The organism is Methylomonas sp. LW13 (genome assembly GCF_016865255.1).
In the GTDB taxonomy this organism is placed as follows: domain Bacteria; phylum Pseudomonadota; class Gammaproteobacteria; order Methylococcales; family Methylomonadaceae; genus Methylomonas.
On record NZ_CP033381.1, the window covers coordinates 3,978,580 to 4,036,250 of the forward strand.

The 57,671-nt window shown below is 50.3% G+C and carries 54 protein-coding genes (1 of these 54 running past the window's edge); 24 read left to right on the top strand and 30 right to left on the bottom strand.

Annotated elements, in window-relative coordinates:
* The 3 genes from glmM to rlmE all read right to left on the bottom strand — a co-directional run.
* On the bottom strand, positions 1 to 894 hold the 5' portion of the coding sequence (gene glmM, locus JL719_RS17910) for a phosphoglucosamine mutase (protein ID WP_033155614.1). 447 nt of this gene lie to the left of the window's left edge; only the first 894 of its 1,341 coding nucleotides appear in the window; the start codon lies at positions 892 to 894; its stop codon lies off the left edge, out of view.
* Positions 895 to 965: 71 nt separating this feature from the next.
* Positions 966 to 2,885 (bottom strand): ATP-dependent zinc metalloprotease FtsH, encoded by a 1,920-nt coding sequence (ftsH, locus tag JL719_RS17915; protein WP_192393468.1) that lies wholly within the window; start codon positions 2,883 to 2,885, stop codon positions 966 to 968.
* A gap of 120 nt (positions 2,886 to 3,005) precedes the next feature.
* Positions 3,006 to 3,623: a 23S rRNA (uridine(2552)-2'-O)-methyltransferase RlmE gene (rlmE, locus tag JL719_RS17920; RefSeq protein WP_033155616.1), complete on the bottom strand. Its 618-nt coding sequence runs from the start codon at positions 3,621 to 3,623 to the stop codon at positions 3,006 to 3,008.
* Between the two features lie 50 nt (positions 3,624 to 3,673).
* Between rlmE and yhbY the strand changes: the two genes are divergently transcribed.
* On the top strand, positions 3,674 to 3,940 hold the full coding sequence (yhbY, locus tag JL719_RS17925; protein WP_033155617.1) for a ribosome assembly RNA-binding protein YhbY: 267 nt from the start codon (positions 3,674 to 3,676) through the stop codon (positions 3,938 to 3,940).
* Positions 3,941 to 3,980: 40 nt separating this feature from the next.
* Here yhbY and greA read toward each other — a convergent pair whose 3' ends face one another.
* The 4 genes from greA to JL719_RS17945 form a co-directional block, all read right to left on the bottom strand.
* On the bottom strand, positions 3,981 to 4,457 hold the full coding sequence (gene greA / locus JL719_RS17930) for a transcription elongation factor GreA (RefSeq protein ID WP_033155618.1): 477 nt from the start codon (positions 4,455 to 4,457) through the stop codon (positions 3,981 to 3,983).
* A gap of 33 nt (positions 4,458 to 4,490) precedes the next feature.
* Positions 4,491 to 7,706 carry a carbamoyl-phosphate synthase large subunit gene (gene carB / locus JL719_RS17935; RefSeq protein ID WP_033155619.1) on the bottom strand — a complete coding sequence of 1,072 codons (3,216 nt, stop codon included), beginning with the start codon at positions 7,704 to 7,706 and terminating at the stop codon, positions 4,491 to 4,493.
* Positions 7,707 to 7,723: 17 nt separating this feature from the next.
* A complete protein-coding gene (gene carA, locus JL719_RS17940) occupies positions 7,724 to 8,857 on the bottom strand; it encodes a glutamine-hydrolyzing carbamoyl-phosphate synthase small subunit (RefSeq protein WP_033155620.1) in 1,134 nt (377 codons plus the stop codon).
* A 244-nt stretch (positions 8,858 to 9,101) separates the two neighbouring features.
* Positions 9,102 to 9,542 carry a Spy/CpxP family protein refolding chaperone gene (locus JL719_RS17945; RefSeq protein WP_033155621.1) on the bottom strand — a complete coding sequence of 147 codons (441 nt, stop codon included), beginning with the start codon at positions 9,540 to 9,542 and terminating at the stop codon, positions 9,102 to 9,104.
* Positions 9,543 to 9,720: 178 nt separating this feature from the next.
* On the opposite strand from JL719_RS17945, the gene JL719_RS17950 reads away from it, so the two are divergent.
* From JL719_RS17950 to JL719_RS17965, 4 genes are read left to right on the top strand one after another with little or no spacing between them, the layout of a single operon-like run.
* Complete coding sequence (locus JL719_RS17950) at positions 9,721 to 10,404, top strand: response regulator transcription factor (protein ID WP_033155622.1); 684 nt, start codon at positions 9,721 to 9,723, stop codon at positions 10,402 to 10,404.
* A gap of 1 nt (position 10,405) precedes the next feature.
* Positions 10,406 to 11,884 (top strand): ATP-binding protein, encoded by a 1,479-nt coding sequence (locus JL719_RS17955; RefSeq protein ID WP_033155623.1) that lies wholly within the window; start codon positions 10,406 to 10,408, stop codon positions 11,882 to 11,884.
* Between the two features lie 2 nt (positions 11,885 to 11,886).
* Positions 11,887 to 12,282 carry a hypothetical protein gene (locus JL719_RS17960; protein WP_033155624.1) on the top strand — a complete coding sequence of 132 codons (396 nt, stop codon included), beginning with the start codon at positions 11,887 to 11,889 and terminating at the stop codon, positions 12,280 to 12,282.
* Positions 12,283 to 12,297: 15 nt separating this feature from the next.
* The gene (locus JL719_RS17965) at positions 12,298 to 12,813 is read left to right on the top strand and encodes a glycine zipper family protein (RefSeq protein WP_033155625.1); all 516 of its coding nucleotides are present in this window, start codon (positions 12,298 to 12,300) and stop codon (positions 12,811 to 12,813) included.
* A 22-nt stretch (positions 12,814 to 12,835) separates the two neighbouring features.
* Here JL719_RS17965 and JL719_RS17970 read toward each other — a convergent pair whose 3' ends face one another.
* Both JL719_RS17970 and JL719_RS17975 read right to left on the bottom strand, forming a co-directional pair.
* A complete protein-coding gene (locus JL719_RS17970; protein WP_033155626.1) occupies positions 12,836 to 15,601 on the bottom strand; it encodes an autotransporter outer membrane beta-barrel domain-containing protein in 2,766 nt (921 codons plus the stop codon).
* A 127-nt stretch (positions 15,602 to 15,728) separates the two neighbouring features.
* A complete protein-coding gene (locus JL719_RS17975; RefSeq protein WP_033155627.1) occupies positions 15,729 to 16,295 on the bottom strand; it encodes a c-type cytochrome in 567 nt (188 codons plus the stop codon).
* A 134-nt stretch (positions 16,296 to 16,429) separates the two neighbouring features.
* On the opposite strand from JL719_RS17975, the gene JL719_RS17980 reads away from it, so the two are divergent.
* On the top strand, positions 16,430 to 18,091 hold the full coding sequence (locus JL719_RS17980; RefSeq protein WP_051669687.1) for a putative transporter: 1,662 nt from the start codon (positions 16,430 to 16,432) through the stop codon (positions 18,089 to 18,091).
* A 70-nt stretch (positions 18,092 to 18,161) separates the two neighbouring features.
* Positions 18,162 to 18,797: an alpha-ketoglutarate-dependent dioxygenase AlkB family protein gene (locus tag JL719_RS17985; protein WP_033155628.1), complete on the top strand. Its 636-nt coding sequence runs from the start codon at positions 18,162 to 18,164 to the stop codon at positions 18,795 to 18,797.
* On the opposite strand, the gene JL719_RS17990 is transcribed toward JL719_RS17985, so the two are convergent.
* The 4 genes from JL719_RS17990 to JL719_RS18005 all read right to left on the bottom strand — a co-directional run bounded on the left by JL719_RS17990 (position 18,733) and on the right by JL719_RS18005 (position 22,038).
* Positions 18,733 to 20,490, bottom strand: a complete 1,758-nt coding sequence (locus tag JL719_RS17990; protein ID WP_033155629.1) for an LTA synthase family protein — start codon at positions 20,488 to 20,490, stop codon at positions 18,733 to 18,735. The two genes, JL719_RS17985 and JL719_RS17990, sit on opposite strands and share 65 nt — an antisense overlap.
* A gap of 25 nt (positions 20,491 to 20,515) precedes the next feature.
* Entirely contained in the window at positions 20,516 to 21,082 is a 567-nt protein-coding gene (locus JL719_RS17995) for a hypothetical protein (RefSeq protein ID WP_225892888.1), read from the bottom strand.
* A 69-nt stretch (positions 21,083 to 21,151) separates the two neighbouring features.
* Entirely contained in the window at positions 21,152 to 21,547 is a 396-nt protein-coding gene (locus tag JL719_RS18000; protein WP_033155631.1) for a hypothetical protein, read from the bottom strand.
* 32 nt (positions 21,548 to 21,579) lie between these two features.
* Positions 21,580 to 22,038 carry a DUF302 domain-containing protein gene (locus JL719_RS18005; protein WP_033155632.1) on the bottom strand — a complete coding sequence of 153 codons (459 nt, stop codon included), beginning with the start codon at positions 22,036 to 22,038 and terminating at the stop codon, positions 21,580 to 21,582.
* 17 nt (positions 22,039 to 22,055) lie between these two features.
* Here JL719_RS18005 and mobA point away from each other — a divergent pair, with 17 nt between their 5' ends.
* Positions 22,056 to 22,661 (top strand): molybdenum cofactor guanylyltransferase MobA, encoded by a 606-nt coding sequence (gene mobA, locus JL719_RS18010; RefSeq protein WP_033155633.1) that lies wholly within the window; start codon positions 22,056 to 22,058, stop codon positions 22,659 to 22,661.
* A gap of 25 nt (positions 22,662 to 22,686) precedes the next feature.
* Here mobA and JL719_RS18015 read toward each other — a convergent pair whose 3' ends face one another.
* Positions 22,687 to 25,950 carry a chemotaxis protein CheB gene (locus JL719_RS18015; protein ID WP_033155634.1) on the bottom strand — a complete coding sequence of 1,088 codons (3,264 nt, stop codon included), beginning with the start codon at positions 25,948 to 25,950 and terminating at the stop codon, positions 22,687 to 22,689.
* Between the two features lie 81 nt (positions 25,951 to 26,031).
* Entirely contained in the window at positions 26,032 to 26,616 is a 585-nt protein-coding gene (locus JL719_RS18020) for a PAS domain-containing protein (protein WP_033155635.1), read from the bottom strand.
* A 473-nt stretch (positions 26,617 to 27,089) separates the two neighbouring features.
* Here JL719_RS18020 and JL719_RS18025 point away from each other — a divergent pair, with 473 nt between their 5' ends.
* Positions 27,090 to 28,028, top strand: coding sequence for a hypothetical protein (locus JL719_RS18025; protein ID WP_033155636.1), 939 nt, complete (start codon positions 27,090 to 27,092; stop codon positions 28,026 to 28,028).
* Between the two features lie 57 nt (positions 28,029 to 28,085).
* Here the strand turns inward: JL719_RS18025 and JL719_RS18030 are convergent, their stop codons facing one another.
* Both JL719_RS18030 and JL719_RS18035 read right to left on the bottom strand, forming a co-directional pair.
* Positions 28,086 to 28,640, bottom strand: a complete 555-nt coding sequence (locus JL719_RS18030; RefSeq protein ID WP_225892889.1) for a copper resistance protein NlpE — start codon at positions 28,638 to 28,640, stop codon at positions 28,086 to 28,088.
* Between the two features lie 214 nt (positions 28,641 to 28,854).
* Positions 28,855 to 29,187: a hypothetical protein gene (locus JL719_RS18035; RefSeq protein WP_033155638.1), complete on the bottom strand. Its 333-nt coding sequence runs from the start codon at positions 29,185 to 29,187 to the stop codon at positions 28,855 to 28,857.
* Positions 29,188 to 29,628: 441 nt separating this feature from the next.
* On the opposite strand from JL719_RS18035, the gene JL719_RS18040 reads away from it, so the two are divergent.
* The 5 genes from JL719_RS18040 to JL719_RS18060 all read left to right on the top strand — a co-directional run bounded on the left by JL719_RS18040 (position 29,629) and on the right by JL719_RS18060 (position 33,459).
* Positions 29,629 to 29,781, top strand: a complete 153-nt coding sequence (locus JL719_RS18040; RefSeq protein ID WP_051669688.1) for a hypothetical protein — start codon at positions 29,629 to 29,631, stop codon at positions 29,779 to 29,781.
* A 9-nt stretch (positions 29,782 to 29,790) separates the two neighbouring features.
* On the top strand, positions 29,791 to 30,315 hold the full coding sequence (locus JL719_RS18045; RefSeq protein ID WP_033155639.1) for a cupredoxin domain-containing protein: 525 nt from the start codon (positions 29,791 to 29,793) through the stop codon (positions 30,313 to 30,315).
* A complete protein-coding gene (locus JL719_RS18050; protein ID WP_033155640.1) occupies positions 30,308 to 31,927 on the top strand; it encodes a b(o/a)3-type cytochrome-c oxidase subunit 1 in 1,620 nt (539 codons plus the stop codon). Before JL719_RS18045 ends, JL719_RS18050 begins: the two co-directional genes overlap by 8 nt.
* A 2-nt stretch (positions 31,928 to 31,929) precedes the next feature.
* Positions 31,930 to 32,577 carry a c-type cytochrome gene (locus JL719_RS18055; protein ID WP_033155641.1) on the top strand — a complete coding sequence of 216 codons (648 nt, stop codon included), beginning with the start codon at positions 31,930 to 31,932 and terminating at the stop codon, positions 32,575 to 32,577.
* A gap of 90 nt (positions 32,578 to 32,667) precedes the next feature.
* Positions 32,668 to 33,459, top strand: coding sequence for an Aq_1264-related membrane protein (locus JL719_RS18060; RefSeq protein WP_051669692.1), 792 nt, complete (start codon positions 32,668 to 32,670; stop codon positions 33,457 to 33,459).
* A gap of 69 nt (positions 33,460 to 33,528) precedes the next feature.
* Here JL719_RS18060 and JL719_RS18065 read toward each other — a convergent pair whose 3' ends face one another.
* The 11 genes from JL719_RS18065 to rsxA all read right to left on the bottom strand — a co-directional run bounded on the left by JL719_RS18065 (position 33,529) and on the right by rsxA (position 42,681).
* Positions 33,529 to 34,458 (bottom strand): HDOD domain-containing protein, encoded by a 930-nt coding sequence (locus JL719_RS18065; RefSeq protein ID WP_084153217.1) that lies wholly within the window; start codon positions 34,456 to 34,458, stop codon positions 33,529 to 33,531.
* 11 nt (positions 34,459 to 34,469) lie between these two features.
* Entirely contained in the window at positions 34,470 to 35,774 is a 1,305-nt protein-coding gene (locus JL719_RS18070; RefSeq protein ID WP_033155642.1) for a sigma-54 interaction domain-containing protein, read from the bottom strand.
* 467 nt (positions 35,775 to 36,241) lie between these two features.
* Complete coding sequence (gene bfr, locus JL719_RS18075) at positions 36,242 to 36,706, bottom strand: bacterioferritin (protein ID WP_033155643.1); 465 nt, start codon at positions 36,704 to 36,706, stop codon at positions 36,242 to 36,244.
* A gap of 1 nt (position 36,707) precedes the next feature.
* Positions 36,708 to 36,929, bottom strand: coding sequence for a (2Fe-2S)-binding protein (locus JL719_RS18080; RefSeq protein ID WP_033155644.1), 222 nt, complete (start codon positions 36,927 to 36,929; stop codon positions 36,708 to 36,710).
* Positions 36,930 to 36,932: 3 nt separating this feature from the next.
* A complete protein-coding gene (locus tag JL719_RS18085; RefSeq protein WP_033155645.1) occupies positions 36,933 to 37,196 on the bottom strand; it encodes an RnfH family protein in 264 nt (87 codons plus the stop codon).
* 3 nt (positions 37,197 to 37,199) lie between these two features.
* Positions 37,200 to 37,910, bottom strand: a complete 711-nt coding sequence (rsxE, locus tag JL719_RS18090; RefSeq protein ID WP_033155646.1) for an electron transport complex subunit E — start codon at positions 37,908 to 37,910, stop codon at positions 37,200 to 37,202.
* A 325-nt stretch (positions 37,911 to 38,235) separates the two neighbouring features.
* Entirely contained in the window at positions 38,236 to 38,973 is a 738-nt protein-coding gene (rsxG, locus tag JL719_RS18095) for an electron transport complex subunit RsxG (protein ID WP_033155648.1), read from the bottom strand.
* Positions 38,974 to 38,981: 8 nt separating this feature from the next.
* Positions 38,982 to 40,043, bottom strand: coding sequence for an RnfABCDGE type electron transport complex subunit D (locus JL719_RS18100; protein ID WP_033155649.1), 1,062 nt, complete (start codon positions 40,041 to 40,043; stop codon positions 38,982 to 38,984).
* Entirely contained in the window at positions 40,040 to 41,542 is a 1,503-nt protein-coding gene (gene rsxC, locus JL719_RS18105; protein WP_033155650.1) for an electron transport complex subunit RsxC, read from the bottom strand. Before rsxC ends, JL719_RS18100 begins: the two co-directional genes overlap by 4 nt.
* 13 nt (positions 41,543 to 41,555) lie before the next feature.
* Complete coding sequence (rsxB, locus tag JL719_RS18110) at positions 41,556 to 42,089, bottom strand: electron transport complex subunit RsxB (protein ID WP_033155651.1); 534 nt, start codon at positions 42,087 to 42,089, stop codon at positions 41,556 to 41,558.
* Between the two features lie 10 nt (positions 42,090 to 42,099).
* Positions 42,100 to 42,681, bottom strand: coding sequence for an electron transport complex subunit RsxA (gene rsxA / locus JL719_RS18115; protein ID WP_026147191.1), 582 nt, complete (start codon positions 42,679 to 42,681; stop codon positions 42,100 to 42,102).
* Positions 42,682 to 42,957: 276 nt separating this feature from the next.
* On the opposite strand from rsxA, the gene nifL reads away from it, so the two are divergent.
* Complete coding sequence (nifL, locus tag JL719_RS18120; protein WP_033155812.1) at positions 42,958 to 44,595, top strand: nitrogen fixation negative regulator NifL; 1,638 nt, start codon at positions 42,958 to 42,960, stop codon at positions 44,593 to 44,595.
* On the top strand, positions 44,588 to 46,114 hold the full coding sequence (nifA, locus tag JL719_RS18125; protein WP_020485085.1) for a nif-specific transcriptional activator NifA: 1,527 nt from the start codon (positions 44,588 to 44,590) through the stop codon (positions 46,112 to 46,114). The genes nifL and nifA overlap by 8 nt, the downstream gene beginning before the upstream one ends.
* Before the next feature lie 64 nt (positions 46,115 to 46,178).
* Here the strand turns inward: nifA and fchA are convergent, their stop codons facing one another.
* Positions 46,179 to 46,808, bottom strand: coding sequence for a methenyltetrahydrofolate cyclohydrolase (fchA, locus tag JL719_RS18130; RefSeq protein ID WP_033155652.1), 630 nt, complete (start codon positions 46,806 to 46,808; stop codon positions 46,179 to 46,181).
* Between the two features lie 9 nt (positions 46,809 to 46,817).
* A complete protein-coding gene (gene cysS, locus JL719_RS18135; protein ID WP_033155653.1) occupies positions 46,818 to 48,191 on the bottom strand; it encodes a cysteine--tRNA ligase in 1,374 nt (457 codons plus the stop codon).
* A 114-nt stretch (positions 48,192 to 48,305) separates the two neighbouring features.
* Between cysS and JL719_RS18140 the strand changes: the two genes are divergently transcribed.
* The 8 genes from JL719_RS18140 (at position 48,306) to JL719_RS18175 (ending at position 57,431) form a co-directional block, all read left to right on the top strand.
* Positions 48,306 to 48,887 carry a peptidylprolyl isomerase gene (locus JL719_RS18140; RefSeq protein ID WP_033155654.1) on the top strand — a complete coding sequence of 194 codons (582 nt, stop codon included), beginning with the start codon at positions 48,306 to 48,308 and terminating at the stop codon, positions 48,885 to 48,887.
* Between the two features lie 49 nt (positions 48,888 to 48,936).
* Positions 48,937 to 49,662, top strand: coding sequence for a UDP-2,3-diacylglucosamine diphosphatase (locus JL719_RS18145; RefSeq protein ID WP_033155813.1), 726 nt, complete (start codon positions 48,937 to 48,939; stop codon positions 49,660 to 49,662).
* Positions 49,663 to 50,004: 342 nt separating this feature from the next.
* Entirely contained in the window at positions 50,005 to 50,781 is a 777-nt protein-coding gene (locus JL719_RS18150; protein ID WP_033155655.1) for a S1 family peptidase, read from the top strand.
* Between the two features lie 31 nt (positions 50,782 to 50,812).
* Positions 50,813 to 52,201, top strand: a complete 1,389-nt coding sequence (locus JL719_RS18155; RefSeq protein ID WP_033155656.1) for a TIGR03013 family XrtA/PEP-CTERM system glycosyltransferase — start codon at positions 50,813 to 50,815, stop codon at positions 52,199 to 52,201.
* A 162-nt stretch (positions 52,202 to 52,363) separates the two neighbouring features.
* Positions 52,364 to 53,431 (top strand): adenine nucleotide alpha hydrolase family protein, encoded by a 1,068-nt coding sequence (locus JL719_RS18160; RefSeq protein WP_033155657.1) that lies wholly within the window; start codon positions 52,364 to 52,366, stop codon positions 53,429 to 53,431.
* A gap of 16 nt (positions 53,432 to 53,447) precedes the next feature.
* Positions 53,448 to 55,220 (top strand): AMP-dependent synthetase/ligase, encoded by a 1,773-nt coding sequence (locus JL719_RS18165; RefSeq protein WP_051669694.1) that lies wholly within the window; start codon positions 53,448 to 53,450, stop codon positions 55,218 to 55,220.
* Between the two features lie 106 nt (positions 55,221 to 55,326).
* Positions 55,327 to 56,472 carry an SDR family oxidoreductase gene (locus JL719_RS18170; RefSeq protein ID WP_033155658.1) on the top strand — a complete coding sequence of 382 codons (1,146 nt, stop codon included), beginning with the start codon at positions 55,327 to 55,329 and terminating at the stop codon, positions 56,470 to 56,472.
* A 188-nt stretch (positions 56,473 to 56,660) separates the two neighbouring features.
* Positions 56,661 to 57,431 carry a PEP-CTERM sorting domain-containing protein gene (locus JL719_RS18175; RefSeq protein WP_033155659.1) on the top strand — a complete coding sequence of 257 codons (771 nt, stop codon included), beginning with the start codon at positions 56,661 to 56,663 and terminating at the stop codon, positions 57,429 to 57,431.
* The last annotated feature ends 240 nt before the right edge of the window (positions 57,432 to 57,671 follow it).

Here is a 57,671-nt window from a genome sequence, read left to right on the forward strand (position 1 = left end):
CACGCCGACGGCTTTCAGCGCATGCTCCATGCCAAGGTTTGACATCAGTGTACCAATCACGGGCCCGAACAATTTGCCTTCTTCCAAGCGCGATTTAGCAATGATGTAAATCAACTCGTCGCCATCGACAATTTCACCTTTGTGATCGACCATGATAATCCGGTCGCCGTCGCCATCCAGCGCTATTCCCAGATCGGCGCGGAATTCCAGCACTTTGGCAGCCAGATTTTCCGGCTTGGTAGCACCGCATTCGTCGTTAATGTTCAAACCATCCGGGTCGGCGCCGATGGTGACAACTTCGGCTCCCACTTCGCTAAAAACATGCGGTGCGATGTGATAGGTCGCACCGTTGGCACAATCGATAACAATCCGCATGCCTTTAAAATCCAAATGCGGCGGTACCGTTGCCTTGCAAAACTCAATATAACGCCCGGCCGCATCGCTGACCCGTTTGGCTTTACCCAGTTTTGCCGATTCCACCGTAGTCATCGGCGCATCCAGATACTGTTCGATCTGGTGCTCCACGTCATCCGGCAATTTGGCGCCATCCACCGAGAAAAACTTGATACCGTTGTCATAGTACGGATTGTGAGAAGCACTGATGACAATGCCGGCTTTTGCTCTCAAAGTACGAGTCAAGTAGGCAATACCAGGCGTGGGCATAGGCCCCAATAAACGGGTATCCACACCCGCCGCCGACAACCCAGCTTCCAACGCTGATTCGAACATATAGCCGGAAATGCGCGTGTCCTTGCCCACCAACACGAAACCACTGCCTTCCTTGGCAAAGACTCTGCCTGTCGCCCAGCCCAGTTTCAGCATGAAGTCGGCAGTAATGGGGTACTCACCGACTTTGCCGCGGATACCGTCAGTGCCAAAATATTTTTTTGCCATACTCAAATTCTCTTAACTAAATCCCAAAAAAAAGAGAGGCCGGAGCCTCTCTCGCTTTTGCCGTTACAGCATCAGCCTTGCTCGGCTGCGCCTCCGATTGATGGGTCGGTATCTTTTTGATCCCAATGATCATTTTTGATGCCACCACTGGAAGACGGCGTATCGTCCTCCCAACCTTTCGGCTCTCTCACCGGTTTTCTTTCCATTAAATCATCGATCTGATATTTATCGATGGTTTCGTACTTCATCAAGGCATCTGCCATTGCATGCAGAATATCTTCGTTTTCTTTCAGAATCGTTTCCGCTCTTTCGTAATTTCTATCAATGATAGACCGGATTTCTTCATCAATGGTGTGTGAAGTCTCTTCCGCAACCGATTTATGCTGGGTGACTGAGCGGCCCAAGAAAATTTCGCCTTCTTCTTCGCTGTACGCCAAAGGACCAAGACGTTGCGACAAACCCCATTTGGTCACCATGTTTCTGGCCAGCTCGGTGGCACGTTCGATGTCGTTGGAAGCACCGGTGGACACTTGTTCCCAGCCAAAAATCAATTCCTCGGCAATCCGGCCACCGTACAAGCTGGAAATCATGCTATCGAGTTTACGTTTGCTAGCGCTATATTGATCGCGCTCAGGCAAGAACATGGTTACACCCAACGCACGGCCACGCGGCATGATGCTGACTTTGTAAACAGGATCGTGCTCAGGCACCAAGCGGCCGACGATAGCGTGACCGGCTTCGTGATACGCAGTCATTTTCTTTTCTTTCTCGTCCATCACCATGGAACGTCTTTCCGCCCCCATGATCAGTTTATCCTTGGCTTTTTCCAAGTCCACCATGCTGACTAAACGCTTGTTGTAGCGCGCGGCGAACAAGGCCGCTTCGTTAACCAAGTTGGCTAAGTCAGCACCGGAAAATCCTGGCGTACCTTGGGCGATATATTTGATTTTGACATCGTCCGCCGCAGGCACTTTTTTCAGGTGCACGTTAAGAATTTGTTCGCGGCCTCTGACGTCAGGCAATCCGACCACCACTTGACGGTCGAAACGGCCTGGACGCAACAAGGCTTTATCCAGCACATCGGAACGGTTGGTTGCGGCGATAACGATAATACCTTCGTGACCTTCGAAACCGTCCATTTCGACCAGCAATTGGTTCAAGGTTTGTTCGCGCTCGTCATTACCGCCGCCTAAGCCGGCACCACGTGAACGACCAACCGCATCGATCTCATCAATGAAGATAATGCAAGGTGCGTGCTTTTTGGCTTGTTCAAACATGTCACGCACCCTGGAGGCACCGACACCGACGAACATTTCCACGAAGTCCGAACCGGAAATAGTGAAGAACGGCACTTTAGCTTCGCCGGCAATCGCTCTGGCCAACAAAGTTTTACCGGTACCCGGAGGGCCAACCATCAAAGCACCTCGCGGCACTTTACCACCTAATTTTTGGTATTTTGCCGGGTCTTTAAGGAAGTCGACCATTTCCTCGACCTCTTCCTTGGCTTCATCGCAACCGGCTACATCAGCGAATGTGACCTTGTTTTGATCCTGATCCAGCATCCGTGCCTTGCTTTTACCAAAGCCCATCGCACCGCCGCGACCACCGACCCCGCCACCTTGCATTTGGCGCATGAAGAATACCCAGACGGCAATCAGCAATAAAATCGGCCCGAACGACACGAATATTTGCATCAGCATCGAAGGTTCTTCGGGAGGCTGAACGGATATTTCCACACCGTTAGCCAACAGATCGTCGATCAAATGCGGATCGTTAGGCATATAAGTCTTGAACTTATCGCCGGAGACCATTTTGCCTTTCACAGTATTATCGGAGATCGCAACCTGCTGAACTTGTCCAGCTTTCACAGCGTCGATCAATTGCGAGTATGAAAACGTCGCGTCGCTACGAATCGCCCGCGACCCGAAACTGTTGAATACAGCCATCAACACTACGGCGATGACCACCCACAAAATTAAATTTTTAATCATATCGCTCAAGTTACGCGCTCCGGCCTGGAATGGCCTCAAAATTTAAAAACCGAGTAATTGTATCAGGACTACTCGCATCCCACCGCCATCATAGCCCTATGAAAGGCGACTTTCGCAGTTTTATTTAAAACCTTTCGCCAAAATATACACTTCATTACTTCTGGCCCGTGAAGCTTTCGGCTTTCTAATCACCACACTGCTGAACTGCTGACGCACTTGATTATAGTATTCATCAAATCCGGCGCCCTGAAACATCTTGATCAAAAAGGTGCCACCCTTAGCCAAAATGTGTTGCGCGGCGTCCAGGGCCAATTCGCCCAGGTAAATGGCCCGTGGCTGATCCATTTCCCGGCTACCACTCATATTGGGGGCCATGTCCGACAATAACAAGTGCACCGGTTCGCCATCAAGCACTTTATAGAGTTGTTCAAGCACTTCGTCTTCCCGGAAGTCGCCTTGAATAAAATCCACGCCGTCGATAGGATCGATAGCCAACAAATCCAGCGCAATCACCTTATTTTTTTTACCGACGATTTTGCTGACATATTCCGACCACCCGCCCGGTGCGGAGCCTAGGTCGACTATATTAATACCAGGTTTTATGATTTTGTCTTTTTCTTGGATTTCTATCAGTTTGAATACGGCACGAGAGCGATAACCCATTGCCTGCGCTTTCTTGACATACTCGTCTTGGAAATGTTCCTGCATCCATTGCTGGCTACTTTTGCTGCGTGCCATATTTTCTATTCGTGTAAAATTGCCGGGTTTTTAAAGTTTAAGGAAACAGAGTGAATCCTATCCAAAAGAAAAAGCTGAAGGCCCTAGCTCACCCACTAAATCCCGTGGTGATTATCGGCCAGGCCGGCTTGACCGACGCAGTTATCAAGGAAATTAACGTGGCGCTGAACGCCCACGAACTGATTAAAATCAAAATTCGCGCCGAAAGAGACGAACGCGCAACCATCAGAGAACAAATCTGCGAGCAGACCAAGGCCGAATTAGTGCAATCGATTGGCCAAATTGCAGTTATTTATCGCTTGAACCCAAAAAAATAACGCCAATGGGGAGGCGTTTCCTCCCCATCAACCAATCAGCTTAAATATATTGAACCGAGATTATCTCGTACTCGATATCGCCGCCCGGCGCTTTTACCGTCACGACATCCTCCACTTCCTTGCCAATTAATGCCCTGGCAATCGGCGATCCCACGGAAATACGGCCTTCCTTGATATTAGCTTCATCTTCGCCGACGATTTGATAAGTCACCGTCTTGCCGGAATCAAGATCTTCGATTTCCACCGTGGCACCGAATACCACTTTGCCGTTGGCTTCGGTTTTTGTGACATCAATGATGTTGGCGTTGGATAATTTGCCTTCAATTTCAGCGATGCGGCCTTCGGCAAAACTTTGCTGTTCGCGCGCCGCGTGGTACTCAGCATTTTCCTTTAAATCACCGTGCGCGCGCGCCTCGGAAATAGCCTGAATGATACGCGGCCTGGTCACGGTTTTAAGCTCTTCCAGTTCGGCCCGTAATTTATTGGCCCCGACCACTGTCAGTGGAAATTTTTGCATTTACTGCTCCCCTTTTGAATTCAAATTCATCCGTTAAAATGTTTTATGCAAGTCCTGCAAGCAATTGACATCGCCGGCATCCAGCTCGCCCAAGGCATAGCAAGCAGCGCGCGCGCCAGCCATCGTCGTGTAATAGGTGACCTTGCGCTGCAACGCTTCACGGCGCATCGTAAACGAATCGGCTACCGCTTTGACCCCTTCGGTCGTGTTGACGATCAACTGCACCTCGCCGTTTTTGATCATATCTACAGTATTGGGCCGGCCCTCGTTAACTTTGAAAATTTCCTTGCAAGCAATGCCGGCTTCCTTCAAAACTCTAGCCGTACCACGGGTTGCGACGATTTCATAGTTTTTCGCGATTAACATATTCGCCAATTCGGGCAGCTTGGGTTTATCGGCATCACGAATACTGATTAAGACCTTGCCGCTGTGGCTCAAATCCACACCGCACGCACGTTGCGACTTGGCGAATGCCTCCCCAAAAGTCTTACCGACCCCCATCACTTCACCGGTGGACTTCATTTCCGGTCCCAACAACGGATCGACGCCAGGGAACTTAATGAATGGGAACACAGCTTCTTTCACCGAAAAATACTCGGGAATACGCTCTTCGGTAATGCCCTGCTCTTTCAGGGATTTGCCCACCATCACCCGCGCGGCGATTTTCGCCAGCGGATAACCGGTAGCCTTGGACACAAACGGCGCAGTCCGCGAGGCGCGCGGATTCACCTCTAAAACATAAACCGTCTCCCCCTGAATCGCAAACTGCGTATTCATCAAACCGCGCACACCCAACGCTTCAGCCATTTTTGCGACTTGCGCCCGCAACTGGTCTTGAATAGGTAACGGCAAATCGTAAGGCGGAATAGAACACGCGGAGTCGCCGGAATGCACGCCAGCCTGTTCGATATGCTCCATCAAACCACCGATCAACACGGTTTCGCCGTCGTAAATCGCGTCGACATCCATTTCCACGGCATCGTCCAAAAATCTATCCAGCAATACCGGCGAATCATTGGAAACGCTGACCGCTTCTTTCATATAGCGGCGCAAGCCTTCCTCGTTGAACACGATCTCCATCGCCCGCCCGCCCAATACATACGACGGACGCACTACCAGCGGATAGCCAATTTCCTTCGCGGAATTCACGGCTTGTTCAACCGAACGCGCGGTGGCATTGGGCGGTTGCAGCAAATTCAAACGCTCCAGCAATTTCTGGAACCGTTCGCGGTCTTCCGCCAAGTCTATCGAATCCGGCGAAGTGCCAATGATCGGCGCACCGGCCGCTTCCAAGGCCCGGGCCAGTTTCAACGGTGTTTGGCCGCCGTATTGGACGATAACGCCTTTGGGCTTTTCCAGTTCGATGATTTCCAGTACGTCTTCCAGCGTCAAAGGCTCGAAATACAGACGGTCGGAGGTATCGAAGTCGGTGGAAACGGTTTCCGGGTTACAGTTGACCATAATGGTCTCGTAACCGTCTTCGCGCAGCGCCAACGCGGCATGCACGCAACAGTAATCGAACTCGATACCTTGGCCAATGCGGTTCGGGCCACCGCCAAGAATGATGATTTTTTCCTTATCGGACGGATTGGCCTCGCATTCCTGTTCGTAAGTCGAATACAGATATGCGGTATCGGAAGCAAACTCCGCCGCGCAAGAATCGATGCGCTTGTATACCGGACGCACGCCTTTTTTGTGACGGACGCTGCGCACTTCGGATTCCTTGGTTTCCAGTAATTTGGCCAGACGTCTGTCGGAAAAACCTTTGCGCTTCAGCCGCAATAACTCGCCCGGCTCCAAAGTTGCCAGGGTTTTGGTGGACAAGGTTTTTTCGGTATTAATCAAATCCTCGACTTGCGCCAGAAACCACGGATCAATTTTCGACGCCTGATGAATCTCAGCAAAACTCAAACCACTACGGAATGCATCCGCCAAATACCAAAGGCGTTGCGGGCCAGGATAACGTAGTTCTTTGAGAATGGTGTCTTCGCTATTAGCGTCGTTCAAATCGGCAATTTCATCCAGACCATCGACACCCACTTCCAAGCCACGCAAAGCTTTTTGCAACGATTCCTGGAAGGTGCGGCCAATCGCCATCACCTCGCCGACCGACTTCATTTGCGTGGTCAGCCTGTCATTAGCTTGCGGGAATTTTTCGAAGGCAAAGCGCGGCACCTTGGTAACCACGTAATCGATGGACGGCTCGAACGACGCAGGCGTAGCACCGCCGGTGATTTCGTTACGCAATTCATCCAGCGTATAGCCCACCGCCAATTTGGCCGCGACTTTGGCAATCGGGAAACCGGTGGCCTTGGAGGCCAAGGCCGACGAACGCGAGACACGAGGATTCATTTCGATGACAATCAAGCGGCCGGTGTCGGGATTGATAGCAAACTGTACGTTGGAACCGCCGGTATCGACACCAATTTCCCGCAATACGGCCAATGAGGCATTACGCAGGATTTGATATTCCTTGTCGGTGAGGGTTTGCGCCGGTGCGACGGTAATCGAGTCGCCGGTATGTACGCCCATCGGATCGAAGTTTTCGATGGAGCAGATGATGATGCAGTTGTCTTTCGAGTCGCGCACCACCTCCATTTCGAACTCTTTCCAGCCCAAAATGGATTCTTCGATCAATAGCTCGCTGGTCGGCGACAAATACAGGCCGCGCTCGCAAATCTCGATGAACTCTTCGCGGTTATAGGCAATACCGCCGCCGCTGCCGCCCATCGTGAACGAGGGGCGAATCACGGTGGGATAACCCACTTCTTCCTGTGCGGCAAAGGCTTCTTCCATGCTGTGTGCGACTTTGGCTCTGGACACTTCCAAACCAATGCGCGCCATCGCTTCATTGAACAGCGCGCGATCCTCGGCCATATTAATCGCTTCCTTGGTCGCGCCTATCATCTCCACGCCGTATTTTGCCAATACGCCGTGTTTATCCAGCGCCAACGCGCAGTTCAACGCGGTCTGGCCGCCCATCGTCGGCAGGATGGCGTCGGGACGTTCTTTTTCGATGATTTTCTCAACGGTCTGCCAGTCGATAGGCTCGATGTAAATCGCATCGGCCATATCCGGGTCGGTCATGATGGTCGCCGGATTGGAGTTGACCAGAATCACCCGGTATCCCTCTTCCCGTAGCGCTTTGCAAGCCTGGGTGCCGGAATAATCAAACTCGCAAGCCTGACCGATGACAATCGGTCCTGCGCCCAGTAATAAAATCGATTTTATGTCGGTTCTTTTTGGCATATCACTCTGTATAAAACTTAAGCGGAACGAGGCTGGTTCATCAAATCGATGAAATCGTCGAACAAGGACTCGACATCTTGCGGGCCGGGACTGGCTTCCGGATGCCCCTGAAAGCTGAAGGCCGGCACGTCGGTGCGGGCGATGCCCTGCAAACTGCCGTCGAACAGCGATACGTAGGTGGCTTTCAGGTTGGCGGGCAAAGAGTCGGCGCTAGCGGCAAAACCGTGGTTTTGGCTGCTGATCATCACCCGGCCGGTTGCCAGTTCTTGCACCGGATGGTTGGCACCGTGATGGCCGAATTTCATTTTCTCGGTTTTCGCGCCGCTGGCTAAAGCCAATAACTGATGGCCCAAACAAATACCGAATACCGGCACTTTTTTGTCCAGGATGGTTTTGATCGCTTCGATGGCATAGGTGCAAGGCTCCGGATCGCCAGGACCGTTGGATAAAAACACGCCGTCGGGATTCATTGCTAACACTTCGGCGGCGGGCGTTTTGGCCGGAACGACCGTGACCTTGCAACCGCGGTTGGCCAACAAACGCAGGATATTGCGCTTGATACCGAAATCGTAAGCCACTACATGCTTGGTCAAATCAGGCGCTTGTTGATGACCTTCACCCAGCTTCCAGACGTTTTCGGTCCAGACATAGGCTTGGGCGGTAGTCACTTCCTTCGCCAGATCCATACCTTTCAAGCCTGGAAAGCCTTCGATGGCCTGTTTCGCAGCGTCTAAATCAACCGACTCACCGGCCATGATGCAACCGCGTTGTGCGCCTTTGTCGCGCAGCAAGCGGGTTAATTTGCGGGTGTCGATGTCGGCAATTGCCACCACGTTGTGCTCGCGCAGATATTCGGGCAGGGTTTTCGCGTTACGCCAGCTGCTGGCCAGCAAAGGCAAATCCCGTATCACCAGGCCGCTAGCAAACACTTTGACAGATTCGTCGTCTTCAGGATTAGTACCGACATTACCGATGTGCGGATACGTCAATGTGACGATTTGCCGTGCGTACGACGGATCGCTGAGAATTTCCTGATAGCCGGTCAATGCCGTGTTAAAAACCACTTCTCCCACGGAACAGCCGTCGGCACCTATCGAAATGCCGTGAAACACCGTCCCGTCTTCTAGTACCAGTAATGCAGGTTTGTTCAAGATTGGCCACCTTAGATGTAGAAAACGGGATAAATCTTGCGATTCATCCCGTTCCTGATAGATAAAAACTTAGGTGATTTTACGAAATTATGGCTGTTTGGTCATTAACAATTTTCTAACTTGGTGCGTCACCGAGATTCCACTGTTTCACAAAGACACTGTATTTATTGCCAATTCCGCCTTATCCGAGCTGCCCGGGCGCCAGCAGCCACTGCACCGGGCTGTGTAAGGACAACAGGTTCAGTCAATGTTCGAATTTGCCGATTTCGGCTTGCAGTTTTTCTTGCTGCGCCGCCGTCAACAGCATAAACACGTCATGATCAAGCTTGGATTTTTCCAAGGCCATCTGCTGATGCATCGCCGCAGATTTCTCAAGCAACGCTTTGGCCTGTTCCTCATTGTAATCAGCGGAAAAACTCAAAGCGTGCAATTCGGCTCGCAGCGCATGCTCTTGTTTAAATCGACCCTGTCCGTCACCGAATCGGGTTTTCATTAAATTCTTGATATCGGCTTCCTGTTTTTCGCTGAGATCAAGATTTTTTAAAAATCTCGGCAAATGTTGCTCGCCGTCCGCCTCGCCAAACCTATGCATCGGCGGTTTGCCGCCGCCGTGGTGCCCGCCGTGCGGCGGCTCAGCCATTGCAGTTAGGGGTAACAAGCCAAGCACTAACACTAATTTTTTCATAACACTCTCCACAAAACGATGATAAATCCAAGGACAAAACTTGTTCAATTTCGTCGTAGCCAGTATTTCAAATCAGAGGTTAAGTGCTGTTAGTGCTGTGTAAAATCAGGTAAACCGCGCTGGTTGTCTGCAGAAGCCGCGGCTATGATGATGAACACACAGCCAACGAGCGAGAACCATGCACAAAGTGTTAATTATCGATGACGACGTCGAACTGGCGGGATTATTCCGAGAGTATCTGACGCAGGAAGGTTTTAATGTGGACGTCAGCCATACCGGCGCCTCCGGACTGCAACATGCCCTATCCGGCGAATATCAACTGGTCATTTTGGACATCATGCTGCCGGATATCAAAGGCACCGAGATATTGACGCGCATCCGCCTGGAAAGCCGGGTGCCGATACTGATGTTCACCGCCAAGGGCGATGACGTGGACCGCATCATTGGCTTGGAATCCGGCGCCGACGATTACGTCCCCAAGCCTTGCACGCCCAGAGAACTGGTCGCCAGAATCCGGGCAATTTTGCGTCGAACCCAGCCCGCCGCCAGTCTGTCATCAGGACCGATTGTCGCCGGGCCGTTAAAACTGTGGCCGGAAAAACGCAAAGCTGCCTGGTTTGAACAAGACCTGGACCTAACCAGCACCGAGTTCAATTTGCTGGAAACCTTAGCCAGTCAAGTGGGCCGGGTGGTCAGCAAAAACGAACTCTCCGAAAAAGCTCTGGGCAGGCCTCTGGCGCGTTTCGACCGTAGCATTGACGTCCATATGAGCAGCATCCGCCAGAAACTTGGCAGCCAGCCGGACGGCCGCTCTTACATTCAGACCGTGCGCGGCCAAGGCTACCAGATGATCAAGGCATAAGATGGGCAGATTGTTTTGGAAGTTTTTCTTTGCTTTCTGGCTGGCTCTATTAACCGCAGGCATCGGTGTGGGTACCGCCGTCTGGCTAAGACACTCCGCGCAGCAAAACCTGTCGGCCAAGCCAGCCGATGTCGTCGATGTCAGACGCGCTTCGCTAGTCAAGCTGGCCGCCAGCACCCTGCCGCATGGCGGCGTCAAGGGCTTGCACGATTTTATTCAGACCTTGCAAAACACCCGTTTTCCACCGATATACGCGGTAGACGATACGGATCGGGAATTACTGGGCAGACCCTTAGCGACAGAGGTATTGCAGCAGGCCAGAGCCTTACAGCGAAAAAACGCCTACCCGGATGCCATCCAAATGATTGCGGCCGACGACGGCCATCGTTATCTACTTTTCGTACCCTTGCCGGAACACGGTTTTGGCAGCCTGTTCAGGCCGTCATTTCCGGGCAATCCCGAACTGCCTGCATTTGGCTTCGACGGCCCCCTTTTTGGAGACCGGCCGCCCCCGTCGAGCGGTAACCCGGAAGAGCACGGCCCTCGCCCGCGCCGCGAGCCGCCCACGCCGATTTTACCGATAATCTCCGGCAGCTTGGCTAGCCTGCTGTTCAGCGGACTGTTGGCCTGGTATTTCGCCAAACCCATTCGCAGCCTGCGCGACGCTTTAAGCGCTGTAGCTCAAGGCCGGCTAAATACCCGCATCGGCAATGCAATGGGTAGACGGAGCGACGAATTGGCGGACCTGGGTCGTGACTTTGACCATATGGCGCAACAAATCTGCTCGCTAATCAACGCCCAGCAACATCTGCTGCACGATGTGTCTCACGAACTTCGCTCGCCGTTGGCGCGTATCCAGGCGGCTATCGGCCTGGCTCAACAACAACCGGAAAAATTGCCGGCCACGCTGGAACGCATCGAACGGGAATCGCAACGCATCAGCGATTTGGTCGGCGAACTATTGATGCTATCCAAGCTGGAAGCGGGCGTTGCGCCAGGAAAACTGGATGCACTCAATCTCGACGACCTACTGGCCGACATTGTCGCCGACGTGCGTTTCGAGGCGGAACCGAAGCGTATCGAACTGAGGTATCTCAGCGATGTTGACGTGGAGGTCGAATGCCAAAGCGAACTATTACATCGCGCTATCGAAAACGTGCTGCGTAACGCCGTGCAGCACTGCAAAGCCGACGGCACGGTATGCATTGCCGCCGATTTTGATAGCGCTAATCGTCACTTAAGAATACGGGTGGACGATGACGGCCCTGGGGTACCCGATCAGGATTTGACGGCCATTTTTCAGCCGTTTTTCCGCAGTGGTCAAGCGCAAAAACCGCACAGCACCGGCCTGGGACTCACCATCGCCCATCGAGCCGTCGATGCGCATGGCGGGAGCATCAGCGCTGGCAACCGACCGGAAGGTGGTTTAAGTGTTCTGATTGAAATCCCGTTTCCAATACGGCACGCAAACGAGAGGTAAGTATGTTTAAACTCAAAAAGTGGCTGTCAGCCACGCTGATAGCTTTACTGTCGGCATGGACGCTAAGCGCGAGCGCCGACCCGTTTCATCATTACGGCGGCCGGCATTTTGGCGGACACTTCCGTCCGGGTTTTGGCTTCTACTTTGGTGCGCCACTGTATCCCCGACCGTTTTACCCGTCCTATCCTTACTACCCGGCTTATCCGTATTACCCGCGGGAAATCATCACCGTACCGGTGCAACCCCCGGTCTACATCGAGCGCGAGCGCAGCCAGCCTCAGAACGCCCCTTTAGCAGAAGGCTATTGGTATTACTGTAACGACCCGGCTGGCTACTATCCCTATGTAAAGGACTGTGCGAATGGCTGGCAACAAGTTGAGCCGACGCCGCAAAATTAGCAGGAGACCGCAAACATGAACAGTAAAAACCCAATAACAGGAATCTGCGTAGCACTGGCCTTGAGCGGCTGCGCCCATATGCCTTCAGGCCCGAGTGTGATGGCGCTGCCCGGCACCGGCTTATCATTCGAACAATTTCGCCAAGACGACTACCAATGCCAGCAATACGCGGCCGGACAAGTGGGGGCCACACCGAATCAAGCCAGCACCGATAGCCAAATCGGCAGTGCCGCAGTCGGCACGGCAGTGGGAGCGGCCGCCGGCGCCGCTATTGGAGGCGGCGGCGGAGCGGCAATCGGCGCGGGCACGGGATTAGTGGCCGGGACTATCGTCGGCAGTGGCGAATCAAGACGCTCCGGCTATGCCACCCAACAAGGTTACGACAATGCCTATGTGCAATGTATGTATGCCAAGGGGCACAGAGTACCGGTATCCGGGCAGTTTTCTTACCAATCGCCGGCGCCCAAAGCCTCACAACCCAGCATTCCGCCACCACCACCCGGCTTGCCACCACCACCTCCTTACCAATAACCAGCAGGAAGGGCTTGCGTAACTAGAAAGTCATCCGCAAGCCCGCTTCGAGAATGTGGTCGGAAATATTGGTTTGGCCCAAGCGGGTCTCATAACGCACGAACCCTGAGCCGCCATTGGGCAATGTAGCGCTGAGCGAACCGCCGAGGTTGACATAATCGCGGTCGGGCTCGCCGGTTTGAATCGTAAAATTACCCTGCCCCGGCTCGGCCTGAGCCAAGCGCATGTGAATCAGCCGATTGTCGTTGAGGTATTGATGCTCCCATTCCACGCGCACGGCCGGCGTGAATACGCCCCATGAGGTGCTGAGCGCATAACTGATTTGGGTACCGAGATTGCTGACGAAAGAATGATTGATTTGCTCGCCGGTGATGATGTCGAAACCGTTGCCGCTGTGCTCCTGGTATTGGGCGATGTTCATGCCCAGGTACTCTAAACGCAGATAAGGGCCGATGGCCCACTCGTCCCAATTGAAGTCTTTGCCGCTGCTTAATGCAAAACCGTATTGATTGCCGGTGGTTGTGGATGCGGATTGGCCGGCGAATCCGGAAAAGGCGTATTGGCGGTTAAAGGCATAGTCATTACCGCCGTAGTTTCCCACCCAATCCAGATAAATATCCTCGGGCAGATAATAGCTGCCGTATAGCGCGCCCAGATAAGTATCGCTGCTCATATTGCCGGCCGAATCGGCATATTGGGTGGAAGAATGCGTGTAGTTAAATGCCGCACCAACCACCAATTTGTCGCTTAGCCGATAATCCGCGCCGCCCGTTACGGTGCGCGCTTGCGAATCAAAGCCGCGATCCCACGCATCACCGCGCAGATTGGCAAAATTAAAGCGGGTTTGTAAAAACACACCCAGCGGTGAATCACGGAACAGCTCGTCATCGCCCGCCGCGCCGCCTAGCCCCTGAGAGCCCACAGGGTTGGCGGATAATTGGATCCCGTTAAAATTCACCGACAAAGGCGCACCGCCGCCGCCAGCGCGTAAGCTCGCCAATCGGGTCAACGGGCCATCCATGCGCGTTGCGCCCAATTTCACCGGCCCGGCCATCTGGCTCGGCACCTGATCCGGCGTTAATGCTGCAACAGCGGTGGTTTGCTGTTCCGGACTGAGTGCTTGCAGTTGCAGGCACCGGGTCGCCAAAATCCCGCTTGGGGTCGCGCAAGCCTCGTTCAAGGCGGGCGCGAAAGTCTGCTGGTTAAAGGTTAATTCCGGTGAGGTGCTGGTTTCGGTCGTAAAAGGTTGCAGACTCCAGGGTGCCAATTGGCCTCGACCGCCACCGAAACTGCGTATCGCTCCCAATAAGTATTGGTTTTCAGGCAGATTGGGATCGATGTAAATGTTGTAGTCGCTGCTAATGCTGCTTAATTGGTTCACGCCATCCGCCAATACCAGTCGACTGGCATACAATGCGGCGCCCGGCGTGCTATTGCCATCGACCAAGCTCAAACCGTTGCCGCTCGCTACCGTTACAGAACCCCAGGCAAAATTATTGACCGCACCAGCAGTGGTCTGCCCCTGATCGCTACCCACCAAGCTCATCGCATGCTGCGTCGCGCTCGGGCCGCTGAAAACCAGATCGGCATTTGCGGTATTCCACAGGGTATTTTGCGTGCTGGCATTAATAAAATCGCCGGTTACGATGAAAACATCGCCGGCACCGCCCACCAAATAACCGCTGGCACCTATGGACAGATTGTTGAATTGGTTGATCGACGGGTCGCTCTCATAGCGGCCGTTATTCGTGAAGTTACCGGTAAACGCTACCGAGGTATTTACCGTTCTGAAAACACCGTCGTTACTGACATTGCCATCAAACCGATGCGTGTTGTTACCGGAAATATCGACGCGCCCTTGCCCGCTGTTATAGAAATCGCCGGTCCCGGTAATTAGACCGGTTTGCGCCAGATTGAATTGGCCGGTATTGCTTATAGTGCCGGTATTGTTCAGCACGCCGTGATTGCTGAAAGTACCTTGGTTACTCAGTTGCCCGGCGTTGCCGAAATTTCCCTGATTGACCAGTGCGCCGGCGTTTGTCAGCGTATTTCCCGTTACATTGTCGATGCTGCCGCTATTGACCATCTGTCCGGCGTTCTCGATTACACCTTGGTTGTTGATGGCGCCGAAATTGGCGAAAACGCCTGAGCCATGACTGAACGTGGCGCTGTTATTGACTAATGTGCCATAGTTGTTGAAATCGCCGCCGGTGTTGTAATAGTAACCGGGCAAAGTGCTGAAACTGTCATTCGCGCTAATAGAACTAACGGCTATAGGTATGACAGTTACCTGAAAAGGCGCGAAACCGGATATGCCATTCTGGTCTTTCCCAAACCCGCCGGCAGTATTCGGTTGGTAAACATAGTCCAGCGTTGCGCCAAGACCGATAAAGTAAGTCCCCGGCGTTTTAGGGGCCGTGAGTTGACCGGAAAACGATCCGCTCAGGCTACCGAAACCGGGACCGATTCCACCGGAGTAAAACCCGGCCGAGCCAGCCTGTGCCGGGGCAATCCAAGCGGTATAAAGCTGGATAATGCAGCCTGGGCAGTAACTGGTGTCGCCTTCCTGGATGCTGTAACCACCCGCCAAATTAACGGTGGCCCCCGAACCTACCGTTGCCGAATTTCCGGCAAAACTCCCCCTGTCTGCGCCGGCAAAGAACGGCTGAGTAATCGTGACATTACGCCCAATCACCGACCAGGACACATCGGATGACAACGCATCGGCTAGCGCAGACCCGGAGGCGCAAGCCAACAAGCCAATCCGTATCGGACCCTTTAATTTCATCACACTGTTAATTTGCTATGCGCTTGGATTGCGGGATTTGAAGAACTATGTACATAAGGTTAGCCGAATCATTCAACAAAACAACCGCATCGTTAGGTACTCTCAACGATGCGGAATATCAAATAATTTACAAGGACCCCAAATAAGCGGCCACCGCCTTGATGTCGTCTTCGCTAAGCGATTGTGCCAGAGCATTCATTTGCGGGGCCTTGCGCGCGCCTTTTTTGAAATCGGTTAGCTGTTTGGCTAAATATTGCGGATGCTGTCCGGCCAGTTTCGGCACCATACCCATACCTTGCGCATTGTTGCCGTGGCAACCCAGACACATAGCGGCTTTGTCTTTACCCTGCTTAACCAAATTGGCGTCGCTGCTACCGGCCGATTTGCCGTGCAAGCTGGCGTAATACGCAGAAATATTTTGAATGTCGGTGTCGCTCAAGCCTGAAGCCAACGGCTTCATCACCTCGTTATCACGCTGACCGTTGCGGAATTTATTCAGCTGACTCTCGATATACACCGCGCTCTGCCCCGCCAGACTGGGCCATAACGGGCTGCTACTGACGCCGGCCGCACCGTGGCAACCTTGGCAGGCCGCCGCTTTCGCCTTGCCTGCTTCGATATCCGCTGCATTGACGCCTGCGGCAAACAGCCCCAGCATGACGATATATTTCATTTTATGATATTTATTATTCATCGGAATCACCCTTGGTTGGCTTGTTGTACAATCCTGACCACATAATGCGCTATCAGGCTTCTGCATCATAGTCAGGCGACATTGACTAAGCAAACCTAAATCCCTTCAACCCACTCGAACCAAAGGAATAGGCCATGTCGTGGTTGCTATCGCTTTTTAATCAAGATTCCGTGCCGCACACACTACTAATTATCAGCCTGGTAGTGGCAAGCGGCCTGGTGTTGGGCAGAGTAGCGCTGGCCGGTATTCAACTGGGCATCGCCGGCGTGCTGTTTTCCGGACTGCTATTCGGGCATTTCCAACTGAGCATTAATCCGGAAGTGATGCATTTCTTGCGAGAATTCGGCTTGGTACTCTTCGTTTACGCGATTGGTTTGCAAGTCGGCCCCAGCTTTGTCAGCTCGTTTTTTCGTTACGGCTTGCGGCTGAACGGCATGGCCGCCGCGATTGTGCTATTGGGCGCATTGATCACGGTCTTGATCAGCATTGTCGGCGAGATTCCGATGCCGGTAGCGGTGGGCCTGTTTTCCGGCGCCACCACCAATACCCCATCGCTGGCCGCCGCCCAGCAAGTACTGGGCGGGATTGCCGGCATCGACAGCGAAACCTTGAAAATGCCGGGCTTGGGCTATGCGGTGGCCTACCCATTCGGTATCGCCGGCATCATTCTGGCCATGCTACTAAACAAACGCTTGTTTAAAGTCGATATAGCCGACGAAGCCAAAAGCTTTGCCGACCAACAACAGCAAGACACCCATGTACCGATCTGGAAGGATTTGCGGGTGGAAAACCCTAATCTGAACGGTTTAACGCTGAGCCAAATTCCGTTTTTCGAAGGCATGAACGTCGTTATGACCCGGATTCTGCATAACGGTGCCGTCGATGTTGCTGGCCAGGAAAGCCGCCTGGCAATTGGCGACACCATCCGCCTAGTCGGCGAACGTGAACCTTTGGAACAACTGAAAATTCTGATCGGTCCGGAGTCGGATATCGATCTAAAACAAATTGCCACCAATTTGCAAAGCAGACGATTGGTAGTCACCAACAAATCCGCGATCAATCAAACCGTCGGCAATCTGTGCATGCTTTACGGCGTCACCATTTCCCGAATTCATCGGCCTGATGTCGAGTTCTCGCCTACCAGCAATGTGCATGTCCACTTCGGTGACGAGCTGAATGTGGTGGGTCATCAGGAAGCGTTAAACAGTATCGAAAAAGCCCTGGGTAACTCGCTGGAAGAACTCAACCATCCTCAGATCATGCCGATTTTTATCGGCATCTCGCTGGGAGTTTTGCTGGGCAGTCTGCCGATGTATTTACCCGGCATTCCTTCCGCGGTAAAGCTGGGTATGGCCGGCGGGCCGCTCTTGGTGGCGATTATGCTCAGCCGGGTGGGTAATTGGGGCACGATGACCTGGCATTTACCGAAAAGCTCCAACATCATTTTAAAAGACATCGGCATTGTGTTGTTCCTGGCCTGCGTCGGTTTACACTCCGGCGATCAATTCGTCGAGACGTTGGTAAAAGGCGACGGTTTTTACTGGATGGCCTGCGCGGCGATGATCACCTTACTTCCGCTCCTGATCATCGCCGCCGTGGGCCGGATAGTCTATAAACTCAACTTCCTGACGCTTTGCGGCTTGCTGGCCGGCAGCATGACCGACCCCCCCGCGTTGGCGTTCGCCAATAACCTCAGCCCGGCAGCGGCTGTGTCGATGGCCTATGCGACCGTATACCCGTTGGTCATGATTCTGCGGATCATTGCCGCGCAGTTGATTATATTGTTGGTGCATTAAATCCGACTCATTTACCGGATTATCTGGTTCGGCGGCTAAAATCCCCGAGCCAGCGAAGACGGGTACTGCGATGACATCGAGCTTAAACATCAACTACCAAAATCTGGCGACCCGTGATGGCGAGTTATATCTACTGCCTGCTTTCTACCCAACCGGCATTGCAGACAGTTATTTGCACAGCTTATTGCAAAACCTGGCCTGGCAAACCGAGCAAATCCAACTTTTCGGGCGTTGGGTGCCGGTACCGCGATTGATGGCCTGGTACGGCGACCCAGGTGCCGACTACCGCTATTCCGGGGTTGATCACCAACCGTTGCCCTGGACCAGCGAGCTACAATCCATACGAAGCGACGTCGAAACCGTTTGCCAGCAGTCTTTCAATAGCGTCCTCGCGAATCTGTATCGCGACGGCCGGGACTCGATGGGCTGCCATGCCGATAATGAAAAAGAGCTGGGAGCGAACCCGCTGATTGCTTCACTGAGTTTCGGCGAGACGCGATTGCTGCGCTTTCGACACGCCCGCAGCTGCACGGTGCTGGATATCGAGCTAAGGCACGGCGATTTGCTGATCATGGCCGGCGAGTTGCAGCACCATTGGCGCCACGAACTTCCCAAAACTCGCCAAGCCAAGCAAGCCCGGATCAATCTGACTTTTCGGCGGATTGTGTCAACGCCCACTTCGCCCGCGCTATCCGCAGCGCGTTAACCTTATCGACCACCAACTGTCTGAAATCCTGTTCCGCCGGTAGCTTGCTGATTACGCGAGTATTGTCACCATCCAGTTTCACCAGATAGTCTTGGTTTTCGGCAAATACACTAACCATATCCCGGTTGTCGCCGCGCCGATGAATGATGTATTTGGGCGAGGTTTTTGCTGCGCCGAACAATATCCCGTTCCAATCCGAATAACATTGTTTGCCCGCCGCCAAGCCCTGCAAAGTATTAAAAACATCTATTTGTTGATATTGATTGTTTTCCACGCTTGCCGACTGATCACCATGGGCAATCACTAAAGGCACTTTGGCCGACGCTTTATACTGGCCATATAACTCAACTTCGGCTTTTTTTAAGGGCGTCATCGAATGATGGTCGCCGACAATAACCAAGAGACCATTCTTGAAAAAACCGTTATTTTGTAGCTCTCGATAAAACCGGCCTATTTGCTTATCGGTATAGGTAATGGCTGCCGATTCGGATTTTTCCTTAGTCTCGGGATTAATATAGGGATGATGGCTGCTAACCGTTTTGATAAACAGCAAAAAATTATTTCTCTTATTTTTCTCTATCCTGTCCAAGGCTCTTAAATATAAGGCCTCATCCGGCGCGGCCTCAAAATGAAACCGTTCCCACTTATCGTACTCCGGCTGGTCGTGGCCTTCGACATAATCAAACCCCACACTTTTTGCCCAGACTCCGGTATTACCAAACTCCAAATCTGCAGTCGTTAAAAATTCGGTTTTATAACCGTGCTTTTTAAGGATATTGGGCAGGGAATTTTTTATATTATAAAAACTATAAAACGACGTACCGCCGTCGTCGGTGTAACTGGAGGGCGGATAGAGCGGCTGCAAGCCCGTCAGCAGCGCGACTTCGCCATCTTCGGTGATAAAACCGTTGGCGTAAAAATTCTTGAACGCTTGATGTTGGCGAGCAATTTCATCCAGATTGGGCGTCCAATCGTGGATGCCGGAGAAAAACCGGCTTTGATAAGCGGAAAGGGACTCCACCATCAAAATAATAATATTCTTAGTGTCTACCGGCTGAGTTTGGCAGTCTATATGCTCTTGAAAACTGAAGTTATCGACATAGGCGGCGCTATACGGCGCAGCCTCGGATAATATGGTTAAGTTATAATCAATGACATTTTTATAAATCCAGGCATGGGCGTATTTTTCATTATCGGCAAACGCCGCGGCCAACGGTAAACCGAGAATTAAGCAGAAGGGCCACTTTTTGATATAGGGATTTATGGATTTAAACCTTACCCACGAAAAATATAACGGTACAGCCAAGACTAATGCGCTAAGCCCAAGCATACCAAAATCGCTTAATCCATAAATTTGCTGAATATATTTATACGAATAATCCGCATATTTTATTGCGTCACCCAAAGCCAAATGGGTATTAAAATTAACGATAATGGCGTAATCGATAATATAAAGCGCAAACAACAACAAAGCCGCCAAACGTAATATTGCTGCCAGCCCACGCATGATAGTCGGCAGAAACGAAAAATACAGCAATATAAAAATACCGCCATAAATCAGCGCGTCATTACATAAAACCTGAGTAAATCCCAGAAAACGGGTGCCGGTATAGTGATAAATAAAATTATCGACATACCACCCTTTCAGCAGCAAGGGCACAACCAAAATAAGCCATAAAACCGTTTTGCCCATGCCGAGGAAGCAGTTGAAAATGCGGTTAATCGCGAGTTAACTTCAGGAAGTGAAAGATATCAACTTCAATTACACCGAATGCAGTGATCCACAGCAACGCATCGTAAGCATCCAGCCATTCTGACTGCATCAGCCAAGCCACAACCATACCGATCAAGCCGATAAATACCAGCACGGTGACCAACCAAAACGCCTGCCGGTGCCGCTCCACCAAAGCCGGCCAGCGCACTTCCAACTCGAGCAACACGATCAATCCAAACCAAAGCAAGGAGTTGACCACATCCAGCCATTCGTTATCGCGGACGTAGCTGCCGAACACCAGCGCAATCACCACAATCAATACATTCCGCACTGCGTGCAAGGTACGCTCGTTGAATGGCGAGGCCTCGACGGTTTCCAGCTCGAACATCACCAACAATATCACCCAGGTCAGCGCATCAACCGCCGTCGTCAGCGTATCGACCGCTGCGTATATGCCGATATTCAACGTCAACAAGGCCAGTATCGCCAGTTTGTATTTGGGGTAGGTAAGAAAAAACTCGGCGTTGGGCATAACGGTAAGATCAATTGAGTCGAACGCCAAACTACTCATGGCAAAGGTTTTACGGAAAAGACATGAACCATGACGACACCTGGCTGGCGCCGTCATGACCAACAGGGATTATTTAACGAAACAGGCTTTTTCCGCCTCGGCATCAGCGTCTTTCAGCTTGGTGCGCAAATCCTTCGATTGTTTGGGATCGCGAAACGCCGCGCCGGCTTCGCCTGGGGTTTTTTGCATCTGGGTAAAGGTTTTGGCCGATTCGTATTCCTCGAAGCTGAGTTTTTCGGCGATTTTGTCGATTTTGCAACCGCAAGCGTATTGGCTGATATAGGTTAGGCCGCCGTGCTTAGCCACACATTCCAGCACGTATTCGACGCGGTCGCGGGTGGGATAATCATTGACCAAAACCGCAGGCTCGCCGGCAGCGGCGTCCGGTTTTGAATGTTCCTGGGTAGCGGCGCAACCACTTAACAGCGTTACAACAGCGAGAGTAGCGAAGAATGATTTTGTCATGGTGCTCGTTTTTTCGTTATAGGGATATTAAATTATTGCTCGGCGGCGAAGTCGACAATCTGTCGTAATTGCGGGTTCATTTCCTTGGCAAATTTATTCAAGGCGGGGTTGCCCGTATCTTCCGGTAACAAATGCGTCCTGACGATGGTTTTACCTTCGAATTGATAGGTCACCACATTGCAGGGCATATAGCCTATCGCGTGCGGGGTGATTTCCAGCACTACTTTTGCCAACGTCAGATTGCAAAACTGTACCGTATCGTATTCCGGAAAGTTCGTGGCCCCTCTGTCGCGGATGACCTTCCCCACCCGACTGTGGCCGGTAATGCGAAAGTTATGTTCGGCAATCGCTACTTCCAGTTCGGTCAATACTTCGTCGTAGGGTTTGCTGGTTTCCACCTGGTAATACGTCACTTCTTCGGTATGCACAGACTGCGCGGCACAACTTGCAATCAACGGCAGGCTTGCGAAAATGACGACTCTTTTAAACATCGGCAAAGCTTACCATCATGAACGGGCAAAACAAAGTGAGCGGCGTAGTGCTGGCGGGCGGTATGGCTCGGCGCATGCAGGGCCAGGACAAGGGCTTGTTGATATGCCATAACCGGCCCTTGGTGAGTTATGCGCTGGCCGCCATGAACCCATTAGTCAACGAGTTATTCGTCAGTGCTAATCGCCATCAAGACCAATACCGGCAATTCAATTATCCGGTCATCAGCGATGCCGAACTCAGCTTTGACGGACCGCTGGCCGGCGTATTGGCGGCGATGCAGACCGCTCAGCATCCGATATTACTGGTAGCGCCGTGCGACTCACCGTTGGTTGCAAGCATGCATTTGCAACGCTTGCTCGACGCATTAATAAGCCAGGATGCTGACATCGCCGTGGCATTTGACGGCGAACGCTTACACCCGGTTTTCGCCGCGCTGAAAACCAACTTGCAAACAGATTTACAGAGCTATCTCGGTAGCGGTGAGCGCAAGTTACAGACATGGTTTCATCGGCATGCAGTGGTCAAGGTCGATTTCCGCGACTCACCGCACATCTTCGTCAACATCAACACCCCGGCTGAATTATCGGCTGTGGAGCAATCCCTCGCTGAAATCTCGCCTTGACCGCAACACGGCATAGCGCACTCGCTCAATGCACCGCCTTTTCGCTGCTGACAATCAACAAGGCTTCGCCTGAACGATTTCCCAGCACCGTGGCATGCATGCGCACCGGAATAATTTTCTGATCTTTCGTAATGCGCTTGGTCTTGATACTTTTAACTCCGCCAGCAACTATCAATTCCTGAATCAGTTGTTGGGTAATGCCCCTTTCATCGTCAGAGACGATCTCGGCAAACGTCATACTGGCGGCGTCCAAGCTATCCCAGCCGTATAAGATTTCGGCACCTTTATTCCAAGCGGTAATCTTACCTGACACTTCAAACAGAATGATCGCTTCGTCGGTATCCATCACTATCGTGGCCAGCTTTTGCAAACAATTTAAACATTCCTGTTTTTCGACTTGGTGCTGGTGAACGTAATCGCGCTCGGTTAACGCGATTAACTCCCTGGCCGAGTTCTCGGCCTGGAACATACAAGCCGACGCCGAAACGTGCACCACCTTACCGGATTTGCTCAGCCGCTTGGCCTGAAACGACGGCAAGGTGTTACCCACTTTCAGATTGCTTAAACCTTGCTTGGCAAAATGCTTTTCGTCGTCCGGAATCAGATTGTAAAAATTCATTCCCAGCGCTTCATGCGCCGACCAGCCATACAGTTTCTCGGCGGCATGATTCCACGTCACGATGGTACCGTCCGGTTCGAGCAAGGTAATCGCATCGTTGGAAAACTGCACAAACTTGGCCAATCTCAGTGTTTCCTGCTCTTCACGCTTATGCAACTCCAATTGCGCGCTTTTCAGCTGATTGATGTCCACAAAAGTCAAAATAACGCCGGCATTGACTTTCGCAGAAACCACGTAGGGAATTACCCGCAATAGATACCAGGTGCCGTTTTCAAGTTGAATTTCCTGATCGAAACAGTTGTGTTGATCGTTGACACCTTTAACGACAGCGATAACATCCAGGTCTTTGATGGTATGCGTCAAGTGATAAAACGGCCGCCCGAGATCGGTTTCCAAAATATGGAATATCGACTGTAGTTTCGGGGTAAAACGCCTAATATCCAGATTCTCGTCTAAAAACAGTGTAGCGATATTGGTACTATTGAATAAGTTATCCAAATCGTTATTCAGTAAGGTCAACTCGACTATCTTGCCCTGGTGTTCGGCATTGACGGTATAAAGCTCTTCGTTGACCGATTGCAACTCCTCGTTGGTGCTCTGCAATTCCTCATTACTTGCCAATAATTCTTCGTTGGTGGCTTGCAATTCCTCGTTGGAGGTTTCTAACTCTTCCACCGTAGCTTGCAGGTTTTCGCGGGTAAACTGTAATTCTTGCTCTAAATCGATAATGCGTTGTTTGGCGTCTAAATTGACATCGTAGATCAGGGTTTCCGTCTCGCTAAAACAAGAAGGATCCACCGTCTCAGTAATCATCGCCGCCACTAAGATTTCTTGGCCCTTCTTGCCCGGCAGGGGTTTAAATTGCAGTCTAAACGTCCGCAAACTGTCCTGCTCTCTGACCCGAATATTGGACAACACAATTTCGTTATTCGCTTTTAAGGCTTTTTGGATACCTGTGGAAATGGGTATGGATAAATCTTTTTTAACAATTTTACTGACATTACTCACCAGTTTGCCGCTGGGATAACTCAAATAATCTTTAGAATCGCCGAAAATATGGGATATTTCCATATTTTCATTAATTATCATCGTAAACGGCAAGACATCATTCGATATTGCCCTGATGAACCGGTCCAATACTCTTTCTTCCTGACCACTAAGCGCATTCGAGGAGCGCACCGAACTCGGATACGGCGCGTAAGTCATTAAAGCACTGGGGGACGCAGTAAAACCCAAGGATTTATATTTGCCTTTGGAGCGATATAGTTTTGATTTGGCACTTGCCACATCGAAATACTCACCCATATCGCCTATCGTTTCACTGGTACCAAGCACCAACAAGCCTTCCTTTACCAGAGAAAAGTTGAATAACTCCAATATTTTCTTCTGTAAAACAGGTTGCAAGTAAATCAACACGTTTCGACAACTGAGAATATGAATATTGGTAAACGGCGGATCTTTAATCAGGTTATGCTGGGCAAACACCACCATTTCCCGAATTTTTTGACTGACCTGAAAATAATCTTCCCGGCGAATAAAGTATTTCGACAGGAGCTTGGGCGGAATATCCGCAATAATACTTTCCGGATATTTGCCGTTACTGGCTTTCTCAATGGCTGTTAGATCGACATCGGTCGCAAAAATCTTCACGCGAAAATAATGTCCTGAATACTCCCGATATTCCGATAACAACATCGCCAAGGAATAAGCTTCCTCCCCGGTGGAACATGCGGTCACCCAAACTCGTAACTCATCTTCTTGCAATAGCTTGACAACTTTTTTTAACCAATGCTCACGAATATCGTCAAATACGTGCTCGTCGCGAAAAAAACTGGTAACCCCTATCAACAACTCCTGAAATAACACTAAAACTTCATGAGGATTTGTTTGCAATAAGTTTAAATACTCGGATATATCTTTTAAGTGATTGATCGATATACGCCGTTCAATGCGTCTAACTACCGTATTGGGTTTATAAAAGGTAAAATCGATTTTGCACTTTTCTCTAAGGATTGAAAAAATCCGCGTGATGTCACTGTCGTCAGACGAGACGATATTTTTTTCCTGTAAGGTGGCATAGGGATGCTTAACAAACGCCAACAACTGACCGGGCATCTTCTCCGGCGGCAAACTAAAATCCGCCAAACCCGTAGCAAAAGCATTCTTGGGCATGCCGTCGAATTTGGCGGAATTTTCGTCTTGCACCATCACCATGCCGCCGAATTCTTTGATGGCACGAATACCGCGTGTGCCATCACTGCCGGTGCCGGACAAAATGATACCTACCGCCAGCTCTCTGGCGTCCTCGCTCAAGGAGCGCAAAAATATATCGATCGGCAGATTAATCCCTTTGCTGGGATCTTGCTCGGCCAGCAATAGCTGGTTGTGAAACACCGTGACGTTTTTCCGGGGCGGAATCAAGTAGACGGTGTTGCGCTCGATTTTCATACCGTCCTCAATGCGCTTTACCGGCATGGCGGTATGTTTGGACAATAGTTCAGCCATCAAACTTTTATACTGTGGTGACAAATGCTGAATCACCACAAACGACAAACCGCTATTCGCAGGCATATTCTTGAAAAATGCCTCAATCGCTTCCAAGCCTCCGGCCGAAGCACCGATCCCGACAATATACTGCGGCGGCACTTTTACAGTGTTTTGATTATCCATAAAACCATGTTATTTAATATCAATCGTTTAAATCAATAAAGCCTCTGGACAACATTACCCTTCACGCGGCGATAAAAAAAATCAAGCCTTATTTGCGTCGGTGATCACGTCGCTAATATTTGTGATAGTCACGACTAATTTACGCGCTTTCAAATCAAACGATTCGCCTGCTGTATCGCTACCGTCATCCGCATTACCTTTAATCAAAGCAGGAAAAGCCAAATTCTTATCGCCTTGCAAACGCAACTGCAAACTTTTATGGGCTGGCGCTTTGAAAAAAGCATCAAAACGGTGAATAAATATATTTTTATCTTCTTCGAAGATTAGCTTGGAAAAATGGGTTTTCTGCAATTTACTGGCTTTATAACCCAACATATCTGCAAACGTATGATTTGCTTGCTCTATAAAACCTTGATAATCTAGGGTGATAATACCCACCGGAACGCAATGGTAAGTAAAATTTAACTTATTATTTAGGCGGGATAACTCAAATTGCGCTTTTTGCAGCTCTTCATTCTGCATTTGCAATTCAATTTGGTAAACTTGTAAATCATAAAATAAGCGCTGAATTTCTTCCGGCGTAATACTACTGATTTCTTGCGGCGTGAAATCTATAATTTTCTCCGCCATTTCTTTTAATTTAGCAGCATGAGAATCTAATGTCATAACAGTATTTCCTTATTAATTTATATTTATTTTTTGAAAAACTTAGTGGAAAACTCAAGTTCCCACTATTTCTACTCCCTATCGATTCGTCCACTTGTATCCTCTTCGGATTTTACCGATACCTTACCTGCAACTTATTGAATTAAAACCTGACGCAGCGCCCAGCACTGGGATTGTAATACAGAACAGATACTCGAGCGTTTGCTGCGTAGTGTTTGCCTGCCTTAATATCCCTAGTTTTTACTTGAACATTTATTTCAAGCGGTGAATTTTTTTGTTCCCGAATAAACAGATATCCGCGCAAATAAACCACCGCCTTTTCTGGTCAAACACAAGCAAGCTCAGCCTAGTTTTCCGCAAAATATCAGCACTGGCAAACACTACAATTAGTGGCGTTAATATCCGTCCGATCAAAGGTTGTGTCATTTACGCCGCATTATGCTAACGTAAATTTTTTTTTGCTTGGAACCACGATGAAACGATCCACTCTTGCCATCATTCTGACATGCTGTTCGTCGGGTATTTTTGTCCCATCAGCCTTTGCAATCACTACGCCGGCAGATCAGGATAAATTGCGCATTCATACCAGCATGCCTCGAAGAACCAGCGATTCGCTGTTTTCATACACGGCGGAATGGCGTATCGACGATGGGGAGCTATATCGTTCTACCGGCTTGAGCTTTCTGAATGCGCATAAGTTTGATGATCCGACACAGGCTCACGCGGTCACCAAAAAACTACTTACATCAATGAAAGACGGCATGATTCAGCTCGATCCGAATTGGCGCGGCATCACTATTACCCAACCGCCGGAACAAGCAGAATTAATCATCGCCAACAAAACCGGCTATTCGTTGACCACGGTAACGGTTAGAGATTACAGCAACCAAGGCTTGCGTTTCGATCTTGCCGATAAAAATTTCAACGCCGACGGCGTGCAAGTGGCTTTTGATCTGGTGTTCAGCGCGGATGTGGAATATCTGGACGGCTTTTCCTCGAAAAAAGCCCTCACCGCCTCACAAGGCGAAATCGAAATTAAGATAGACGACCAAAAACCGATTCATATCAAAACCGACGGTAAAACCACTCGCGAACTCGAGCAAGAAATCGCCAAACAGTTGAGTGTCTCTCACCTTGCTGAAACACCGCTTTATCCTGGCATGGTCAGCAACGATACCCGCAACAACAAACCGTTCGATGGCAGCGAAGTGCAATTTTTAAATCTTGCCGCCAAATCGATTGCCATTGACATTACCGACCCCGCCTTGGGCGTACTCGCCAAGTTCAAATTCAAAGACGACAATCATTCGGTGAAGGTCGTGGAACCGCGTTTCATGCTTGGCGCGTTGGCCTTGACGGTACTTTTAGCCATTATCTATTTTCGGCGCAAAAACCAGCAGAAATCGATATAACAGTTCTAATCTCCGGGTGGCCGCCAGGGCGCGCGGCCACCCGGCTTAAGGTTTAAATCAATGCCCGGAATGTTCAGGCTGCTTATCGGTGACGCTGGTTCTACGCAAAATATAGCGATCAGCAAGTTTGCCGGTGAACCGGTTGCCGCTAGTATCCAACTGAATCAACGCATCTTTTTCAACCAGATATTGCTGGGAAGTTGCGCCATTCTTTGGCGTCAAAACCAGAGTATTGGCTTTTTCGCCAGGGGCAAATTTGCCCTTTTCAGTAAACTCCCTTTCCGATTTCCCCAAAAACTGGGTCATCAGCAGATAACTGCCGTTTTTGTTCAAGGCCAACGTGGTTTTCACGCCGATACAGTCGGCACAAGGGGTTAAGCCAGTATAAATCCCTGGCCAATCCATACTCTTGTGTTCGTGATGAGCATCCTTATCGTCAGTCCCCGCCGTTTCGGCAAGCACTAGATTAAAAGCAGAAAAAGCAGCCATCACCAGAAAAATGACCAGATTTTTTTTTAATTTTGATCTAACTGTTCGCATATTTGCTCCTGAGCAAACCGTCGCTAATAATAATTTTTTGAGTACGTACCACGCTGGAAATCCTTTGTACACCGGAGTTCATTCACGAAAAGCCTGGCTAAGGAAAAATCTGCAGTAGACACCCCATGCCCACCGTTTGATTTCTATTCATTGCCCTAAGCACATACAGTTGCTTTTTTAAAGCTCCGCTTACAAAACCTCAGGATTCCAACTGCCTATTGTGGCATAGCTGCAAAGGATTGACTGATTTCAATCAACAAACATATTTAACGAAAGCAACAAAGCTTTAAAACGGAAATACCGATAGATTCAAACCGATCATCGCGACATTCATTACAAATCCATAGTTAGCCATGGTTTTGCGGAGTTTCGACTTAAACATCGCCACGGCAGCCAACGCTAAGCCAACCAGATCCATCACGATAAAAGCCACCACTAAGAAGCGTAAGCCATCGCTGTTGGAGACGCCATCCGTAGCGGCATAGATAGGAAATAAAATAAATAACCATATAACAAAGTTACAAGCTGCCAGCAACAACGCCGCATTAGAAAACCCAAGTAATCGAAATTTCACATGGCGGGGCGGCGTTTCTTGAAATTCGTTGATCGGTTGATTCATTGTGGCTACCGCGGGTTAGTAATTCGACACGGACGCTTGCAAGCAGTGTTTCGAAGTTTCATGCCAGCGGGTCCCGTTAATTGTTTTGGAGCAAACTATCGGTTCGCACCAAATAGTGACACGACGAGTTCGCCATTACCAGTTTTTTGGCTTTTTGACACGAATCGGAGATTTCCAAGCGCGCAGGGTTTGTATATCTCCCGCTCTCCATCGTATTCCCCGCGCCGTTAAATGCCGAGGCCTTTCTTGGCACGCTTTCAGCCCACCCTCCTCTAACAATTAGTACCCCTGATTTATTGCTTTCGGTTAGCCCGGCGCTAAAGGTATGATTACCCTAGCAATCAGATGGTAAAGTCATCAGTAAGAATGACAAAGCCCCTGCTGTTCATGCCGTTGGTTGCCAACCTAATTCCTATCAAAACGCATACAAGAAGGAAGGATATGAACAATCTCTCTGAAGAAGAACGTCAAAAAATTTTGCAAAGCTCACCGGTCGGCACCTGGGCATTGATGTTGATAGTCGGCGGCGGCATGGTCGTAGCCTGGCTGTTGATGTATTACGGCATCTTTTTGCCTCGCGGCCATATTGGTTAAGGGGGAGACATGCATATCGATAAACTGGAAAAAAACTGGGCCGGTATCTCCTTGGGGATAGCCGGTCTGTTTGTGACCGTCATTTTGGGGTCAGCGTTTTTTCACGGCATTCACGCGCCGAGTAACGTCGAAACCATAGACTCCGCCAAATTGCATCTCTCGGCCGAATTTGCCGAGGATAAACTCGGCGTACAACATAACGCTAACGGTAGCGTCACCGTGCGCATGGTAGCCGGCCGCTACGGCTTTTATCCGAAAGAACTCACCCTGCCCGCCGAAACCGAAATCACTTTTCGCTGGGTGAGTCTGGATGTAATTCACGGCGTGCATATGCCGATGACCAATATGAGCACGATGATCGTGCCCGGCTACGTTGCTCAGGTAAGCACCGCCTTTCATCATGCCGGCGAGTATCCAGTGCTTTGCAACGAATATTGCGGCATGGGCCACGCGCATATGTGGAGCAACATCAAAGTGGTGAGCAAGGCGCAATGGGAAGCGCTCAATAAACAAGGGGGAGCAAATCATGGATAACGCAGCGGAAAAAAAATTGGCGCTAACCCATTTCTGGGTGGCGTTTGGCTCGTTCGGGCTGGCGGCAGTGATGGGCCTGTATCAGGTCATCGAGCGTAGCGGCTTCTTCGGCTTTCTGGAATCGCGGGAAGTTTACTACGCCTCGGTCAGCACCCACGGGGTGTTGATGGGCTTTGTCCTCACCACATTTTTCATCATGGGCTTTGGCTATTATGTGGCCAACACCACCTTGAAACTGCCGGTGTGGAATAAGACTTTTGCCTGGACCGGCTTCGGCGTGGCATTGACCGGCGTAGTCTTGGCGGCATTACCGTTGCTGCTGGGCCAAGCTTCGGTGCTGTTCACCTTTTATCCGCCATTGATGGCGCATCCGCTGTTTTACATCGGGGCAACCTTATTGGTGGTTGGCTCGTGGTTCTGGTGCGTGTCGATGATTGTCATGTACATGCAATGGAAAAAGGCTAATCCGGAGCAACCGGTGCCGCTGGCTATGTTTGCCACCACCGCTAATGCTATCCTCTGGCTGTGGACCAGCGCCGGCGTCGCCGCCGAAGTCTTGTTCCAGCTGATACCCTGGGCCTTGGGCTGGATCGATACCATTGACGCCGGTTTGGCGCGCACGCTGTTCGCCTGGACCCTGCATCCTATCGTCTACTTCTGGCTGATCCCGACCTACACCGCGTTTTATACCTTGGTACCCAAGCAAGCCGGCGGCTTTTTGTTTAGCGACGAAATGGCCAGAGCGGCGTTCATTCTATTAGTGGTATTCAGCTTGCCTATCGGCTTTCACCATTTGTACATGGACCCGGAACAAGGCCACGGCTGGAAAATCCTGCACGCGGTCGGTACCTTTGTCGTCACCCTGCCAACCTTCATCACCGGTTTTACTGTGATTGCCTCTCTGGAAATCGCCGGCCGTTTGAACGGCGGCAAGGGCTTGTTCGGCTGGATTGCTGCCCTGCCCTGGAATAATCCCATGGTATTGGCCATCATTCTGGGCTTGTTGATGCTGATCTTCGGCGGCTTCGGCGGCTTGGTTAATGCCAGCTACGCGATGAACGCGATGGTGCACAACACCGCCTGGATTTCCGGACACTTCCATCTGATCTTCGGCGGCACCACTATCATCATGTACTTTGGCATTGCCTATTACTTCTGGCCGATTTTGACTGGCAAACCGCTGTTCTGCCCTTCCATGGCCATCGCCCAGCTGTGGAGCTGGTTCATCGGCATGATCATCATGACCACCCCTTGGCATATTCTGGGCTTGCTAGGCCAGCCACGCCGCATCGATAGCGTCAATTACAACAATCTGTTGACGATTTCCTGGGAACCCTACGAGGTAACGATGATTTTCGGCGGTTTGATCCTGGTCGTTTCGGCCGGCCTGCTGGTTTACAACCTGTATAAAACCCATTTCGGCAGCGAAAGCTTCCAGGGCGAAGTGGAATACGCCGAGCCGATTCACGCGGTCAGTAATCTGCCCGGCTATCTAAACAACTTCACCTTATGGAATATCGTGATCGGCGTGTTCATGCTGATCGCGTTCGGCTATCCGATCCTGCAATTCTTCTTGATGGAAACCTTTGGTTCAGGCAGATGGGGGGTCTGATCATGAAAAAACTCATTCTAAGCGCAGCATTAGTGTTGCCCAGCGCGGCTTTTGCCCAGCCTTCCTCACAAGTCGCCTGGACTGCCGAACAGTTAAATTTCGTGAAAGCCGGCAATCCGCAAAAAGGCGAAGAACTGGCCAAGGCTTGCAGCGCCTGTCACGGCGAAAAAGGCATCAGTATCTCGGCGGCGTTCCCGTCGCTAGCCGGGCAATTGCCGACCTATTTGTACAAGCAATTGCAGGATTATGCCGACGGTAGCCGGGATAACGCGATGATGTCGGGCTTGGCCAAAACCCTGAGTAAACAGGACGCCGCCGATTTGGCGGCATGGTTCGGCTCGCAACCGCCAGCCTTCCAATCGAAAACAGTAATGGTCTATGAAAAAGCCGAAGCCTTGGTTAAAAACGGCAGCCGTGAGCGGGTGTTACCACCTTGCGAAGTCTGCCATGGTGGCGACGGCAAGGGCCAAGCCGTCGATATTCCGGCCATCTCCGGCCAAAATGCCGATTACATCTCGGCCACATTGCATGCGTTTAAGGAAGGCTCTCGTCACAACGACATCTACAGCCGGATGCGCATCATCGCGCAAACCCTGACTGATGAAGAAATCAGCGAACTGGGTTATTACTACCAAAATATCAAAAACTAGTAACATGCTTGGCACGGGAGGCAAGGCTTTTGCCTCCCGTTTGAAACCTTGCGCTAAGCGATACCCTGCTCAATAACCCGGAAAACATCTATGTCTGATCGCAACCAAACACCTGTTAAATATGCGTACAAAGGCGCCAATCTGATCAGCTTCGGCCTCTCGATCAAATTGCTGTTCACCGGTTATCTAACGACGATAGCCGCCGGTTATTTGATGGCCTTAATCCAGATTTTGTTTACCCACGGCATGGCCGACGGCAAATTCGGTTTGTCGATGGACGATATTGTTTACAGCTACTATGGCGACCGCTCCGGTTCGGTGTTGGAATCCAAATTAAATGGATCGATGAAATATAACGCACCGGAACAGGAGCGTTTCAAAATCATTCAATGGGTCAGGGATGGCGGTGAGGAAGCGGTTTATAACAAGGACATCAAACCCATCGTCGAGCAATTTTGCATAGGCTGTCATAGCGCCAATGCCGGTTCGTTGCCGGATTTCACCAAGTTTGAAAACTTAAAAAAGCTGACCGAATCAAACGAAGGCGCTACCTTTCAATCACTGACCCGGCTGTCGCATATCCATTTGTTTGGGATCAGTTTTATTTTTATGTTTGTCGGCATCATTTTCAGCTTTAGTACCGGTGTGCCTTGCAAATACAAATACCCCGCCATCGTGATGCCTTATTTGTTTCTACTGATAGACATCGCCTCGTGGTGGCTGACTAAACTCAATCCCCACTTCGCCTTATTGGTGATTGTCGCCGGGGCCGGCTTGGGCGTTTCCTTTGCCTTTATGTGGACCGTGTCCATGTATCAAATGTGGGTACTGGGCGGCATTCTGAAGCAATCCGACCGCCGCAATGCAATATTGCGCGATTAACTGCTGCGTTGCTTGATAGGGGCACCGGATAATTTGTAGGCGCCCCCTTTGCGATAACAAGCGGCGAATTTAATCGGTAAGTTGTTCCGCAGTGGCTAGAATTTTCGCTAAATCGTCATTCTGGCTGTCGAGTATTTCCAGACAAACCGCCTCATCCAAGCCCAGCAAGTCCGGCACTTCCTCCGGACACACCTGGTTCGATGCGTCGCCTATGCCTAAACGTCCCAACAGGCAATCGCTGTAAAACGTCAGCAGATTCAGTTGGTGGTTTTCGCCGCGATAGAAGGGGTTGTGATGGTGATAGACAATATCGGTAATCATGCGCGGCATCGACCACACATTCATCAGCCAGGCCCCAATTTCGGCATGATTCAGCCCGAAGGCAAAAGTTTCCAGATTGAAAATCGCCAGACTGGGATTGGCGGTGATCAAGCCACTCAAATAACTGAATTCGTCAGGAAAACGATGCCCCAGTAACGGGAAACCGATATTGTGCATCAAGCCTGATAAAAACAAGGCTTGCGGCTCAGGTCGCGTAGCGGCCGGCATAACGGCGGCCAACTGCGCCATCAAGCGGGTGCTGGCCAAGGCATGGGTCCAGAACATCCGCGTACCTATCTGCCCCTCCTTCGGCGATTTCAACGGTGCCAGCACCGCCAAACCCAAAGCCAAATCCAATACAAAATCAAACCCCAAAACACGAGTAATCGCATCATGCACGGTCGTGATCTGGCCGCGATAACCGTAGAGCGCAGAGCTGGCCCAACGGGTAATTTGCGCTGTCAATAAAGGGTCGAGTTCGATGATGTCGGCTAATTTGCGCGCATCCGCGCTGGGATCGGCGATCAGGTTCAATATGCGCAGCGCGCTGCCGGGCAAAGGCGGCAGCGCTTTAATCTGGGCGATAGTCTCGCGCATGTCGCGCGGAGGGGTCAAACCGTTGCGTTGCCGGCTGCCAACGTTATCAAGCGTCCAGTTTATCAGGTTGGATTCCATCATTGCCCCGCCACTTAATTTAGATTGAGTCGGTTAAGTTTACGGTACAGCGTTCGTTCACTGATATTCATTTCCGCCGCTATCAACTTGCGATTCCCCTGATACTTGCTGATCAAACTATTGATAAACTCCGCCTCGAATTGCGCCATGCTGTTAATTGGCGGGGAATATGCATCGCCACTTGCCTCACTGGCGGCGGCCGGCTCCCCTACTGCTTGGCGCTGCATAAAATGTATGTCGGCTTCTTGAATGCTTTTATCCTGACACAAGCCGGCCGCCAATTGCAGACAGTTTCTCAGCTCGCGAATATTGCCGGGCCAAGCGTATTGGATAAGCTTGATTAAGGCCGATTGCGTCATTGTATAGCCGCTATCGGCCTCGGTGTTTAACTGCGCTAAAAAATGATCGATCAATAAGGGCAAGTCCTGTCTACGCTGCCTCAGTGGCGGCACTTCGACCGGAAACACCGATAAACGGTAGAACAAATCTTCGCGAAACCGACCGGCTTTGACCATGTCCGCTAAATTTCTATGCGTAGCACATACCACTCTGACATTGGCTTTTTGCATCGCCGTGCCGCCTACCCGCCGAAATTGGCCGCTTTCCAGGGCGCGCAGCAGTTTGGGCTGTTGCGACAGCGGCAAATCGCCAATCTCGTCGAAGAACAGGGTGCCATTGTTAGCTAATTCGAATAAACCTTTTTTTGCAGATGTCGCACCGGTAAACGCACCCTTTTCATGCCCGAACAATTCGCTTTCAAATAACTCTTCGCCCAGAATCGTACAATCGACAATCACAAAATTGCCATCCGCCTGCCGGGAATGGCTATGCACAAATTCCGCCGCCAATTCCTTACCGGTGCCGGTCTCACCCAGCAACAATACCGGTGCTTGCGTATCCGCCGCCTGTTGCAGCCGAGTTTTATATTGTGCAAACGCCGTCGACTTACCGATCATGGCCGGTGCCTCGTTGCCTTTTGCCGCGGATCTTTTCAACACGGTTAGCGTTTCGCCTAAATACAATGTGGCATCGGCATCCAGCAACGGAAAACCGCGCGCACTAAAAGAACGCTGGGAACTGGCATCGTTGGTGTCGGCAAAAATACCGGCGTAGGCTTCCAGAGTTTGAAACAAGCGCTGATGGCGGCAATTGCGGTTTTCGACGCAGCAGGGTTGGCCGACCAAATTCTGCCGCATGACGCCAAAACTCTGTTCCCAAGCGCGATTCACTGCCACGATGCGTAAATCGGCGCCGATGATGATCAGCGGCAGATCATGAGTTTCCAGCAACGATTCCAGCGTAAAGGCACTGTGCGGCATAAATTCCTATCAATGTTTTCGGTGTTGTTAGCGCGTTAAAGGCCATTTAAACCCTTCAGCCCTTGGCATCAATGTTGCGCAATACCGCTAAGGATAACTCATTCATCACCAGGGAACATCTATCAAAGTTGATCAACTGCCGTTATGAATACGCCTATGTTTTAACCCTAGGGCAAGCGAAGCAGCATAACTATAGACTCAGATGCGCCTACTGGGTGGGTCATCAAAACCGCGATGGCGAGAATAAGTGTCTCATTCATCCCACAACGATCAGGTGTGCCGGTATGCGAGCCACTGCTAATGACCGCAATCCAGTGAAAAAAGGGAAGTTAAGAATTTCAGGAAAATGCAAAATATGATGGGCAACAACGATATGACAATCGTTGGCATACTGCAGCGTCGGGGCTTACTAACCAAACGGGGCCGGCAATCGGCCCCGTAAAGTTTTTTTTGACTGGAGCGCCTATTTACATCTGCGATTGCAGATAGTTTTGAATGCCGACTTTTTCGATCAGGTCCATCTGGGTTTCCAACCAATCGACATGCTCTTCTTCGCTTTCCAGAATGTGTTCGAACAATTCCCTGCTGACGTAGTCGTTGATGCTTTCACAATAAGCTATCGCCTCTTTCAACAAAGGCAAGGCCAGATGTTCCAATTTAAGGTCGCATTCCAGCATTTCTTTGGGGTTCTCGCCTATCATCAAACGGCCGAGACTTTGTAGATTGGGCAATCCTTCCAGAAACAAAATCCTTTCGATCAACTTATCGGCGTGTTTCATTTCGTCGATCGATTCGTGATATTCCTTTTCATTCAGCTTTTGAAAGCCCCAATTTTTGAACATCCGGGCATGCAAAAAATATTGATTGATGGCAGTTAATTCGTTTTCCAGTGCCTTATTTAAAAATTCGATTACTTTTTTATCGCCTTGCATGTCAAATCTCCTGGGTTTTTATGATTAGTTGGGCGTCATTCGCAGCCTGCAATAGCCGACATGCATTTTTTCTATCCAAAATTTGCGCAATGTCCTTGTTACATTTACCGCAATCGCCCCCGACGCCGAAACATTGCACCAACTGTTTCCGCGAGCATAAACCGCTGTCTATGGCAGCATCGAGCTGACTGTCGGTGACGGCTTTGCAAAGACACACGTACATGGGCTACGCTACTCGCCTGCGCTGAACTTGCGCGGGATCGGCGGTGATTTTACGATAAATCTCCACGCGGTCCCCTTCCTTAACCGACGCATCCAATTTAGCCAGTTTACCGAAAATCCCGACCTTTTGGTTCTCCAAATCGATCTCGGGATATTGCGTCAACACGCCGGACAATTCAATCACTTCGGCGATGGTACTGCCCTCCGGCACTTCCAGCCGCAACCAGAGTTGCCTGTCCGCCTGCGCATAACATACACCCACATTCATAGTTTACGCCCCTTCTTCCAAGACAACCGGATCAATAATGGTCGGTTCTGTAATTTTGGCCGCCGCTTTCCGGTCCAACAAGCGTTTCAATGCCACCATGAAACCCAGCATGATGAAGCCACCCGGCGGCAAAGCCATCAGCAAAAAACCTTTGTATTCCGGAATCAAAGTGGTTTCCAAAAACCGGAAACTTTCCCCCAACAGCACAGAGGCGTTGGCGAATAAAGTGCCGGCGGAACTAATCTCTCGCATCGCCCCCAGTACCACCATCGCCGCAGTAAAACCCACCCCCATCATCAAACCATCCCACATCGACGGCATCACCGGTTGCTTGGAAGCAAACGCTTCAGCTCGACCGAGAATGACGCAGTTGGTGACAATCAACGGGATAAACAGGCCCAGTACCTTATGCAACTCATGCATCCAGGCGTTTAGAAAAATATCCACCAAGGTCACCAACGCAGCAATCAGCAGCACGAAAATCGGGATGCGAATTTCAGATGGAATCAGATGCCGGCTAACCGATACGGCGGCATTGGATGCCACCATTACCACCATGGTCGCCAAGCCCATGCCCAAGCCGTTGGTTGCCGTCCCGGTCACTGCCAGCAACGGACACAGCGCCAGATTTTGGGTCAGCACGACGTTGTTGTCCCATAGGCCGTCGCGAGCGATTTTTCTGTATTGTTCTGAAAACAGAATCGAAAGATTCATATTGGTTTCTCCAAAAATCGTGAGCAAGTGTTAATACCTGAGAAGATCGCGACGATTTTCTTCCCGTATGCCGCGCCGAGCACCGAAGCGTTTGGCGAGACCAGCCCGATAGGGGAGCGGCATGGATGCCGCTCGTTTTCGGAGGGGCTGGGAAGCCCCTTTCGAAAACCCTCGCCAAACGCTTCGGAGCGCAGGAACAAAGCGGCGTTCGGGCCGCCTTTCTTTTGGATACTTTTCTTTGGCGGAGCAAAGAAAAGTATCGCGGCTGTCGGTCCGCGAACCGACATGCAAACTAAGCGTCGCGATAGCGACACCAAAAACACTATCAACTAGGCTGCAACAACTCCGCCTGATGCACCTTGTAAAACTCCAACCCCCGCTTGATGGCCTGTACGACCTTGCGCGGCGTAATCGTCGCCCCGCTAAACTGATCGAACACCCCGCCGTCTTTCTTTACCGCCCATTGCTCGACGGTCAGGTTATTTAAGGATTTGCCGTTGAAAGACAGCACCCACTTGGACTTGGTCACTTCAATCTTATCGCCCAATCCCGGTGTTTCGACATGAGCGATAACCCGCACTCCTAGGATTTCGCCTTTGCTGTCAATACCCATCACCAAACTGATCGGCCCGGCGTAGCCATCAGGTGCGACGAATTTAAAACAGACTGCGTTAACCAAACCGGCCTTTTTAGCCAGATACACTTCGGTTTGCTCCGCGCCCAGATTAGCATCGGCGGAAGACAGCAATACACTGTCTTTCAGCAAGTTGTTATCGTACAGCTCAGCCGGAACCACTTGCTCCAGGTTAGCTTGCAAATCTTCCTGCAAGCGCAACTCGATCACACCACGGGTCGCCAGATCGGCAACACCCAATAAAATCGCCGCCAGCAATGCAAATCCCCCCAACACGCCAGCCTGATACTGTAATAGCGGCCGCAGTTGTTCCAAATTTCCTGGCTCCAGCCACACGGCCAGTTTTTGCCTAAAGTTACTCAAGATACGCAAGGCGTACTCTACATATCGGTTGGCTTTAGGAGGTAATTTAACGGGTTCGGAATTCATGACCAGTCTCAGGAATTGGAAATATCGAGCGGCTTGCCGTTTCGGTAGCGGCCATAAATTCTGGGACGAATGTAATGATCGATCAGCGGCGTAACCGAGTTCATCAATAAAATCGCAAAACCGGTGCCTTCCGGATAGCCGCCCCAAGAGCGGATCACGAAAATCAATAAACCACAGCCCGCACCGAAAATCACTTGGCCTAAAGGTGTGTTAGGCGACGTGACATAATCGGTGGCGATAAAGAACGCTACCAACATCACCGCGCCGGAATTCAAATGCACCCAGGGTCCAAGGTAATGCTGACTATCCCAAGCATGAAAAATCGTCGACAACAGAAGGATACTGAACAGCAACGAGACAGGGATGTGCCATTTGATGACCCCTTGGCGCATCAGCCAAATGCCGCCGGCCAGTAATAATAAAGACGAGGTTTCCCCCAAACTGCCGCGCTCCCAACCGAGAAACGCTAAAAATCCCGAATATTCGATCAAACTGCCGGGCAACAGCCGGTTTTGCGAAAACTCAGTCTTGACCCAACCCAACGTCGTGGCGCCGGTCACCGCATCCGGGTTTTCCAAACCGCTAAAGGTGATCGCTAAGCTATCGATCACACCGGGCCCGGTGAACAAAGGCGATACGTTGGCCCAGGTAGTCATCTCGATGGGAAAGGAAATCAGCAACGCCACCCTGGCCAGCATGGCCGGATTGAACAGGTTTTGCCCCAAGCCGCCGTAGACATGCTTGCCCAACACAATGGCCAGCGCCGAGCCAACCACGCCTATCCACCAAGGCGCCCAAGGCGGCAGAGTCATAGCCACCAGCAGACCGGTGACGATCGCCGAACCGTCGCGCAAATAAGGCATTGCCGCCACACCTTTCATCTTCAGGCACAAGCCTTCGAAAGCCATGGCAGACAGCACGGTCACCGCCAGCAAATACAAAGCCGGCCAGCCGAACAACAACACGCCACAGGCCGTAGCCGGTGCCAGGGCAATAATCACCAAACGCATGATTTGATCGACGCGGCGGGTGGCCGCCACGTGAGGCCCGCTAATCGGTTTATTACTCATACGGTTTCCTCTGCTGGCGCTGCTTGCGCCTGTTGTGCGGCAGCCAAACGGGCAGCTCTGGCTTCCTGAGCACGCAAAGCTTCCGCTTCGGCTTCCAATCTGGCTCGCTCCATCCGATTATTTCTATCTTCGACTAAACGCTTGGTTTGTTCAGCCTTGTGCTCGGCTTGTTGGCGTTTAACTAACTCGCCGGAAGCGAATTTAAAGTAATGCACCAAGGGTATATTCGACGGGCAGACATAAGAACAACTGCCACAGCTAATGCAATCTTTTAGGCCCAAATCAACCGCAGAGTCTAATTGATTGGCTTTGATCCGGCTGGCCATTTCCAAGGGCAACAAACCTACCGGGCAAGCGGTCACGCAACTGGAACAACGAATGCAAGGCTGTATAGCCGGCTCGTCGATGTCGGCATGCGACAAGGCCAGGATGCCGTTGCAGGCTTTCACCACCGGCACTTCGGCAATTGGCAAAGCGTCACCCATCATCGGTCCGCCCATCACTAAGCGGGCCATTTTCGACTTTTCCAATCCGCAAAACGCTAATACTTCCGACATCAAGGTGCCGATGGGCACTTCCACATTTCTGGGTTTGGCAACGGCCGCGCCGGAGACCGTAACCACCCGGCTAATCAAGGGTTGTCCCAAGCAAATGGCTTGATAGACGGCAAAGGCAGTAGCGACGTTGTGCACCACCACCCCAATGTCCGTGGCGCGCCCGTCGGCGGGAATTTCCTGGCCGGTTAAATAACGCAACATTTGCCTATCCCAACCCATCGGATAGCGGGTCGGCACTTGCGCCACCACGATATTGGGAAAATCCCGGGCGGCCGTTTGCATGGCCGCGAAAGCTTCGGGTTTATTATCTTCGATACCCACCATAGCCTTCGGGGCATCCATGCCGCGCAACATCAGCCGGATACCGGCAACGATTTGCTCCGCGCGCTCCTGCATCAAGCGGTCATCACAAGTCAGATAAGGCTCACATTCGCCTGCGTTGATCAAAAGCGTATGAATCTTGTTTTTGCGGCCTAAACTGAGTTTGACCGCCGACGGGAATACCGCACCACCTAAACCCACCACACCGGCGGCGCCGACTCGTTGGCATATTTCTTCCGGTTCGAGTTGAAACGGGTCTGCCGGAACGATTAACTCGGCCCATTGTTCCTTACCGTCGCTTTCAATCACCACGGTGCGAATCGGCAAGGCTGACGGATGCGGTGCCGGAAAATCTTTGACGTCGGCAATAACGCCCGATGTTGGTGCATGCACAGGCGCCGAAATGGTGCCTTGGCTATAGGCCAGCAATTGGCCCTTCAGTACTTTCTCGCCGACCTTCACCACCGGCTCGGCAGGCTTGCCGACATGCTGTTGCACCGGAATGTACAATTTCTTAGGTATTGGAAAATCGGTAACAATGCTAAGCGGAGAGGTTTCGGATTTGTGCTCTTCGGCATGGATACCGCCGCGCAAACGGGGATTTTCGAACAAGGCGAACATAGGTGTCTCCGTCTCAAGCGGCCAGCGGTTTGGGCCAGCGCCAGTTGCGCAAGGTCACTTCCACAGGGTGCATTTGCAGACATTCGGTGGGACAGACTTCCACACATTTCTTGCAACCGATACAGGCATCCGCCACCACCGCGTGGATTTGTTTGGGTGCGCCGACGATGGCGTCTGTAGGACAAACCTTGAAGCAGCGGGTGCAACCGGTGCAGGTTTCTTCACTGACTCTGGCCACCATCGCTTCCTGGTCTTGGGTTTGGCTCAAATCGACATCAACACCCAGTAATTTGGCCAGTTGTTCCACCAGCGACGTACCGCCCGGCGGGCATAATGTTACCGGCGCGGCGCCGGACACCACAGCCTCGGCAGCCGGCCGGCAACCTGGGAAGCCGCATTGGCCGCATTGCGAACCGGGCATTAAGGCTTCAACTTTCTCGATTAACGGATCGGACTCCACCTTCAGATATTTGGCGGCAATCCCCAAAGCCACGCCCAGCAACAATCCCAGCGATGTCAAAATAACGATGGCAGATAAAACGTACATGATGTGCCTCTTATTTGCTGTAAAGCCCCGCGAATCCCATGAATGCCAGCGACAGGATGCCGGCGGTGATAAATGCGATGGGGGTGCCGGAAAAAAGCGCCGGCACTGCCATGAGCGCTAAGCGTTCACGTAGGCCGGCGAAGAGCACCATCACCAGGGTAAAACCCATTGCCGAACCAAAGCCGAACAGCAGGCTTTGCACGAAATTGTATTTCTCTTGGATGTTAAGCAGCGCCACACCCAAAACCGCGCAATTAGTCGTAATCAGCGGTAAAAAAATCCCCAACACCTGGTACATCACCGGGCTGGTTTTATGTATCACCATCTCGGTAAACTGCACTACCGCGGCGATCACCAAGATAAAACCCAGCACGCGCAGAAAACCGATATCGAACGGTATCAATAAACGATGCTCCAGCACCCAGCTGGCCGCGGACGCCAGCGTCAAGACAAACGTTGTCGCCAAACCCATGCCCAATGCGGTGTCCAGCTTGTTGGAAACGCCCATGAATGGGCATAACCCCAAGAACTTGACCAACACGACATTGTTGACCAAGGCTGTACCCAATATCAGAAGTAAGTATTCGCTCATCGTTTTCGACCCGGTGTTTTGCAACAAGACAGCATCATTTATGCCAACGCCTTAAAAACGCCGTAACTCCCCATTTCAGTGCAAAGCCGCAAGATTTGCCACCAACATCTCTGTCCTAAAAAACACAGAGCCGGAACAAGTACAGTTAAATTTGTCGTAAACCATACAAATCACCGGGATTTTCCAATAGCTGCTAAGCGAAAACGCATTTGGCTCTCTAATTGCATGTATTTTTCCAACTTAAGCCCAGAAAAAAACACGCGAGAACCATTTGCCATGACCAAATCCACCCCTGACTACCTGCAAGGCCAGATTGAGATTGAAACGGCCGATATACTATCGCCAGCCATCGGCCCTAGCGGGCAATCGCCAAGAAGCGGCAAAACCTCTAAAACACTGCCTTTCTCTTTGTTTGTTAAGGCGGTGGAGCAAGCGCCGGTGGCCATTTCGATCACCGATAAAAAAGCCAATATCCTTTACATCAACCAGGCCTTCACCGATGTAACCGGCTACAACGCCGCTGAAATTTTGGGCCAAAACGAATCAGCGCTGTCCGACAAGTCCACACCCAGACAGATTTATTATGATTTGTGGCACACCATTTCCCGTAAGCAGGTTTGGCACGGCCAATTGGTCAATCGGCAAAAAATGGGGCAACGCTACCTGGCTGATCTGACCATCGCGCCGATGCTGGACGACCGCGGCGCCATCAGTCATTACATTGGTATGCACCGCGATGTCACCCAGGCACACTACGCGGAACAACAAGTTAACAACCAAAAGCAATTGATCGAATCGGTACTGAACGCTTCGCCGGTGGCGATGGTGGTGCTCGATTCCGACAAACGGGTCGTGCTCGATAATCAGATGTACAAAATGCTGATCAGCGAACTCGACAAAAAAGAGCCCGCGCTGTTCTTTCTGGAAGCGCTGGAGCAAGACATGGGCGACTTGTGGGGCGACAACATAGACAGACAGCAAGGCTTCGCCAATCGCGAGGTACGGATTGAAAGCGCGGGGCTTAAAGGCACGCGCTGGTTTTCCTGCTCCGGCAATTGGTTTATCGAAAACGACGTCTGCGCCGACAGCTTCTTCGCCAGACAATCCAAGGATTACTTGTTGCTGACCATTAACGACATCAGTCCCTTGCGTCGGCAGCAGGAAAAGCTACAGATACAGACTTTGCGCACCATGTTGGCGGAAGAAGAACACATCCGCAGCATCCGCGAAACCTTGCTCGGCGCAATGCACCAGATTCGCCAGCCCTTGAACCAAATTCACGCGGCGATTCAAATCATGACGCAACGCAACGACGCCAACAATAGTCCAATCCGCGATCTATTGGGCCAAGTGCAAAAAATGGGCGAAGAAACGCTCGCCACTCTGCAACGCTGCGTACCGGAAATTCCGGAGTCTGCGGTGGTGCCGGTGAACTTGAATCAGCTGCTGCACGAAGTGATGCTGCTGTATAGCACCAAGTTTTTGGCAAACGGCATCGTAGTGGATTGGCTGCCCAACCCGGTGTTACCCAATATCCTCGGCTCCGAAAACAAGTTACGCATGTTGTTCAAGCAATTGATCGACAATGCGGTCAACGCAATGAATCGTGCGGGCAGCCAGGAACGCATCATCAAAATCAGCACGGCTATCGAGCATGATTGGGTTTGCGTGTCGATAGCCGATTCCGGCCCCGGCATACCTGCCAACCAACGGAGCAAAGTATTCGAACCGTTTTTTACCACCAATCAAAGCACCGCCGGCGTCCAGGCCGGCATGGGACTGGTCATGAGCAAGGAAATCGTCAATCAGCATAACGGCATGATAGAAATCGACCCGCAATACAAAAACGGCTGTAGTTTTAAAATTAGCTTTCCCTGTCAAAAAAACCTAGCGATGGTGAACATCCATGAGTGATCGTTTATTGCTGGTTGAATCCGAACTGGATACGCTATTTCTGGTCAGTCAATTGCTGAATAGCACGCATGACTTGCGCACCAAGCTTAAAGGCATCCTGGAGATTTTGCACAAGCGTAACGGCCTGCATTTCGGCATGATTACCCTACGCGATGTCGATGACGACAGCATGAGCATTTGCGAGATCTACGGCGACGGCATAGACCGCTCGGTGCGTTACCAACCGGGCGAGGGACTGGTAGGCGCTATCCTCGACGAAGGCAGCACGATTGTGGTGGAACGCATCGCCGACGAGCCGCGTTTTTTAAGCCGCTTGGGCGTGTATAACCCGGATTTACCGTTTATCGGCTCCCCGCTAGCCATCGAACAAGGCGAAGTGGTCGGCATTTTGGCTGCGCAGCCTTGTACTTCGACGTTTTTGGGCGAGCGCGCCCGCTTCATGGAAATGGTCGCCAACCTGATCGCCCAAAGCGTGAACATGCTGCGTGTAATGGAACGCAAGCAAAACGAACTAGCTAGCGAACGCGACTATTTAAAACAAACACTGGTCAAAAACTACCGCTTCGAAAACATCATCGGCCATTCCGAGCCGATGCTGAAAGTGTTCGACATCATCCGCCAGGTGGCGAAATGGCATACCACTGTGTTGATTCGCGGCGAATCCGGCACCGGTAAGGAAGTGGTGGCCAGCTCGATACACTTTAACTCAGCCTGCGCCAACGGCCCGTTTCTAAAATTGAACTGTGCAGCCTTGCCCGACACCTTGCTCGAATCGGAATTATTCGGCCATGAGAAAGGTGCATTCAGCGGCGCAATCGGCCAACGCAAGGGCCGCTTCGAACTGGCAGACAACGGCACGCTGTTTCTCGACGAAATCGGCGAGATCTCCGCGTCGTTTCAGGCCAAATTATTGCGCGTGCTGCAAGAAGGCGAATTCGAGCGAGTGGGCGGCGTTCGCACCCTGAAAGTCAATGTCCGCATCATTGCCGCCACTAACCGCAATCTGGAGCAGGAAGTCGCCGAAGGCAATTTCCGCGAGGATTTGTATTACCGCTTGAATGTGATGCCCATCAATATGCCGCCGCTGCGCGAACGTATCGAGGACATTCCGGAACTGGCCAGCTTTCTGTTAAACCGTATCTCCCGTCAACAAGGCGGCCGGCCATTGGAAATCAAGGAAAGCGCGATCCGAATTTTGATGAAACACGATTGGCCGGGTAACGTTCGCGAATTGGAAAACCGTTTGGAGCGCGCCGCCATCATGAGCCAGGAAGGCATTATCGACCGCGACGTGATTGCCAGCACCGGCCTGGAAAACGAAATAGGCATCAGCCGCACCCCGCAATCGATCAAACATATCGATCTGCACGACGAAAACATGGACGAACGGGAGCGAGTAATAGCGGCGCTGGAGCAAAGCGGCTGGGTGCAAGCCAAAGCCGCGCGCTTGCTGGATATGACGCCTAGGCAGATTGCTTATCGGATTCAGACCTTGAACATCAATGTTAAGCAGATTTAGAAAACCTGCCGCTCAAGTTAAGCAGAGAGGGGGCGATTGAAATTGCCCCGTCCTAAGGAAAGATTTAAAGCTTTTCCCTGACGATACGGTAAATCTGCTCGGCGGCCTGTTCGCCGGTTTGCAACAAAATATCCAATTCTGCAAGTTGGGCTTCGGCAAACGGCCTGTCTTTCAAACTCGCGGCATTGATCTGCACATTCAGTGCCGCGCTTTTCAAGCCGGCGTAGCCTGCCATTACCGCCACGCCGGCATCGCTGATCACCCCCAGATTACCGTGTTCGGCAGCCACCCGGCCCAACTCGATAGCCTTGGCGCAAGCTTTCGCGCATTCCAGCGGCACCAGGGTGGCTTCTCTGAGCACCGTTTGAATCTGTTCGGCGCGCACGGCTTTCTCGTCGTCAGTGCTTTTAGGTAAGCCATAACAGGCCATCAGTTTGTCAAATACATCGACATCGGCTTTGATCATACCAATTAAGGTTTGCCGCAAGGCTTCCGACTCGATCAGCAAAGCCTGCATCTGTTCTTCCACCGCCGCGTATTTGGGTTTGCCGATGGTCAAATTACAGACCATGCTGGTCAAGGCGGCGGCTTGCGCACCCATCACTGCCGCCGCGCTACCGCCGCCGGGCGTGGCTTGCTTGCCAGCTAGTTCGTCCAGGAATGTTTCTACCGATTTATCTTTGATTTCGTTCATTGACAGTCCTTAACTTTCGCGGCGCCAAATGGTGTTGCCGCCAGCCACATCCTCCAGCACAATGCCCTTCGCTTTCAATTGATCGCGAATTTGGTCGGCTTGCGCCCAGTCTTTGCTGGCTTTCGCGGTTTTTCTGGCGTCGATCAATTGCTCTATTTCCGTTTCACTCAGACCATCAGGCGCTGCTCCACCCTTCAAAAAACTGTCCGGATCGTCCTGCAATATGCCCAAAATGGCCGCCAGTCGCTTTAATGTTGCCGCCAGCACGCTTTTTTCCTCGGCTTTGTTTAATTCGCGCGCTAAATCAAATAGAACAGCCAAAGCCACTGGTGTATTAAAGTCGTCATCCATCGCCTGTTCGAAACGCTGGCAGTAATCTGCATCGATAGCCACATCGATAATTTCGACACCTCTCAAGGCTGTATACAAACGAGTCAAAGCCACACCCGCCTCGTCGAGCTGTTCGTCGGAATAATTCAGCGGGCTGCGATAATGGCTGGAAAGGATGAAGAAGCGAATCACTTCCGGGCGATATTGTTTCAACACCTCGCGCACGGTGAAAAAATTGCCCAGCGATTTGGACATTTTTTCTTCGTTGACCCGCACGAACCCGTTATGCATCCAGTAATTGACAAAAGGCTCGCCAGTGGCGCCTTCCGACTGGGCGATCTCGTTTTCGTGGTGCGGGAATTGCAAGTCCATGCCGCCGCCATGAATATCAAAATGATTGCCCAGGCAGCAGGTGGACATTGCCGAGCATTCGATATGCCAACCCGGCCTACCCTGCCCCCACGGTGAATCCCAATAAGGTTCGCCGGGCTTGGCCATTTTCCACAGTACAAAATCCAGCGGATCGCGTTTGGCGGTATCGACATTCACCCGCTCGCCGGCTTGTAAGTCTTCGATATTTTTACCGGACAGCTTGCCGTAGCCGTCAAAGCGGTTTACCGCGTAAAACACATCACCGTTGCTGCCGACGTAGGCAAACTCACGCTCGATTAATGTCGAAATCATCTTCACGATGTCGGCGATGGATTGCGTGGCTTTGGGTTCGATATCCGGCTGCAACACCGACAAAGCCCGCTCGTCTTCATGCATGGCTTCGATAAAACGTTCAGTCAATGCGGTAAACGCCTCGCCATTCTCATTGGCGCGCTGAATAATTTTGTCGTCTATGTCGGTAATATTTCTGACGTAGGTAAGCTGATACCCGGCATGCCGCAAATAACGGGCGACTGTATCGAACACCACCATGACCCGCGCATGGCCGATGTGACAGTAGTCATAAACCGTCATGCCACAGACATACATGCCGACTTTGCCAGGCTGTTTGGGAATGAATTCTTGCTTACTTCGGGTTAGCGTGTTGTAGATTTTCAGCATGACAATAATAGGTGAATGCAGCAAAACATCTGGCAATCTATCAAGATTTCGGCTTCTCTTTCAAGATAAAAACACATAGAATTCGCGGCTTGCAGCGAGATTAAGGAGCTTTTAATGCGCACCACCCTGGTTTACCTGATGCTGTTTTTATTCTCAACCCTTTCATTTGCAACAGAAATTAAAATGTCCAATACACATAGCAAAGTCAAATTAACCACTTCCCTGGGCGACGTAGTCATTCAATTGGAAGACGAAAAAGCACCGGTTTCCGCCGCCAACTTTCTGGCCTACGTGAAACAGGGCTTTTATGCGAGCACCATTTTCCACCGAGTAATCCCGGGCTTTATGGCGCAAGGCGGCGGTTTTGACAGCTCTTTTAAGCAAAAAGAAACCAATGCCCCCATCAAAAACGAAGCAGATAACGGCCTGAAAAACAAACGCGGCACCTTGGCAATGGCTCGTACTAACGATCCGCATTCAGCAACCGCGCAATTTTTTATCAATTATAAAGACAATTCCTTTCTGGATCACACGAGCCCAAGCCCCAGCGGTTGGGGTTATGCAGTATTCGGAGAAGTGATCGAAGGCATGGATGTCGTCGATGCCATGGCCAAACAAGCCACCGGCAATCGCGGTCCGCATCAGGATGTACCGAAAACCGACATCGTTATCGAAAAAGCCGAAGTTATCGAATAATAATTAGCGGTTTCCGCCGATAAGTGGGCGGAAACCGCTGTTGCTTAACGTGAAACAAGACGTACTCTTCATCTCCGACCTGCATCTGGCTTTGGAAAAACCGGAGATCACCCGGCGTTTCTTAGGCTTTTTGCAGCAGCGCGCCATCAAGGCAAAATCGCTGTATATCCTTGGCGATTTGTTCGACGCCTGGATCGGCGACGACGACAATACCCGGCCTATCCCGGCCATCAAAAACGCTCTCAAACAACTTAGCGACGCCGGCACCGAGATTTTTCTGTTGCAGGGCAACCGCGATTTTTTGCTGGGTCAAGATTTCTGCCGGGAAACCGGTATCCGTTTGTTGGATGAATATGCGACTATCGAATTGAATGGTCAGAGGATCTTGCTGACCCACGGCGATTTACTCTGCAGCGACGACCTAGCTTATCAAGCCTTTCGCATTAAATCGCACGGCCAGACATGGCAACAAAATGTGTTGTCCAAACCTTTGTGGCTGCGGCTGATAGCGGCACGTTGGTATCGGTTGCGCAGCTATTATCATAAACGCGGCAAAACCCTGGATATTATGGATGTCAACCAGGATACGGTGGCCGAAAGCCTGCGCAAGTATGGTTGCTGCACATTGATTCATGGACACACGCATCGACCGAAATTACACGAATTTATGCTGGATGGCCGGCCGGCCAGACGCTACGTGTTGGCGGATTGGAAGCCGGATGGCGCGGAGGTGTTGTGTTGGAAGAACAACGATTTTCAAACAGAATCGGTCTGATATAAGCATAAAAAAACCGGTAGCGATTTAACAGAAGGCCAGCGACCTGCGTTTTTTAATCTCAAACCCGCTGATACACCACTGCCAGACACTACCGGGAATTGTCTTACTATCTCCGAAAAATAAGACTCAAAAGAAACCAACTAGTTCACTGGGTATATAATTTTACCGGGTCAATGCCCACGCTCGTTGTTCCCGGTGGACATTAAGCGCTATCTAAGCCGGTGCCTGTCTATTACCAAAGTGTAAACAACTGTTAATTCACGACGACGCCCGCATTCATGCTAAGTTAGACTAAACTTTCCAAGCTCTACCAATTAAGGCCCCTTAACTCCTCCAGCCATGAAAAACCAAATACTTTATCTCTTGGCGCTATTTATCGGACTATCCGCCATCGCCACCAGCCATGCCGATGAAGTTAACCTCCCCGAGATTCTTGCCCGAGTCAAACCCGGAATAGTAGCTATCGGCACTTATATGCCAACACGAAACCCGCGTGCGGTATTCCTGGGCACCGGCTTCGCCGTTGCCGACGGCAGAAAAGTGGTTACCAACGCTCACGTAACCGCAAAAAAACTAGACGAAGAGCACCTCGAACGTTATGCGGTTTTTTATCGCCACGAGCAAAAAGAACAAATGCAAATTGCAGAACTGACCGTAACCGATGAAGATCACGATCTGGCATTGCTAAAGGTAGACGGCGGAGTTTTACCCGCACTGGAAATCGGTGACTCATTAATAGTGCGGGAGGGCGAGCAATATGCATTCACCGGTTACCCAATAGGCATGGTGCTGGGTTTGTATCCGGTCACGCACCGAAGCATTATTTCGGCTATTTCACCCAACGCCATACCGGCAATCGCCACTCGGCAGTTAAACGTCAATATGCTGAAACGACTACAGACGCCCTTCAATGTGTTCCAATTAGACGCCACCGCCTACCCCGGCAACAGCGGCAGCCCCTTGTACGACATCAATTCCGGAAAAGTTGTTGGTATCATTAACAAAGTCTTTGTACAGGGCAGCAAAGAAAATGCCATATCCAATCCCAGCGGCATCACCTATGCTATTCCCGCTGAACATATCAAGACGCTTCTAAAACAGAATATCGTCAAATAGTTATTATCCAGGAGTTAGCGGTAGCCTTCACATGATAAGAATTTTTCGACATTACATTTCCACCGCCTACCTTTGGTTGCTTATAGTGGAATCTTTGGTGTTTTATCTGGCTATGTATTGCGGCGCTGGCCTCAGATTTTTATATATAGCATCCTGGTATTCCCAATCCGAACTCGCTGCTTCAGCAGCGGTTTACGCAGTGGTGTTTATCGCCAGCTGTTCCGGTTTGGGCTTGTACCGCAAAACACTGGATAAAGAAGAATACAATATTCTCCAGCGCATCAGCTTCAGCTTTGCCGTTGCGGTATTTATACTGGCGTTCATCTACTACATCATTCCCGATTTGATGCTGGCACGCAGCGTCTTGATTTCCGCAATTATTTTTTCTTTTGTGGGCTTGCTGTTAACACGATATTTATTTTATCGCTTCGTCAATCTGGATAATTTAAAACGCAGGGTGTTAGTGGTGGGTTGTGGGCAAAGAGCGGGAGAACTCAGCGTCGTTAATTCCAGCTATATTTATAGAGGATTTGAAATAGTCGGTTACATCACGCTGGAGGACGAACCAATAAGCGTACCCCATGCGATTGCGCTCAACGAAAAAATCAGGCTAACCGATATTGTCGAAGCCGCTAACGTCGATGAAATAGTCATCGCTGTCGATGATCGTAGAAAAAAACTACCCGTAGAGGAACTGCTGGACATCAAAATGTCCGGCGTGCAAATCATGGACTTGCAAACTTTCTATGAGAGAGAGCAACGGCTGGTTTTTCTGGAGGCGCTGAGTCCAAGCTGGCTGATGTTTTCCGATGGTTTTGTGAGTGGCGGTTTACGCCCCATCGTCAAACGCAGCTTCGATATTTTAGCCAGTCTACTACTACTCTCCGTCAGTTGGTGGCTAATGATCCTCACCATGTTGGCGATCTATATCGAAAGCGGCTTTGGTGCACCGGTTTTCTATCGGCAAAAACGTGTCGGCTATCGGGACATTCCGTTCGATGTCATTAAATTTCGCAGTATGCGTATCGACGCTGAAAAAAATGGCGCGCAATGGGCTAGCCAAACCGATGACCGCGTAACTCGCGTCGGCAAAGTGATTCGTAAATATCGGATAGACGAGCTGCCACAACTACTAAACGTGCTAAAAGGCGATATGAGCTTTGTCGGCCCGCGCCCGGAGAGACCGGAATTCGTAAAAGGCTTCGAAGAGAATATTCCTTATTATAAAGAACGGCATAGGGTTAAACCCGGCATCACCGGATGGGCGCAACTATGTTACCCCTATGGCGCCAGCGAATACGATACCCGACAAAAACTGCAATTTGATTTGTATTACGTCAAAAACTACAGCCTGTTTCTGGACTTGACGATAATGCTGAGCACGGTAGAGGTTATTTTGTGGGGTAAGGGAGCGAGATAATTTCTTGGCTCTATAGCAAGAGAAACTAGCAATCAACTTTACAACCCAAAACTGCATTTTTTATCTGGCTTAACTAGTTTAATTCCTGGCAAAACTAAATTCATTCGAGACCTGCAAAAACCTCTTAACCTTAAAAATTTACCCATTTCCGGCGAGGTGAACATGGCCAGCTGTAAGCAATGCTTGATTTCCGATGCAGTACCCGAGATAACCCTGGACGCGAATCGCGTTTGTAATCTTTGCCGAGATTTTAATCCTCAACACCAAAGACAAGAGGAAGAAAGCCGCAAGGAGCGAGAGCTCGATCTGGAAAAGGCGCTAAAAGACTGCAAGGGGCAAGCGGAATATGACTGCCTAGTGCCGGTCAGCGGCGGCAAAGATAGCCTTAACTTGCTCTACAAGCTAAAGGTGGAGTACGGTTTAAAAGTCCTGGCATTTACCACCGATATTAATATTCCCCCGATTGCCTGGGATAACATCCGTCGCACACTCGGCAAACTCGACATTGACCACCTGGTATACCGCCCATCCGATAACTTCTACCAAAAAGCTTTTCGTTATCTCTTAAAACATCAAGAACCGAGAGGTGCTGTCTACACAGTATCTTATGTCTATGCCCCGCTATTCGAAGGCGATGCAATCAAACTGGCCCTTCAAAAAAATATACCGCTAGTCCTCGCAGGATACTCGCCGGGGCAGCCTGAACCGGAAAGAATGCTCTACGAATTCTCCAGAAAATTAATCTGCGAAGTCGACTGGACGCCGCCGGCACTGAAAACGTGCGGAGAATTCGATGAACAAGAATTATCGCGCTTTTTCAATCCCAACAATTACCCTAAAGGCACTCAATTTCCACGCTATTTAGCCCCTTACCATGCCTGGGAATATAATCAGGAAGAAGTGATGCAAAAAGTCGTCGAATTGGGCCTGGTTAAGTCAAGTAAGCATGCCAGTCCGATCTTCAGTAACTACCCAATCAACTGGCTGCTGATGTATTCCGACTTAAAGCACTTTGGCTACAATCCCTATCTTCCCGAATTCGCGGCTTTAATTCGTGAGGGTAAAGCCAATCTAAAAGAGTGGAAAATTTTGATCCCACTGGTCGACTTCATGATCAAAAACAAAGTCTTCTTGGGCAAGGATGTCAGAACTAGTCTAAATTGGTTGGGAATGTCGGAACACGAGCTAGCTATTACCGAGCCTAAAGGTGCTTACGACCCGCCTGTATGACTTAAAAGGAGAACGTATGAGTCGATATAAGACACTTCCCGATTTATTAAAACTTAGAGCACACGAACATCCGGATGACGTAGCTCACTGGATTCTGGATACTGACGATACTTGGCATCCGATAAGCAATATAGAGTTTTATCGGAAAGTGATGGGTTTATCCGGGAAATTACAGGCTCTTGGCATAAATACAGGGCAGGTTGTCGCAATTATGGCTACAACCTCGCACGTATGGGAATCTCTACATCACGCCTTTTTATCATTAGGCGGAATTGTGGTTGGTATCGATCCCAACGAAAACTCCGAGCAATTAAACGCGATCATAAAAATTGCTAACGTTAAAATCCTGGCTATAGACCAAATCAAATACCTGGATAAATTTAACGATCTCAGCCAATTTGACAATATTGTTGCATTTAATAGCGATCCATCGAGATATCAACAAGATAAAATCAAATATCTAGATATACCCGAGACAGCAAATGGCGAACTCAACGATACTCCGCAGCCTGAAATTCTAAAACCTTCCGATATTGCCACTATTGTATTCACGTCGGGTACTACCGGCACGCCCAAAGGTATCGCCTATCGACATGATCAAATTATTGCTGCTATAGACTCTATACTACTCACCTACCCGGAACTAAACGATAAACCGTGCCATTTAGTCTGCTGGTTACCGCTTTCCAACTTATTTCAACGCATTGTGAATTTATGTGCATTAGCCGGAGGAGCCGAAGTATACTTTGTAGAGCAGCCGCATAAAATCATCGAATATCTGCCAGCAATAAATCCCCACATATTCATTGCTGTACCTCGATTTTATGAAAAACTTTACCAAGGATTTGAAGCCAAACTAAATCTGCAGCCGCGGCTTATCTCTCTATGCCTGAAATATAGCCTTAAAATGGGTGAAAGCCCGTCAACTATCGGCTCATTATTCAGAGCTGCCAATCGCCAAGTTTTTAAATCATTTACCTCTCTTTTTGGCGAAAATATACGGTATATGGTGAGCGGATCGGCAGCCATGCCGGTATGGTTGTTACATCGTTACCAATCTCTGGGATTGTTGATTTTAGAGGCATATGGACTAAGCGAAAACGTGGTGCCTATTGCCGCAAATAGATCGTCAGAATACCGTTTTGGCACGGTAGGCAAGGCTTTACCAGGCAACACCATAAACTTGGCCGATGATGACGAACTACTAGTTAAAGGCATAGGCGTTTTTAACGGATACCTTGACGACCAACCCACTAAGCAGAGCACCAACGAATCAGAATTCCTTCCTACAGGAGATTACGCGAAAATCGACGCCCAGGGCTTTATAAGCTTGACCGGACGAAAATCTGAAGTTTTTAAAACGTCAACTGGTAGAAAAATTGCCCCCGTTGCAATCGAGTCGGTACTCCAAAGCAATGTAGCGATAGAGCATGCTGTTGTTTTCGGCGAGAATAGAAAATTCTTGGTTGCCTTGGTAACAGTTGGCAATTCAAATACCATTGAAGACCAATCTAGAACTACTTACGCGAAAAAAATCGCTATAGATCTGACAGCAACCACTTTGGGTTTACCCGAATATAAGCGCCCAGTTGGCATCATTTTTTCATATAAGCCCCTATCGGTTGCGGAGCAAGAATTAACGACAAATCTGAAGCTTCGCCGTAAAAATATCCGACACAAATACGAAAAATGGATAGAGGAACTTTATAACTTGTTGGAAGAGCCAGAATCGACTATCCATTCCCAACCAATTTCAGCTAGCCGCGATATCGTGCTATTGAAGCTTTAGTTTTAATTACAATACAAAGCAGCTAAAGATTCTCCGCTAATGCGAAAGCGTTGATTCTGGATTTTTAGACTTCGACAATATTCAATCCATCATGGAGCGCTCTCATATGGCAAAAAGAATTTTTGTTACCGGTGCCACGGGTGCAGTCGGCAGTACCTTGGTGCCCTTACTTTTGGAAGAAGCTGATAACTTTGTATGGCTGCTGATCCGCGCCGAATCCTCTGAGCACTTAAAAATTCGTCTCGAAGCTCTATTCCTCTTTTGGAACCTGGATAAGGAACAAGAAGTAAGCGCCAGAAACCGTGTCATCGCTTTGCAAGGCGATGCCGATCTTGAAAAATTTGGAGTATCTGAAAGTGTTTACGCCGAAGTCTCTAGCCAATGTACCCACATTATTCATTGTGCCGGCGTTGTCAGAATGAATTTACCCCTGGAAGTAGCCAGACAACATGCGTTGGGATCCGCAAAAAACGTAATCGAGCTTGCGCTAGCGTGTCAAGCGTCAGGAAATTTACAAAAAGTCGAATATGTCAGCACAGTTGGCGTTGCCGGCAGAATGTCAGGTATCGTCCCTGAAACTTGGATCACCCAACCGAGGAGCTTTCACAACACCTATGAGCAATCCAAAGCGGAGGCCGAAGATTATCTTCACCAACAAATTGAACTTTACAATTTGCCGATAACCGTTCACAGGCCCAGCATGGTTGTGGGTGACTCAAAAACCGGCAAGATTATTCACTTTCAAATTTTTTATTACTTGTGCGAATTCATATCAGGTGCCAAAACTCATGGCTTGCTACCGCATTTAAAAGATGCCACGCTTGATACAGTGCCGGTAGATTATGTCGCACGCGCTATCCAATGGAGTGCCAATCAGCCAACTCTCACCACCAACAAGATTCTACATCTTTGTTCGGGTCCGCACTTATCCATGCAATTGACCCATTTGCAAACTCTGGTGCGCGACAAAATGCGTGAGTTTGATACGCCTTTGCCAGCTGTGATTGCCGTACCGTCAGTATTTTTTACATTCCTTTTACGGGCGATGATGCCAATTGTTAGTCACACTACTTTACGCCAACTAAAAGCCGTTCCGATTTTTCTTGATTATTTGGCTGACAGGCAGATTTTTGGCAACGACAAAACAGCCGATCTATTCCTGGTAAATACTGGCCCGAGCTTACCGCCTGTTAAAAACTCCTTGGAAGTTGCTATAGCCTGTTATTTGCAATCTAAATCGAATAAAAACTAAACACTAGCAAAGCCAGACGACAAAATCACTCTGGATTAGGAAACAAGAGCAGACCTGTCGATAAATTTTACACATGAAATTATCAAAAAATTAAGTTATTGTTTTATATTGTGTTTTTATTTGGCATGCTTTCTGCTTTTCATCAAACGTAAACAAACACCCTTACAATCCATTAAACAGGAAATTTTATGAAACACTCTATTGCAAAGCTCACATTGGTGGGCGCACTAATCGCACCAAGCGTATCTTTTGCTGCCAGCGTCGGCGGAGTAACCTGGAACGAGGCTAGCGGCTTTGATTTAACAATGAACGGCACAATATGGGAAACAGAAGCTAATAACGTAGGAGATGTTGTAACTTTCTTCGGAACGGTTTCAAACGTCAACGGCACAACAACTTTCGTCGCTCCAGGCGCGGAATTGAGCTACTTTGGAACATTCACACTGTCCAATGCTGGAAATTTTGACGGCGACGTAAACGGCGAAGCAATATTTAACCTAGCATCCATGACGTTTTATTATGATGCAACCGCTGACTTCGATGCTTCAAATTCAGCCACTGCAAACGACGGCAATATCTGGCTGACATTGACCGGACACGATTACGATGCGTACGGCTTAGGCCCGACAGGATTGGGCGCTATCTACGCCGAATTGAACGGTGCCTCTATTTCAAGTCTGGGTGATACTGGTGGTGGCTACGGAGCATGGGACGTGTTGGGCGGACAAGCAGCGCTATTCTTTGACACTAACACTGTTTCTACAATTAACGGCGTTTCAGTTGGCGCAAACAATGCAGACTTCACATTCTCCGACAGCTTTCAGCCATCTGGCGTTCCTGGCCTGCTGACCGGTACCGGCGAACTAAAAGGCAAAACAGGCTCAGTTCCTGAGCCGGGCTCGCTGCTTTTGCTGTCTGTTGGCTTGTTGGGCATGGGCTTACGTAAAAGCTACCGCTAATACATTTGGCGAGACACATTTGCTATAACGCAATCAATCCCGCTTCTTGTTAAAACTTAAAGAGCCACTTAAGTCTTTAAAAACTTAGGTGGCTTTTTTATTGGCTTGTTACATGTACATGTCCTAGCCACTCTCATAAACACCAAAGCTACTATCAAATCTGGTGTTCAGTAGTTAATTGATCTTGCCCACGATTCACAGCCCCCCACTAAGAGAGTAATCTCTGAACATGAGGAGTCT

What these genes read in the sequence shown, in the direction of transcription:
- ftsH (WP_192393468.1), bottom strand. Translation starts at nt 2,885, where the DNA reads ATGATTAAAAATTTAATTTTGTGGGTGGTCATCGCCGTAGTGTTGATG.
- rlmE (WP_033155616.1), bottom strand. Translation starts at nt 3,623, where the DNA reads ATGGCACGCAGCAAAAGTAGCCAGCAATGGATGCAGGAACATTTCCAA.
- greA (WP_033155618.1), bottom strand. Translation starts at nt 4,457, where the DNA reads ATGCAAAAATTTCCACTGACAGTGGTCGGGGCCAATAAATTACGGGCC.
- carB (WP_033155619.1), bottom strand. Translation starts at nt 7,706, where the DNA reads ATGCCAAAAAGAACCGACATAAAATCGATTTTATTACTGGGCGCAGGA.
- JL719_RS17945 (WP_033155621.1), bottom strand. Translation starts at nt 9,542, where the DNA reads ATGAAAAAATTAGTGTTAGTGCTTGGCTTGTTACCCCTAACTGCAATG.
- JL719_RS17950 (WP_033155622.1), top strand. Translation starts at nt 9,721, where the DNA reads ATGCACAAAGTGTTAATTATCGATGACGACGTCGAACTGGCGGGATTA.
- JL719_RS17955 (WP_033155623.1), top strand. Translation starts at nt 10,406, where the DNA reads ATGGGCAGATTGTTTTGGAAGTTTTTCTTTGCTTTCTGGCTGGCTCTA.
- JL719_RS17960 (WP_033155624.1), top strand. Translation starts at nt 11,887, where the DNA reads ATGTTTAAACTCAAAAAGTGGCTGTCAGCCACGCTGATAGCTTTACTG.
- JL719_RS17965 (WP_033155625.1), top strand. Translation starts at nt 12,298, where the DNA reads ATGAACAGTAAAAACCCAATAACAGGAATCTGCGTAGCACTGGCCTTG.
- JL719_RS17970 (WP_033155626.1), bottom strand. Translation starts at nt 15,601, where the DNA reads ATGAAATTAAAGGGTCCGATACGGATTGGCTTGTTGGCTTGCGCCTCC.
- JL719_RS17975 (WP_033155627.1), bottom strand. Translation starts at nt 16,295, where the DNA reads ATGAATAATAAATATCATAAAATGAAATATATCGTCATGCTGGGGCTG.
- JL719_RS17980 (WP_051669687.1), top strand. Translation starts at nt 16,430, where the DNA reads ATGTCGTGGTTGCTATCGCTTTTTAATCAAGATTCCGTGCCGCACACA.
- JL719_RS17985 (WP_033155628.1), top strand. Translation starts at nt 18,162, where the DNA reads ATGACATCGAGCTTAAACATCAACTACCAAAATCTGGCGACCCGTGAT.
- JL719_RS17990 (WP_033155629.1), bottom strand. Translation starts at nt 20,490, where the DNA reads ATGGGCAAAACGGTTTTATGGCTTATTTTGGTTGTGCCCTTGCTGCTG.
- JL719_RS17995 (WP_225892888.1), bottom strand. Translation starts at nt 21,082, where the DNA reads ATGAGTAGTTTGGCGTTCGACTCAATTGATCTTACCGTTATGCCCAAC.
- JL719_RS18000 (WP_033155631.1), bottom strand. Translation starts at nt 21,547, where the DNA reads ATGACAAAATCATTCTTCGCTACTCTCGCTGTTGTAACGCTGTTAAGT.
- JL719_RS18005 (WP_033155632.1), bottom strand. Translation starts at nt 22,038, where the DNA reads ATGTTTAAAAGAGTCGTCATTTTCGCAAGCCTGCCGTTGATTGCAAGT.
- mobA (WP_033155633.1), top strand. Translation starts at nt 22,056, where the DNA reads ATGAACGGGCAAAACAAAGTGAGCGGCGTAGTGCTGGCGGGCGGTATG.
- JL719_RS18015 (WP_033155634.1), bottom strand. Translation starts at nt 25,950, where the DNA reads ATGGATAATCAAAACACTGTAAAAGTGCCGCCGCAGTATATTGTCGGG.
- JL719_RS18020 (WP_033155635.1), bottom strand. Translation starts at nt 26,616, where the DNA reads ATGACATTAGATTCTCATGCTGCTAAATTAAAAGAAATGGCGGAGAAA.
- JL719_RS18025 (WP_033155636.1), top strand. Translation starts at nt 27,090, where the DNA reads ATGAAACGATCCACTCTTGCCATCATTCTGACATGCTGTTCGTCGGGT.
- JL719_RS18035 (WP_033155638.1), bottom strand. Translation starts at nt 29,187, where the DNA reads ATGAATCAACCGATCAACGAATTTCAAGAAACGCCGCCCCGCCATGTG.
- JL719_RS18040 (WP_051669688.1), top strand. Translation starts at nt 29,629, where the DNA reads ATGAACAATCTCTCTGAAGAAGAACGTCAAAAAATTTTGCAAAGCTCA.
- JL719_RS18045 (WP_033155639.1), top strand. Translation starts at nt 29,791, where the DNA reads ATGCATATCGATAAACTGGAAAAAAACTGGGCCGGTATCTCCTTGGGG.
- JL719_RS18050 (WP_033155640.1), top strand. Translation starts at nt 30,308, where the DNA reads ATGGATAACGCAGCGGAAAAAAAATTGGCGCTAACCCATTTCTGGGTG.
- JL719_RS18055 (WP_033155641.1), top strand. Translation starts at nt 31,930, where the DNA reads ATGAAAAAACTCATTCTAAGCGCAGCATTAGTGTTGCCCAGCGCGGCT.
- JL719_RS18060 (WP_051669692.1), top strand. Translation starts at nt 32,668, where the DNA reads ATGTCTGATCGCAACCAAACACCTGTTAAATATGCGTACAAAGGCGCC.
- JL719_RS18065 (WP_084153217.1), bottom strand. Translation starts at nt 34,458, where the DNA reads ATGATGGAATCCAACCTGATAAACTGGACGCTTGATAACGTTGGCAGC.
- JL719_RS18070 (WP_033155642.1), bottom strand. Translation starts at nt 35,774, where the DNA reads ATGCCGCACAGTGCCTTTACGCTGGAATCGTTGCTGGAAACTCATGAT.
- bfr (WP_033155643.1), bottom strand. Translation starts at nt 36,706, where the DNA reads ATGCAAGGCGATAAAAAAGTAATCGAATTTTTAAATAAGGCACTGGAA.
- JL719_RS18080 (WP_033155644.1), bottom strand. Translation starts at nt 36,929, where the DNA reads ATGTACGTGTGTCTTTGCAAAGCCGTCACCGACAGTCAGCTCGATGCT.
- JL719_RS18085 (WP_033155645.1), bottom strand. Translation starts at nt 37,196, where the DNA reads ATGAATGTGGGTGTATGTTATGCGCAGGCGGACAGGCAACTCTGGTTG.
- rsxE (WP_033155646.1), bottom strand. Translation starts at nt 37,910, where the DNA reads ATGAATCTTTCGATTCTGTTTTCAGAACAATACAGAAAAATCGCTCGC.
- rsxG (WP_033155648.1), bottom strand. Translation starts at nt 38,973, where the DNA reads ATGAATTCCGAACCCGTTAAATTACCTCCTAAAGCCAACCGATATGTA.
- JL719_RS18100 (WP_033155649.1), bottom strand. Translation starts at nt 40,043, where the DNA reads ATGAGTAATAAACCGATTAGCGGGCCTCACGTGGCGGCCACCCGCCGC.
- rsxC (WP_033155650.1), bottom strand. Translation starts at nt 41,542, where the DNA reads ATGTTCGCCTTGTTCGAAAATCCCCGTTTGCGCGGCGGTATCCATGCC.
- rsxB (WP_033155651.1), bottom strand. Translation starts at nt 42,089, where the DNA reads ATGTACGTTTTATCTGCCATCGTTATTTTGACATCGCTGGGATTGTTG.
- rsxA (WP_026147191.1), bottom strand. Translation starts at nt 42,681, where the DNA reads ATGAGCGAATACTTACTTCTGATATTGGGTACAGCCTTGGTCAACAAT.
- nifL (WP_033155812.1), top strand. Translation starts at nt 42,958, where the DNA reads ATGACCAAATCCACCCCTGACTACCTGCAAGGCCAGATTGAGATTGAA.
- nifA (WP_020485085.1), top strand. Translation starts at nt 44,588, where the DNA reads ATGAGTGATCGTTTATTGCTGGTTGAATCCGAACTGGATACGCTATTT.
- fchA (WP_033155652.1), bottom strand. Translation starts at nt 46,808, where the DNA reads ATGAACGAAATCAAAGATAAATCGGTAGAAACATTCCTGGACGAACTA.
- cysS (WP_033155653.1), bottom strand. Translation starts at nt 48,191, where the DNA reads ATGCTGAAAATCTACAACACGCTAACCCGAAGTAAGCAAGAATTCATT.
- JL719_RS18140 (WP_033155654.1), top strand. Translation starts at nt 48,306, where the DNA reads ATGCGCACCACCCTGGTTTACCTGATGCTGTTTTTATTCTCAACCCTT.
- JL719_RS18150 (WP_033155655.1), top strand. Translation starts at nt 50,005, where the DNA reads ATGAAAAACCAAATACTTTATCTCTTGGCGCTATTTATCGGACTATCC.
- JL719_RS18155 (WP_033155656.1), top strand. Translation starts at nt 50,813, where the DNA reads ATGATAAGAATTTTTCGACATTACATTTCCACCGCCTACCTTTGGTTG.
- JL719_RS18160 (WP_033155657.1), top strand. Translation starts at nt 52,364, where the DNA reads ATGGCCAGCTGTAAGCAATGCTTGATTTCCGATGCAGTACCCGAGATA.
- JL719_RS18165 (WP_051669694.1), top strand. Translation starts at nt 53,448, where the DNA reads ATGAGTCGATATAAGACACTTCCCGATTTATTAAAACTTAGAGCACAC.
- JL719_RS18170 (WP_033155658.1), top strand. Translation starts at nt 55,327, where the DNA reads ATGGCAAAAAGAATTTTTGTTACCGGTGCCACGGGTGCAGTCGGCAGT.
- JL719_RS18175 (WP_033155659.1), top strand. Translation starts at nt 56,661, where the DNA reads ATGAAACACTCTATTGCAAAGCTCACATTGGTGGGCGCACTAATCGCA.